The sequence below is a fragment of the Mesorhizobium sp. P2_D5 genome, from assembly GCF_056404355.1.
Genome location: NZ_JBFUEE010000003.1, coordinates 668,603 through 726,273, shown reverse-complemented (window position 1 = coordinate 726,273; position 57,671 = coordinate 668,603). Strand labels below are relative to the sequence as shown.

Here is a 57,671-nt window from a genome sequence, read left to right as displayed (position 1 = left end):
ATTAAGGTCGAGAGCCCCGATGGCGGCGACGACACCCGCAAATGGGGCCCGCCCTTCGTCATGGGCAAGGACGGCGAGAACCTGTCGGCCGCCTATTACCACTCCTGCAATCGCGGCAAGCGCTCCATCGCCATCGACTTCTCGACGCCCGAGGGTGCCGAGACGGTGCGCCGGCTGGTCGCGACGTCGGACGTGCTGATTGAGAACTTCAAGCTCGGCGGCCTCAAGAAATATGGCCTCGATTACGACAGCCTGAAGACGATCAACCCTCGCCTCGTCTACTGCTCGATCACCGGCTTCGGCCAGGATGGTCCCTACGCGCCGCGCGCCGGCTATGATTTCATCATCCAGGCCATGGCCGGCATGATGTCGATCACCGGCGAGGTCGGCCGCGAGCCGCAAAAGGCCGGCGTCGCCATCTCCGATATCTTCACCGGCCTTTATTCGGTCATCGCCATTCAGGCGGCGCTTCGCCATGCCGAACAGACTGGCGACGGCCAGCACATCGACATGGCGCTCTTCGACACCCAAATCTCGGCGCTCGGCAACCAGAACCTCAACTATCTCGTTTCCGGCAAGTCGCCGGTGCAGATGGGCAATGCGCATATGAACATCGCGCCTTACGAGGTGGTCCCGGTCAGGGATGGTCACATCATCCTGGCGGTCGGCAATGACGGCCAGTTCGTTAAATTCTGTGCCGCCGTCGGGCTCGACGATTTGCCCGCAAATCCCGACTTCGCCACCAACCCTGCCCGCGTCACCAACCGGGTCAAGCTGCGCGAGCACATGATCGAGGCGCTGAAGATTTTTGATCGCGACCCGCTGCTGGCAAAGCTGGAGGCGGCCAGCGTGCCGGCGAGCCCGATCAACACGATCGGCCAGATGTTTGCCGACCCGCAGACGATCGCGCGCGGCATGCGGCTCGACCTTGACGACGGCCAGGGCAATCTTCTGCCATCGGTGCGCGCACCGATGGTGATGTCCGGCACGCCGCTCGTCTATGAGCGTCCCTCGCCGCGCCTCGGCGAGCACACGCAAGAAATCCTTGCCGAACTGGAGAAGTCTGGACAATGAAGACTGGCGGACAACTGATCGTCGACGCACTCGAAGCCAACGGCACCGACCGCATCTATTGCGTGCCTGGCGAATCGTACCTGGCGGTGCTCGACGCGCTGCACGATTCAGCGATCCGCACCATCGTCTGCCGCCAGGAAGGCGGCGCCGCCATGATGGCCGATTGCCACGGCCGCCTGACCGGCAAGCCCGGCATCTGCTTCGTCACCCGCGGGCCCGGCGCTACCAATGCGTCCGCCGGCATCCACATCGCCATGCAGGACTCGGTTCCCGTCATCCTGTTCATCGGCCAGGTCGCCAGCCACGCCAAGGAGCGCGAGGCCTTCCAGGAAGTCGACTACAAGCGTTTCTTCGGCGACATCGCCAAATGGGTGGTCGAGATCGACGATGCCTCGCGCATCCCGGAATTCGTCACCCGCGCCTTCGCGGTGGCGACATCGGGCCGCCCCGGCCCGGTGGTCATCTCGCTTCCCGAAGACATGCTGACCAGTGTCGTCGAAGCCCCCATCGCCTTGCCGCACACATCGGTCGAAACCCGGCCTGGCGAAGCCGAACTCGACGCGCTGGAGGCATTGCTGGCCAGGGCCAAGCGGCCATTCGTCATCCTCGGGGGCACCCGCTGGGATGCCGAGGCCGTGGCGCAGATGCGCACGATCGCCGAAGCGTGGTCGCTGCCGGTCGGCTGTTCCTTCCGCCGCCAGATGCTGTTCGACCATCTGCATCCGAACTATGCCGGCGATGTCGGCATCGGCATCAATCCGAAGCTGGCCACCGCGATCAAGCAGGCCGATCTCGTGCTGCTGATCGGCGGCCGCATGGGCGAAATGCCGTCGTCCGACTACACGCTGCTGAAAAGCCCCTACCCCGACCAGACGCTGGTCCATGTCCATGCCGATGCCGGCGAACTCGGCCGCGTCTACCGGCCGACACTGGCAATCAACGCCTCGCCTTCGGCCTTCGTTCAAGCCTTCGCCAAGCGCAGGCCGGCCGCCGCGCCCGTCTGGGCAGCCGAGACGCCAAAGCTGCATGCGGCCTATCTCGACTGGTCGACGCCGCCGGAGAGCGGTCCCGGCCCGGTCCAGATGGGGCCGATCATGAACTACCTCGAAAAGGTGTTGCCCGACGACGCCATCCTCACCAACGGCGCCGGCAATTACGCCACCTGGGTGCATCGCTTCCACCGCTCGCGCCGCTTCGCCACGCAGGCAGCCCCGACGTCAGGCTCGATGGGCTATGGCACCCCTGCCGCGGTCGCCGCCAAAGGGCTGTTCCCGGATCGCATGGTGGTTGCCTTTGCCGGCGACGGCTGCTTCCTGATGAACGGGCAGGAATTCGCCACCGCCGTCCAGTATGACCTGCCGATCATCGTCGTCGTCGTCAACAATGGCATCTACGGCACCATCCGCATGCATCAGGAGCGCGAATATCCCGGCCGCGTCGTTGCCACGGATCTCAGGAACCCCGACTTTGCGGCCTTGGCCCGCGCCTATGGCGGCCATGGCGAGACTGTCGAGAAGACCGCGGATTTCGCTTCCGCCTTCGAGCGTGCCCGCGCCAGCGGCAAACCGGCGATCGTCGAGATCAGGCTCGACCCCGAGGCGATCACGCCGACCCGGACGATGACCCAGATCCGCGACAAGGCCTGAGCACCAACGGCATGGGTCGAACAGCGTCGCGTCCCCTCCATCCTACCGGACGGAGGGGACGCTGTTCCTTAACTTCGAGGTAATTCAGTCCCCCAGTCCCCCGGGGCGACGTTATCCTACTTCGCCTTTTCGATCTGGCCGCGGATCTCACCGTCCTTGTTGGCGGCGGTGTGGACGTTGACGTAGTATTTGCCGGCCTCGAGGTCAGCGGCCTGCGCATCGGTCAACGTCTCCGATCCCTTGATCGGGCTCTTGAGCTTTTTGAACGGGATGACGGGTCCGGCGTTTTCACCCATCGCCGCCGGGCCGTGAATGTGCGCGGCCGTCGCCGGCCCGCTGAGACCGGAATATTTGACGTTCCAGCTGAGCTTCTTCTTGGCCGTATCGAACGTGAGAGTGGCCGTGCCTTTGCCCTTCGTTGTGACGGGCGGGCTCTGCTGGCCGCCATCGAGCGTCGCAGTGAACTTTTCCGTGTCGGCCAAGGCCGGCGAGACAAGGAAGATAGAAACAGTGACGGCAAGTGCCGAAACGATCGGCGAAATGGACTGCATGCGCATTTTAGAACCTCCGTTGGATGAAACACCCTGCGGCCCCCCAGCGCATGGATACATCACCACAACGATCTACCGGCCAAAAGTATCCTCGGCGCACGCATATGTGATGACGACCGATAAAGAGAGAGGCGGTTGCCCGCCCCTCCTGGGATTATCCAACTCAAAGCTGCGACGGCGCCTCCGCCTCGCTGCCTAGGCGCGCCTCGGAGACGGTCAGACCGCTGCCAGCGCCTGCGTCAGGTCGGCGATCAAATCGTCCGGATGCTCTACACCGATCGACAGCCTGACCGTGGTCTCCAGCACGCCGATACGTTGGCGCACGTCGAAGGGTATCCCCGAATGGGTCATGGCTGCTGGGTGGCTGGCCAGCGATTCCGTTCCGCCGAGGCTTACAGCCAGTTTGAATATCTGCAGGCCGTTGAGAAAGGCGAAAGCCGCCTTCTGTCCGCCGCGTATGTCGAAGGAGAAGGTCGAGCCGGCGCCGCTGCACTGTGCCTTATAGGCGCGGCCGGCCGGCGTATCCTCGCGCAGGAACGGCAGGTAATGCACCTTCTCGACCTTGGCATGATCGCGCAGGAATTCAGCGACCATGCGCGCATTGTCGTTCGCCCGCTCCATGCGGATCGACAGCGTCTCCAGCGAACGGCCAAGCATCCAGCAGGAATGCGGGTCGAGCTGCGTGCCGATCGCGCCGCGCAGCGCCTTGATCGGCTTGGTGACCGCCTTGCTGCCCATGGCGGCGCCCGCGATCAGGTCGGAATGGCCGCCGACATATTTGGTCAGCGAATAGACGGATACATCGGCGCCGTGTTCGATGGGCCTCTGGAACACCGGACCAAGCAGCGTGTTGTCGCAGACGATGATCGGCGCCGACCCTTGGCGCGCGCCGATTTCGTCTGCGATCTTGCGCATCAGCGCGATGTCGACCAGGCTGTTGGTGGGATTTGACGGCGTCTCGATCAGGATGACCGAGACACGGCCCTTCGCGACTGCAGCGTCGGCTGCCGCGCGCACGGCCGTCTCGTCGACGCCGTCGGCGAAGCCGACAGCGCCGATGCCGAAGCCGGAAAGCGTGCGCGTCAAAAGCGTCTCGGTACCACCATAGAGCGGCTGCGAATGCAGGATGACGTCGCCCGGACGAGCATAGGCGAGAAGTGTCGTCGCGATCGCCGACATGCCTGACGAAAACAGGATGCAGGCATCCGTCCCCTCATAGATCGCCAGCCGATCCTCGACGATCTCACTGTTGGGATGGTTGAAGCGCGAATAGACCAGACCGGACGCCGTGCCGCTCGGCGGCTCCTTGCGGCCGGACGTGTAGTCGAAGAAGTCGCGTCCCTCTTCCGCCGACTTGAACACGAATGTCGAGGTCAGGAACACCGGTGGCTTGACCGCGCCCTCCGAAAGCTGCGGATCGAAGCCATAGCTCAGCATCAGCGTCTCCGGATGGAGCTTGTGGTTGCCGATATGGGTTTTCGACGGGCGTGGCGCGGGCATGGCTTTTTCCTGCTTCTTGGAGGAGTGTCGCACGGCAATTTATGCGATCCCGATCGCGCAGTCCTTGCTATTTTTGGGCGCACATGGCTGCATCCTCGCAACAAATTGCCGGGAGAGGCCGAAAGTGCAGCAAAAGATAGCCGATGATTTCGACCGCAGGATTCTCCAGGAACTGCAGGCCGACGCCCGCATCACCAACAACGAGCTTGCCGAACGGATAGGCCTGTCGCCGTCGCCCTGTCTGAGGCGGGTGCGGCGGCTGGAGGAGACCGGCGTCATCAGAGGCTACACTACGCTGGTCGATCCGGCCGCCTTCGGCTGGAGCATGGTCGCCATCGCGACCGTCCGGCTCAGCCGTCAGAACGAGGACGAGATCGTCATGTTCGAGGACGCGATCCGCGGCTGGGAAGAGGTGCTGGAATGCCACCTCGTCACCGGTTCGCGCGACTATGTGCTGAAGGTGGTGACGGGCAGCCTCGAACAGTACGAGCGCTTCATCAAGGAAAAGATCGCGCGGCTGAAATGCGTCGCCTCGATCGAGACCAGCTTCGTCATGAACACCATAAAGGAACGGCGCCTCTGACAGAGGCGCCGTTCGTCAATATCAAGATATTGCCGGCTGGGCTTACTTGACCGCCTTGTCGGTGATGGCGGTGGTGTAGGCGCCTTTCGGCTCCTTGGTGATGATCTTCTGGTCGAGCAGCGCCTTGGCGGTGCGCTCGTAGGTCGCCGGATCGAGCTTGCCGTCGGCATTGTCGATCAGCTTGGCGATTTCGCTCATCATCCGCTTCTGGTGGTTCTCGTCCTGGCCGCCACCGTCCATGACGATGCCTGCCGCCTCGTCATTGTTGTCGACGGCGTATTTCCAGCCCTTCATCGAGGCGCGCACGAAACGCACCATCTTGTCCTCGAACGCCGGATCCTTGAGCTTGTCTTCCGATGCATAGAGCCCGTCCTCGAGCAGGTCGTTGCCCATCGCCGAATAGTTGAACACGGTCAGCTGTTCCGGCTTGTAGCCGGCGTCGATCAGCTGCCAGTATTCGTTGTAGGTCATGACCGAGATGCAGTCGGCCTGCTTCTGGATCAGCGGCTGCACGTCAAAGCTCTGCTTCAGAACGGTGACGCCATCCGGGCCGCCTTCGGTCTTCAGGCCAAGCTTGTTCATCCAGGCGTAGAACGGATATTCGTTGCCGAAGAACCAGACGCCGAGCGTGTGGCCCTTGAAGTCGGCTTCGGTCTTGATCGGGCCGTCCTTCGGGCAGACCAGTTCCATGCCGGCCTTCTTGAACGGCTGGGCGATGTTGACCAGCGGCACGCCCTTTTCACGAGCGGCCAGCGCACCGCCCATCCAGTCGACGATGACGTCGGCGCCACCGCCGGCGATCACCTGCTCGGGCGCAATGTCGGGACCGCCCGGCTTGATGTCGACGTCGAGACCTTCGGCCTCGTAGAAACCCTTGGCCTTGGCAACATAGTAGCCGGCAAACTGGGCCTGCGTGACCCATTTCAGCTGCAACGTCACCTTGTCGGCGGCCATTGCCTGGAAAGCGCCTAGCGACATTGCGCCGGCCAGGACAGGAATAATCAGTCTTTTCATCTTTTTACCCTCTGAAGTTAGTACCCTTAAACCCACCGCCCTATCCACCACGGACAGAGGGATGCCAAAACGTGACGGCTCTTTCGACAAGAGCGACCACGCCATAAAAGACCGAACCCGCAAGTGCTGCAACTGCGATTTCGGCCCAGACCATGTCGATGTTCATCCGCCCGACCTCGGTCGAGATGCGGAAGCCCATGCCGACGACAGGCGTACCGAAGAACTCGGCGACGATGGCGCCGATCAGCGCCAGCGTCGAGTTGATCTTCAGCGCATTGAAGATGAAGGGCGCTGCTGCCGGCAGCCGGAGTTTCAGCAGCGTCTGCCAGTAGCCCGACGCGTAGGTGCGCATCAGGTCGCGCTCCATATGGCCGGACGCGGCGAGCCCAGCCACCGTGTTCACCAGCATCGGGAAGAAGGTCATGATGATGACGACGGCCGCCTTGGATTGCCAATCGAAGCCGAACCACATGACCATGATCGGGGCGACGCCGATGATCGGCAGCGCCGAGACCATGTTGCCGATCGGCAAGAGCCCGCGGCGCAGGAACGGTACGCGATCGGCGAGGATCGCGGTGATGAAGCCGGCACCACTGCCCACGACATAACCGAAGATCACCGCCTTGAAGATCGTCTGCCGGACATCGGCGCCGAGCACCGGCAGCGAGCTGGCGATGCGCGCGCCGATGGCGCTTGGCGGCGGCAAAAGGATGAAGGGAATGCCGGCGCCCCGCGTCACGGCTTCCCAGATGATCAGGATCCAAGCGCCGAAAATGGCGGGGATGATCAGGCGCAGCGCGCTCCGGGCCCAGTTCGCCATCGGGCGAAGCCCCGACAGGACGGCGACGCAGCGCCAGCCGAGCAGCCAGGCAGCCGTGAGCAGCAGGAAGTACGGCGCCAGAGCCGTACCTTCGAAACCGGTTATGCCCGATATCAGCAACCATGCGACGAGGTGAGCGCCGGCAAACAGCACCACCGCCTCTGCAAGGGGCGGAATCCTGGTCATCGAGATCAGCGCCGCGAGCACGGCCAGGCCGAAGATCAAGCCCTTCGTTGTGAGATAGGGGTAGTTGAAGCTGACTGCCGGGTCGGCAAGCGCTGCCGCTTCCGGCTTCGACATCGCGCCGAGCGCCACGGCGATCAGGCAAAGCGCGATGGCGAGCACCGCTTGCCACGAGGGTTTCAGCCAGTTCATGCCGGCCTCCCGCCCATGGCGCGGTCGACGATACGCCCGGCAATGCCGACCACCATGACCAGAAGTGCGGCCACCACCGAACCGGCGACCAGCGCCGACCAGATGTCGATAGACTGGCTGTAATAGGCGCCAGCCAGTAGCTTGGCACCGATGCCGGCGACCGCACCGGTCGGAAGTTCGCCGACGATGGCACCGACCAGGCTCGCCGCCACGGCCACCTTCATCGATGTGAACAGGAACGGCACCGAGGCCGGCACGCGCAACTTCCAGAAGGTCTGCGACGCGCTGGCATTGTAGGTGTGCATCAGGTCGAGATGCATGATCTCCGGCGAGCGCAGGCCCTTCACCATGCCCACGGTCACCGGGAAGAACGACAGATAGGTCGAGATCATCGCCTTCGGGATGAGCCCGGTGATGCCAACCGCCGCCAGCACGACGATGATCATCGGCGCCACCGCCAGGATGGGAATGGTCTGCGAGGCGATGATCCAGGGCATCAAGCTGCGGTCGAGCGTCGCCACATGCACGATGCCGACGGCGATGACAATGCCGAGCCCCGTGCCGAAAGCAAAGCCAAGCAGCGTCGACGACAGTGTCACCCAGGCATTGTAGACGAGGCTGCGGCTCGACGTGACGGGGCGCAGAAAGGTGTTCTCGAAGAAATTGACCGCCACCTGATGTGGCGCCGGCAGCGTCGGCTTCGGCTGCGACAGCGTCTTGCCGATGAATTCGCTCAAGGCAGGGGTTTCACCGGCGCGCCGGTCGAGATCGCGCTGGAACGGCGTGTTGAGGATAACGGCGAAAACGTACCAGAGCACGACCACGCCAGCGAGGATCGAGGTCACCGGAACGAGCTTGTCGCGGAAGCTGTCCATCTAGCGCACCGCCTCAATCTTCATAACTGTGCCCTGCCCGCAGACCATCCCGGACGCGGGCTGCGATCGCGAGGAATTCCGGCGTCTCGCGGATGTGGAGCGGCCGCTCCTTCGGCAGCGTCGATTCGATGACATCAGTAACGCGGCCCGGACGTGGCGACATGACGACGATGCGTGTCGACAGATACACGGCTTCGGGAATGGAGTGGGTGACGAAGCAGATGGTCTTGTTGGTGCGTCCCCACAGTTCCAGCAATTGCTTGTTGAGGTGGTCGCGCACGATCTCGTCCAGCGCGCCAAATGGCTCGTCCATCAACAGAAGGTCGGCGTCGAAGGCCAGGGCCCGGGCGATTGACGCGCGCTGCTGCATGCCGCCAGAAAGCTGCCAAGGATATTTCTTCTCGAAACCTGAGAGGTTGACGAGGTCGAGTGTGCGATTGATGCGCTCCGCCTGCTTCGCCTTGGACAGGCCCATGATCTCCAGCGGCAGCCCGACATTGCGCTCGATGGTGCGCCACGGAAACAGCGCCGCGGCCTGGAAGACATAGCCATAGGCGCGTTTCTCACGCGCCTGTTCGGGCGTCATGCCGTTCACCGAAATCGTCCCCGAGGTTGGCTTCTCCAGATCGGCGATGACGCGCAGCAAGGTGGTCTTGCCGCAGCCCGACGGCCCGATGAAGGAGACGAACTCACCCTTGCCGATGGTCAGGTCGACATTGGACAGCGCCTGCACCGGCCCATCATTGGTTTGGAAGGTCAGTCCGAGTTGGCTTGCCGCGACGACGGCTGGCGAAATCCCCGTCATCGCTTGCTGCCTGCCTGTTCCCGCCACAGCGGCGCCGACCGGAATCCGATTGCTTTTATTGCGATGTTGTTTTCCACTCGCCCCTGTCCCATCGGCCTCAGTCCCACTAATTTGTCCCCACTCAATCGACGCCCGGAGTTTCCCCGATGTCGCCCACTTGTCATCTTATCCGCCCTGAAACCACTTATGAAGGCAAGCAGGGATTGACCTATTTCGCCGGCATCGCCACTGAAACCGTCGGCTCCTCCGGCATCTGCATGCACATACTGACGATGCCGCCCGGCGCCCGCGCCAAGGCGCACATGCACGAGAACCATGAAACGGCGATCTACGTGCTCTCCGGCGAAGTCCATACCTGGTATGGCGACCGGCTGGAGCATCATATCGTCGTCAAGGCCGGCGACCTCTTCTACATTCCGGCCGGCGTGCCGCATCTGCCGGCCAATCTCAGCGGCGCCCCGTCTTCGGCCGTCATTGCCCGCACCGATCCCAACGAACAGGAAAGCGTCGTCCTGCTGCCGGAACTGGATGCGCTGGTCGCTTGAAGCCGATGGGAACTTGATCGTCATCGGCACCGGGAGACTTCCCCCATGACATTACCGTCCGCATCGGTGATCTCCAGCTTCTTGGCGCTCTTGGGGCTTTGCTTGACGGTGAACTCTGCCGGCGACTGCCCATCCTCGCCTTCGGCCTCGCATTGCGCCTTGATGACCAGAGAACCGTCCGATTTCCCCTGCTTGTCGGTAAAGGTGCAGGCGCTTGCCACGGTGACCAGATCCGTGTCCGTCAGCAGCAGCATGTCCTCGGCATAGACTTCCTGGCCGTTCTTGTTGATGCAGCCGGACTTGTTGCCGTAGGGCTTGGACAGATCAATCCCCTTTGCCAGAGCCTGACCGGCAGCCAGCACGAGCGCCGTCGCAATGGACAGACCAAAACACGCGCATGCCAACGCCCCACGTCACGAACATGATTGCAGCGGCCCCATTTCTTCAAGGCCGGGAATGGTGACGAAGAAACCATCCTCACCCTTGTTGGTGACCACGATTGTTTCGATCGTCGTCCCCGCCTCGCCCTCGGCGGAACAGGTCGAAGCCAGCGATTGGGCACCCAGCACCGACGTCAATTGCTGCGCGAACCGGCAGCCGCTGCCATAGGTCTCGATGCCCTCGGCGGTCAGCACGATATAGGCATCGCTGTCCTGATAGCCGGCCTTGACGCCGGCGCAGCCGACATCATTGCCCCAGGAGCCGGCCAGCACGCCGCTCGCTGCTGCCGGGCCAGCGACAACTGCCGCCAGGACCAACGAAATGAGCGCGGCCGAGCGCTCCAAGCTCAAACCCCGGTCGCCGGGATGCCGGTGCGTTCGACCTTGCGCGGCGCGGAAATTTCCTTCCACGTCGACAGCGCCCGGTTGACCGCCGCGTTCGGCTCGCGGGCCACGAACTCGCCGTGCCCCGGCTTGGCCTTGACCTCAGCCTCCTGGATCGACAATTCGCCGCGCGAGAACACGAAGCGCGGCAGGCCGGTCACCTCGAATCCTTCGAAGACATTGTAGTCGATGACTGATTGCTGCTTCTTCGACGAGATCTTCTTCTTGCGCTTCGGATCCCAGACGACGATGTCGGCATCCGCCCCTTCGACGATGGCGCCCTTCTTCGGGTACATGTTGAGGATCTTGGCGATGTTGGTCGAGGTCACGGCGACGAACTCGTTCATCGTCAGCCGGCCGGTGTTGACGCCGGTGGTCCACAGCACCGGCATGCGGTCCTCTAGCCCGCCGGTGCCGTTCGGAATCTTGGTGAAATCGCCGACGCCGTTGCGTTTCTGCTTGGTTGTGAAGGCGCAATGGTCGGTCGCCACCACCTGCAACGAACCCGCCTGCAGGCCGGCCCACAGCGAATCCTGGTGCAATTTGTTGCGGAAGGGCGGGCTCATGACGCGGCGCGCCGCATGGTCCCAGTCCTTGTTGAAATACTCGCTCTCGTCGAGCGTCAGGTGCTGGATCAGCGGCTCGCCGAACACACGCATGCCCTTCTGCCGCGCCCGGCGGATCGCCTCGTGGCTCTGCTCGCATGAGACATGCACGACATAGAGCGGCACGCCCGCCATGTCGGCGATCATGATGGCGCGGTTGGTCGCCTCGCCTTCCACTTCCGGTGGCCGCGAATAGGCATGACCCTCGGGGCCATTGTTGCCGGCCGCCAAAAGCTTCTGCGACAGGGCGGCAACGACGTCGCCATTCTCGGCATGCACCAGCGGCAGCGCGCCAAGGTCGGCGCAACGCTGGAACGAGGCATACATCTCGTCGTCGTCGACCATCAGCGCGCCCTTGTAGGCCATGAAATGCTTGAACGAGGTGATGCCCTTGTCGACGACGGTGGCCATCTCGTCAAACACCTGCTTGCCCCACCAGGTGATCGCCATGTGGAAGGAATAGTCGCAGGATGCTTTCGAGGTCTTGTTGTCCCACATCTGCAAGGCTTCCAGCAGCGACTGCTGCGGCGCCGGCAGGCAGAAATCGACCACCATCGTGGTGCCGCCGGCGAGCGCCGCGCGTGTGCCGGATTCGAAATCATCGGCCGAATAGGTGCCCATGAACGGCATTTCGAGATGGGTATGCGGATCGATGCCGCCCGGCATGACATAGCAGCCGGTGGCATCGAATTCGTGGTCGCCATGCAGGTCCGAACCGATGGCGACGATCTTGCCGTGCTTGACCAGCACATCGGCCTTCCACGTGCGGTCGGCAGTGACGATGGTGCCGTTCTTGATGACTTTGGTCATGTCTTGTTCCCTTGTTCTCTTCGCGCTTCTTTGCGAGCGGCGTTTGGAATGCGGATTTGTAAGCTCACTCCACGATGACAGCCGTCTCCACCACGGCATGGAACAGCACGTCGGCACCAGCCGACGCCCATTCCTTGGAGATGTCCTCGGCCTCGTTGTGGCTGAGCCCGTCGACGCAAGGGCACATCACCATCGCGGTCGGCGCAACGCGATTGATCCAGCAGGCATCGTGGCCGGCGCCGGAGACGATGTTGCGGTGCGTATAGCCGAGGCGTTCGGCGGCATCGCGGATCGCCTTGACGCAGCCGGCGTCGAAGGTGACCGGGTCGAAAGCGCCGACCTGCTCGATCTTGTACTGGATGTCGAGCGCCTCGCAGATCGTGTCGATGCCTTCGCGGATGCGGCCGTCCATCGCATCCAGCACTTCCTTTTCGGGCGAGCGGATGTCGATGGTGAAGACGGTGCGGCCGGCGATGATGTTGCGCGAGTTGGGAAACACCTCCATATGGCCGACCGCGCCGACGGCGTCAGGCTGGTAGTCCATGGCGATCTCGTGCACCAGTTCGATCACACGCGCCATGCCGAGCCCGGCATTGCGGCGCTTCGGCATCGGCGTCGAACCAGTGTGGGCCTCCTTGCCGGTCAGCGTCACCTGCAGCCACTTCAGCCCTTGCCCGTGGGTGACGACACCGATGTCGATGCCCTCGTCCTCGAGGATCGGTCCCTGCTCGATATGCAGTTCGAAGAAGGCATGGATCTTGCGGTCGCCGACCTTCTCGGTGCCCTTCCAGCCGATGCGTTCAAGCTCCTCGCCGAATTTCTTGCCTTGCTTGTCTGTATGCTCATAGACGTCGGTCTGGTCGAGCACACCTGCAAACACGCCGGATGCCATCATTGCCGGGGCAAAGCGCGCGCCTTCCTCATTCGTCCAGTTGGTGACGACGATCGGATGTTTGGTCTTGATGCCGAGATCGTTGAGCGACCGCACCACTTCAAGCCCGCCCAGCACGCCGAGCACGCCGTCATACTTGCCGCCGGTCGGCTGCGTATCGAGATGGCTGCCGACATAGACCGGCGGCAGGCTGGGATCGGCGCCTTCGCGGCGGGCAAACATCGTGCCCATCTCGTCGACGCCCATGTCGAGCCCGGCCGCATCGCACCAGCGCTTGAACAGATGCCGGCCCTCGCCGTCCTCGTCGGTCACGGTCTGGCGATTGTTGCCGCCGGCAATGCCGGGGCCGATCTTCGCCATCTCCATTATCGAATCCCACAAGCGGTCTGAATTGATTCGCAGATTCTCGCCGGGTGCGGCCATGCCAAGTCCTCTCATTTCATGTCCTGGGCGGGCGGCGGTTCCCGTCGCCACCCGTCCAGGTATAGGCAGATTAGTCTATCGAGCGCAGGACATCCCGCACATGGTCGATCAATTCGTTGATCTGGCCCTTGGTGATGATCAGCGGCGGCGACAGCGCGATGATGTCGCCGGTGGTGCGGATCAGCGCGCCGCGCTCGAACGCCTTGACGAAGGCCGAGAAGGCCCGTTTGGTCGGCTGGCCGGCGATCGGCGCCAGCTCGATCGCGCCGATCAGGCCGATGTTCCTGATATCGATGACGTTCGGCTCGCCCTTCAGCGAATGCAGTGCGTCTTCCCAATAGGGCGCCAGTTCCTCGCCACGGGTCAGCAGACCCTCTTCCTTGTAGGTATCGAGCGTGCCCAGGGCCGCCGCGCAGGCGATCGGATTGCCCGAATAGGTGTAGCCGTGGAAGAACTCGATCATGTGCTCGGGGCCGGTCATGAAGGCGTCGTGGATTTCCTTCTTCACGAACACCGCGCCCATCGGGATGACGCCGTTGGAGACGCCCTTGGCGGTTGTCATGATGTCGGGCGTGACGCCGAAATAGTCGGCGGCGAACGGCGTGCCGAGACGGCCGAAGCCGGTGATGACCTCGTCGAAGATCAAAAGGATGCCGTGCTTGGTGCAGATTTCGCGCAGCTTCTGCAGATAGCCCTTGGGCGGCAGGATCACACCGGTGGAACCGGCGACCGGCTCGACAATGACGGCGGCGATGGTCGAGGCGTCATGCAGGGCGACGATACGCTCCAGCTCGTTGGCCAGTTCCGCGCCATGCTCCGGCACACCTTTGGTGAAGGCGTTCTTCTCGGGCAGATGCGTGTGCGCCATGTGGTCGACGCCGCCGAGCAGCGTGCCGAACATCTTGCGATTGGAAACGATGCCGCCGACCGAGATGCCGCCGAAATTGACGCCGTGATAGCCGCGCTCGCGGCCGATCAGACGGGTGCGCGAGCCCTCGCCCTTGGCGCGGTGATAGGCGATCGCCATCTTGAGCGCCGTTTCGACCGATTCCGAGCCGGAATTGGTGAAGAAGACATGGTCCATGCCCTTCGGCGCGAGGTCGACTAGGCGGTTGGCCAGTTCGAAGACGATCGGATGGCCCATCTGGAAGGCCGGCGCGTAGTCGAGCTCGGCGGCCTGATGCTGGATGGCCTCGGTGATCTTCGGCCGGCAGTGGCCGGCGTTGACGCACCACAGGCCCGCGGTGCCGTCCAGCACCTTGCGGCCATCGCTGGTGGTGTAGTGCATGTCCTTGGCGGACACCATCATGCGCGGTGCCTGCTTGAACTGCCGGTTTGCCGTGAACGGCATCCAGAATGCACTGAGATCGTTCGGCGTGACTTTCAGCCGGTTGGACATGACCAAGACTTCCCCTTGTAACTTGTTTCGGTGCGCCCAACGCTTGGTCTTCGTTGCGATTTCGTGCTACGCAAATTTTTGACCGATTGGACAAACGTTAGCACCGCCCTGTCGGCGGTCAAGGGATTACTAGCGGAAATGCGGCACATGAAGTGCGTTCCACAGGCCAAGGAAAAACTGGTCCAGAGAATTGGTCCAGATGACCTTGAACGCGAGGTTTGGCAAAGCGAGGGCTGGCTACGGTGACCACCAGCACGGACGCCCCTCGCCGCACCCGCATCCAGCAGGAAAAGCGCGAACTCATCCTGGAGGCGGCGCTCGAGGTTTTCTCCACCAACGGCTTTCGCGGCTCGACCATCGACCAGATAGCCGAAGCCGCCGGCATGTCGAAGCCGAACCTGCTATATTATTTCCGCCGCAAGGAGGACATCCACGAGACGCTGATGCAGCGGCTCCTCGACACCTGGCTGGCGCCGCTGCGCGAGCTGGACGACATCGGCGATCCCATGACCGAATTGCGCAACTACATCAGGCGCAAGCTGGAAATGGCGCGCGATTTTCCGCGCGAGAGCCGGCTGTTCGCCAATGAGATCCTGCAAGGGGCGCCGCGCATCATGCCGCTGCTGGCGGGTGAACTGAAAACGCTGGTCGATGAAAAAGCCGCCGTCATCAAGAGCTGGATGCGCGCCGGCAAGATCGCCAGGACCGACCCCTGGCATCTGATCTTCTCGATCTGGGCAACGACGCAGCACTATGCCGATTTCGACGTCCAGGTCCGAGCCGTGCTCGGCCCCGACCGCGGCGGCGATGGCCGTTTCGAGGATGCCGCCCGTTTTCTGGAGCAATTGTTCCTCGACGGGCTGAAGCCGAAAAACTAACTTTCGGCGGCTATCAGGCGCTGCGCCGTTCGGCCGGCAGCGCATCCAGCAATGTCTGCAGCTTTGCGATCGAGTTCTGCTCGGCAAGCGGCGTGTAGACGATCAGCTTCATGTCGGAGCCGTCGCCCACCGACAAGCTCATATGCTCGAACGTCATGCCGCCAGCGCTCGGATGCCTGACATGCTTCACCCCCGACAATCGGTGCGCCACGTCGCGCTGCGGCCACCAGGCGCGAAACTCCGGGCTTGAGCGCGTCATCAACTCGATCAGCCGCTCGAAATCCGGATCGCCGACATATCTGGCGCTTGCGGCCCGGAACGAGGCCAGCACGATGCGCGCCAGTTGCTCCCAGTCGACGAGCAGCCGCCGGTGGTGCGGATTGGTGAAGACCATGTGGACGATGTTGCGGGCATCACCCTCCAGCAGACCATAGTCGCCGAACACCGCGACCGCCGCCGGGTTCCAGGCCAGCACGTCCCAGCGCCGGCCGACGACATAGGCCGGCTGCAGCACCAGGCTCTGCAGCATGTGCAGCAAGGGGCCGTCGACCTTTTCCGGCGCCACGGCGCGACGCTCCGGCTGCTGGCGGCCGGCTAGGATGAACAGATGCTGCTTTTCGGCGGCGTCGAGGCGCAGCGCGTCGGCAAGCGCCGTCAGCACCTCGACCGAGGGCCTGACGTCCCGCCCCTGCTCCAGCCATGTGTACCAGGTCGTGCCGACGCCGGCGATCATCGCCACCTCCTCACGCCGTAGCCCGGGCGTGCGCCGTCTGAGGCCGGTGGCAATGCCAGTGGCCGCTGGCGTCAGCCTTTCGCGGCGCGAGCGCAGGAAAGCGCCCAACTCGCGCCGGCGGCTGTCTTCGGCGGAGTGCGTGGGAGCAGAGTGAGGTTGGGATTCCATGAGGCTAATATAGCAGTATTGATACCAGGATAAAGTTTGAACTGTTTGACGCGCGCCGCCTGTCCCATCTTCCGTTCAGGGCAACAGAACGGAGGCTCTGAACATGGAACTCAAAGACAAGACAATCCTCGTCACCGGGTCGACCGACGGCGTCGGCCGCGTCGTCGCGCAGCGGCTTGGCGCTGGCGGCGCCCGCGTGCTGGTGCATGGCCGCGATGCGACGCGCGGTAAGGCGACGATCGCCGACATCGAAGCCGCCGGCGGCAAGGCCGAGCTGCTGGTCGCCGACCTCTCCTCGCTGGCCGAGGTGCGCCGCCTCGCCGAGGCCGTGCGCGCCAGGACGGACCGCCTCGACATCCTCATCAACAATGCCGGCATCGGCACTGCCGGCCAAGGTGCCAAAAGGCAGATCAGCGCCGACGGCTACGAACTGCGCTTTGCCGTCAACTATCTCGCCGGCTTCCTGCTGACATCGGAACTTCTGCCATTGCTGAAAGCAAGCGCTCCGGCGCGCATCGTCAACGTTGCCTCGGCTGGACAGCAGGCGATCGACTTCGGCGATGTCATGCTGACCCGCAGCTACGACGGCGTGCGCGCCTATTGCCAGAGCAAGCTGGCGCAGATCCTGTTCACAGTCGACCTTGCGCAGGAGCTGAAAGGGACAGGCGTTACCGTGAACGCGCTGCATCCGGCCAGCTACATGGACACCACCATGGTCCGCCAGGCAGGCGTCACCCCATGGAGTTCGGTCGAAACCGGTGCCGACGCTATCCTCAATCTTGCGACTTCATCGGCGCTGGACGGACGCAGCGGCCTCTATTTCGACGGCCTGCGGGAATCCCGCGCCGACGCCCAGGCCTACGACGCCAAGGCTAGACAACAATTGCGAGCTTTGAGCCTCGACCTCGTCGGCCTCGCCTCCCCAACATCGAAGGAACAGCATTCATGACCACGACAATCCAGCACACCGTCGTCATCGGCGGCTCGTCCGGCATCGGTCTGGCGACGGCGCGCAAGCTGATTGGCCCCGGCATGAAGGTGACCATCACCGGGCGCAACCAGGATAGGCTCAACGGCGCGTGGAAGAGCCTCGGCGGGGCCGTCGAGAAGGCAGCGTTCGATGCCTCGAAGCCGGACGAAGTCAGCCAGTTCTTCGAACGCCTCGGCCCCTTCGACCACCTGGTCCTGGCGGCCAGCGGCGGCAAGGGCCTTGGCCCCTTCCAGACGCTAGACCTGACCGATATCGGCAGCGGCGTCGACGAGAAGGTCCGCCCGCAACTGTCATGCCTGCAAGCCGCCTTGCCGACGCTGAACAAGAGCGGATCGGCCACCTTCATCTCGGCAGTATCGGCTCAGCTGGCGACGCCGGGCGTCGCCGGCATCGCCGCCATCAACGGCATGCTGTTGACGGTGGTGCCGATCCTGGCCGTGGAGCTGAAGCCGCTGCGCGTCAATGTTGTGGCGCCTGGCGTCATCGACACGCCCTGGTGGGATTTTCTCGCCGAGGAGCAGCGGCAAGCGCTGTTTGCCGACTTTGCCTGCAAGACTCCCGTCGGCCGCATCGGCCGCGCCGAGGACGTCGCCGAGGCAATCGCCTTTCTCGTCTCCAACGGCTTCATGACCGGCCAGGTGCTGACCTGCGACGGCGGTCTGCGATTTGCGGCTTGATCCACATCGCCCAAAAGTGGCAGCGGTTGCGTGTCTGGGCTGGACCTAAAGTTGGCCTTTCAGCCAGGCGAGCGTTTCGGTAACGCCGGCAAGGCCGTACCGTGCGGCGGTATGCGCGGGTGGTTTGACCCGTATCGATATGCCGCCGGCATCGTTGACGGCTTCGAAGCCGTTCTCGTCCGGCGTGTCGTCGCCCAGGAAGACCGGGCGGCGGCCTCTGAATGGCGCCATACCCATGAACCGCCGGATCGCGGCGCCCTTGGCAGCTTCGAGCGGCAGCAGTTCCACGCCGGCATTGCCGGCAACCACCCGGTAGCCCTCGGGCAGGCTGGCCAGCGCCCGCTCGACAAGCTGCGTCGCGCGCGGAAGCAGGTGCGGGGCAGCGCGTGTATGGATGGCCAGCACCCGGCCCTTGCGTTCGATATAGGCTTGCCCACGACCGAGCTCGGCCTCAATCTCGTCGGCAAGGGCCGCAATATCCGCCGGCTCTCCAGCGACTTCGACTTGGTCATCCGGCAGGAGCCTGTGTTCCAGGCCATAAAGCCCGGCCGCGCGCAGCTTCAAAGGCTGAAAAAGCTGATCCACGGCCGCAACCGAGCGGCCCGTGATGACAGCCAATGCCCCGTTTAACTTGTGATCCAGGTCTTGCAGCAAAGAGCGAAGCTCGGCGCTGACCGAGACGGCGTCCGGGTGTTCGGCATGTTCCAGCAGGGTGCCGTCAATGTCGAGGAACAGCGCCCATTCGCCGGCCAGCACAGTCTGTGGCTTTCGCAGAGTCTCGCTCATGACATTGCCAGCCGTTTGCGCTCGAACATGGAAACGACATTGTCGGCGCTTGGAGGCTGTCGGTCGCCACTGCCGGTTGCCCGATCGACGTCACCGCGCTTGCGCAAGCGTGCCGCATCCAGAAGCATGCTGCCGGCCCAGCGATAGACGTTGTTGTCGCGGACCATCTGCCGCATCGGCCGCATGCGCTCGCGCTGCTCATCCGGCGTCATCGTCAGCGCCTGCAGCAGCGCCTCGCTCATCATGGCGGCATCGTAGGGGTTGACGATCAGCGCCTCCAGCAATTCGCGCGAGGCACCGGCGAATGTGCTGAGCATCAAGACGCCCTGTTCGTCGTTGCGAGCTGCAACGAATTCCTTTGCGACCAGGTTCATGCCGTCATGCAGGCTGGTGACCATGCAGATGTCGGCGGCACGATAGATCTCATAGACCTGTTCCTGCGTGTGATGTTCGGCCACCATGATCACCGGCCTGTAGCCGTCGCTGCCATAGCGCTCGTTGAGCTCTTCGGCATAACGGTGGCATTCGTCGTAGAGCTGCCTGTAGGCCGGGAGCGTGCCGCGGCTCGGTGCCGCGATCTGCAGGACGACCACCTTTCCGATCCATTCCGGGTATCGCTTGAACAATTCGTCCAGCGCTTGGAGGCGATCCAGAATACCCTTGGTGTAGTCGAGACGTTCGACGCCGACGCCCAGTTTCACATCCGCTTTCAATCCGAACCGGGCGCGCAGGCGGGCGCGGCAGTCATCGACATCAGGCAATTTTGCAAGAAGGTCCGCCGGCCACTCTATCGAGATGGGATAGGCGTGCACCAGCGTCGTCTGCCCGCCATAGGATATGGCCGCATCCGCCCGCTCGATGCGGCTTTCCAGGAAGCGATCGACACTCTCGGTGAAATTGTTGGCATGGAACTGGGTGTGGAAACCGATGATCGAGCTGCCGAGTAGTCCTTCGAGGATGCGCTCACGCCATGGACAGATGCTGTAGACTTCCGAGTTCGGCCACGGGATGTGCCAGAAGGTGATGACGATCGCCTCGGGCAGGCGCTCGCGAATCATCCGCGGCAGCAGCGCGAAGTGATAGTCCTGGACCAGCACGATCGGCCGCTCGTTGCGCGCTTCGGCCACCACCGTGTCGGCGAACTTCCGGTTTACGGCTTCATAGGCCTCCCAGTCCGAGGCGCGAAAGATCGGCCGGGTGAAGGCGATATGGCAAAGCGGCCACAGGCCTTCGTTGGCGAAGCCGAGATAGTAGCCCCGATGCTCCTCCTCCGTCAGCCAGACCCGGCGCAGCGTGTAGGACGGATTGCCGGGCGGCACCTGGACCCGGTCGTCCTCGTCGACCATGAGACGGTCCGCGGTGCCGCCGCCATAGGCAATCCATGTCCCGGCGCAGGCGCGGGTGATCGGCTCGAGCGCCGAAACCAGCCCGCTAGCCGGTACGAGCAGTTCGACGCCATTGCCCCTGACGTTGTGGATGTATGGTTCGCGGTTGGAGACCACGATGACCTGCGCATCGGGCAGATCGTCAGCCAGGATCTTGCGCAATGTCTCGGGCGACCACGTCACCAGGGCGGCATCGGCTGATTGGCCGTTCTTTTCGAACTCCCGTATCACCTTGCGCGCCGCTTCCGCGGCCACGTCCTCGCCGGCTGGATGTGCAACCGTTGGATGGTGGCTGCGGCGTTGCCGCGATATGGAGAAGAAAACGGCAAGAGCGGAAAGACAAAGGCTCGCGAGGATCAGAACCCAGAGCAGGTCCGCACCATAATCTGTCATTGGAATGCCAACTCACCTCAGGCCGTTCGGCGGCCTTTTTGTTCGTGTTTCCGACTAGAAACTGTCCGCCGGCAACCTGGTCGGCGCCCGGACCTGTATTGTGCAACGCACAAGGCAGCGATCAGTTCCAGCCAATCTGGATCGGATCATGTTCTGACGATGAGCGGTACAAGGCCTTCATGCCGGTCGGCGAGGAAGGCGACGACCCGGTCGCCGACACGCTGGAACGTGAGATCGACCACCCTTTCACCGACGCCCAGATGCCGCAGCGTGAGTGTGTCGATGCCGATCGGCAGCCGCGGACGGGTGACGCGGATTTCGCCGTCCCAGCCATCGATTTCCAGGCCGAGGCAGGCCTGCATCAGCATGAAGGCGGATCCCGCCGACCACGCTTGCGGCAGGCAAGCGACGGGATAGGCGATCGGTGCTTCGCCCGGCGCGCGGGTAAACCCGCAGAACAGTTCCGGCAACCGCATGTTGAAATGGACGGCGGATTCGAACGTGCCGCTCATCAGGCGCACCACGCTGTCACGCTCGCCATAGCGCGCCAGGCCGGCGCCGCACATGGCCGTGTCATGCGGCCAGATCGAGCCATTGTGGTACGACATCGGGTTGAAGAACACGGCATCGTCGGCAAGCGTCCTCAGCCCCCAGCCGGAATGGAAGGAGGCGGAAAGCAGCTGATCGGCGACCATCTGCGCCCGCGCCGGCTCCGGAAGCCCGACAAGGAGGAGATGGCCCGCATTCGAGGTTCGCACCTTGCAGGGCTCGCCGGCACCGTCGATCGCAAGGGCATAGAAGCCGAGGTCGTCGAGCCAGAAATCGCGTTCCACCGCAGCCCGCATGGCCTCGGCGAGACTGTCCCAGTGGTCGGCTCTCTCGTCCTCGCCACGGCGACGGGCAAGCGCCGCCAGCCCCCGGAAGGCGGCAAAGACATAGCCTTGCACCTCGACCAGCGCGATCGGACCCTTGGGGATTCGGCCATCGGCATGAAAGACGGAATCGAAGCTGTCCTTCCAGCCCTGGTTGGCGAGGCCGGACTCGGCAGCCCGCTGGTAAGTCACGAATCCGGTCTCGCGGCCCGCCTCCTCCGTCCAATCGGCCGCCGCGCACAGCGACGGCCACAGGCTGTCGATGAACGCCATGTCGCCAGTACGATCTGCATAGGCACAGGCGAGATGGATGTAGAGCGGCGTCGTATCGACGCCGCCATAGTAGCGGCCGAATGGAAGCTCCCGCAGCGCCGCCATCTCGCCCTTGCGGGTCTCATGCATGATCTTGCCCGGCTGCGAATCACTGAACGGCGACGTCTCCGTCGCCTGATGCTGGGCCAGGAAAGCCAGCACCCCCCGCGCCAGGCCGGGATTGAGCCAGAGCATCTGCAGCGCCGAGATGACGCCGTCACGCCCGAACGCCGTCGAGAACCAGGGGATGCCGGCATAGGGATAGGGTCCGGTCGCAAGCTCGGTGGTCAGCAGCGCGACATCGGCGCGGGCGCGCTCGACCCAGTCGTTGAAGACGCGACCGGAACTGTGCACCGTCGCGCCATGGCGGCGCTTGGCCCGCATGCCAAAGCGGGCCCGGGCGGCTGCGGCGCGGAAACGGTCACGATCGGGCGCATCCGCCACCTCGGAACCGACCTCGACATAGAGCACACTGCTGCTGCGCTTGGTCACCGCAAGCAAGAAATCGGCGCGGTCGGCTGTCAGTTGATCCGGTGCCTGCGAGAACGAAATCGCCGATGCGCGCGCCAGTCCGTCCAAGCCGTCGTAGCGCAGCAGGACGGATGTCGCATCCATCTCGGCCACATGTGTCATGCCGCGCCGCAGCCGTGTCGAGCCGCGCACTTCGAACATGTCACGGAAATCAGCAGCAAAGTGCAGGGAAACGCCGATCGTCGAGGTTTCCCGGCTGTAATTGGAAAGGGTGATGCGTTCGAACAGCCTGTCTTGCCAGAGCAGCCGGACGCGTTCGACATGAATGGCGCCCTGCGGAATATCGCGACCGCTGGCGCTGAGCATCGGCAGATTGGTCAGGTTGGTGGTGAACAAGACATTGTCCTGGCTGAGCGAGGCGCCAAGCAGCGATGTCTGCCTGCCGCCGACGGTCAACCGGAACTCGGACAGCACCCGTGTGTCGTCGCGGAAAAAACCGTCGCCGGCGCCGCGTATATCGCCATAGGCATCGGCAACCGCAAAGCAGTCGCCCTGTTTGAGCGCAAACAGCCGGTGCGGCTCACGAGGCGCTGTCGCGTCGAGCGAGGCAAGCGCGACGGCGGGATCGAGCTGGCGCTCATCGAGTTGGGTCATTCGTCACAGATCCCTATCGTTTCGTTCCCACCGCTTGAGCGCGTCGCTGCTCACGACGCCTTCGCCTCGCTCGGGACACCGAGCAGGCGCGCATAGGCAGCCAAATAGTCGCCGGCCATTCTTCTGGCGGAAAACCGCTTTTCGAAAACGCCCCTCACCTTTCGCCTGTCGAGCTGCAGCAGGTCCGGCACCGCGGCGACCGCGCCATCCAACGAATCCGCGATAAAGCCGGTGACGCCTTGATCAATGATCTCGGGCAGCGCGCCGCAATTCCAGGCGATCACCGGCGTGCCGCAGGCCATTGCCTCGATGGCGGCAAGGCCGAACGGCTCCGGCCAGTCGATCGGGAACAGCAGGCCGGCCGCGTTGCCGAGAAATTCCGCCTTCTGGTCCTCCTCGATCTCGCCGACATAGTCGATGCGATCGCCGTCGATCAAAGGCTCGACCACTTCGTGGAAATAGGCTCGGTCGTCGTCGCCGATCTTTGCCGCAAGCTTCAGCTTGAGCCCGGAGCGCAAGGCGATCTCGATGGCGCGATCCGGGCGCTTGTCGCGTGAAAACCGACCGAGGAAGGCAAGATAGGGTTCTTGCGCCTTCGTCTCGAACGTCGGTTCGTAAGCACCGGTCGGCAGTCCGTGGTGGATCGTTGCCAGCCAGTTGGCCCTGGCAAGGCCCGTCTTCTGGCTGCGCGAAATGGAAATCATCGGGAAGCGCGGGAACCGCTCATAGGCCGGCGCCAGGTCGACATAGTCCAGCCTGCCATGCGGCGTCGTCACTGTCCGCTCCGCCATGTCCTCGAAGAAGGAAAAGTGCAGGAAGTGGCTGAGGTGGAAGTGGATGACGTCAAACTCTCGCGCCCGTTTCCGCACCTCGGCAAGCATCGAAAGATGCGCCGCAATCTCGGATTTGAGCGGGCGCGGATCGAGGCGAAGCGCGCATTCCCTGCCGGCGACCAGCTTCGCGGAGGTCTGGCTGTCGCCACTGGCAAACAGGGTCACCTCATGGCCAAGGTCAACCAGCCCTTCGGTCAGGTACGAGACGATGCGTTCGGTGCCACCATAAAGTCTGGGCGGCACCGATTCATAAAGCGGCGCGACATGGGCAATTTTCATATTTCGTCCCGGGATGCTCAGCATACAGGTGCGAAATGCATCAGCGGCTCGATTGGTTCCGATATAACATCGATGCCGTCGGAGGCGACGAGCGGCTGCGGGTCGAATGCCATGCCACGCAGGGGCTGCGATCACATGAAACCAGGATTGCGGGGCAAATACTGAGACCAATCGCCAAGATCCCGCGTCGACATCAGAACCATGGGAAGCGTGATGCGCATCCCATGCTCGACGGCGGTGCTCAGAGCTGTTTGCGTCGTGCCAGGCAGAAACGCCGACACCTGCGAAGAGCCAATCTCCGCGGCGAGAGTCAGTGCGGTTCTGAAGGCAGCGTCGAGCTCATCCGGCCGCACGACCGCAAGTGGCCCGATGTGGCCGTTGGTGCCTATGTAGACGTAGCCGACGCAGTCCTCCCCGGCATAGAGAACGACACCCCTCGTCTGCTCGTCGTTGATCAAATACCGATGGTGCTTTTCGCGTGATACGCCCAGGGCCCGATCGTCAATATAGGCAAGGCTATGCAGGTGCGAAGCTGTTTCCCTCAGAGGCACACTGCGGAGCTGCCCGGCCTTCAATCGACCTTTCAGGACATCCTGCGCAACGCTGAGATTGTAGATCGGGAATCGCGGGAACAGTCCGTGCCTGATGTAGAGACCTTGCGATACGGTGTTGAAGCTGAAGGTGATCAAAGCCTTGTTGGTCGCTCCCGACTGCCGCGCATGCTCCAGCGTTCGTTTCAACAGTTGATTGCCGATCCCGCTGCCCTGATGACTGGAAGAAACGAACAGCTGCGCGAGAAACCACAAATCCCCGCAGACCCAACTCCAGGCGAAGCCGAGGATTTCACCGGCGTCTTCCGCCACCCACAAGCCAGCGGCGTCGTCGTTCAAGGAAAACAATTGAAAATTGGTCGGGCGCGGCACGGCTATGGGGCCAAAGCCATGGCGCTCGGTCAAATCGTTGATGCTGGCAACGACAAGCTCGTCAGCTCGTTTCAGATCTTGCGCGCCGGCAGGTCGATACACGACTGACATGGGGCCACTCCTCGACAAGAAGCCGCCGGCGCACGTTAGAGCGTCCGGTGCCGAAGTCAAACGCACCGCCGTTACCTGCAATCCTCGTGGTCCGTCGATCTTCTGCGGGAAACCTGATCGCTTGCTCTTTGCCTAGACAGACTGTGCGATCAGCGTCAGAAAACCACCGCCCAGTGCGACATTGCCGACGAAGCCGTTGATGCGCGACGCCCGATCCGGGCCCTGATGATCCCAGAAATTGTGGAACATCGGCGTTGCAACAATGAGGAACACGACCAGCACCGCACAGGCAATTGCGGTCCAGAAGCCCGCCATTACCAAGACGCCGGCAATGATCTGCAGGACAATGCCGGCCCATAGCGCCAACCGCGCCTGCGGCACGCCGCGCGCGGCCATCAGATGGGTCAGGAAGGCCGCGTTCTGGATGTTTCGCAGGCCGGCGAAGACGAAGGCGCCGCCGAGCAACAACCGGCCGAGAAACAACAAGCTCGAAGGCAAATCGATCGGCATCAAACTCCCCCTTTCAAAACAGTTGGAGCGCCGCCTCCTCGACGGCGCTCCAAGACAAAACCTGTCAATCAGGCAGCCTTGGCCGCCGCCACTGGATGAATGGCGTGGAACGGGATGCAGAGCCGGTTCCAGGTGTTGATCATGCCGAGCGCGACCGACAGCTTGACCAGTTCCTCTTCCGAGAAATGCTGGAGCGTCTTTGCATAGAGTTCGTCCGACACGCCATGGTCAGCGATCAGGGTAACGGCCTCGGTCCAGGCGAAGGCGGCGCGCTCACGCTCGGAAAACAGCGGCGATTCCTTCCAGGCCGAAACCAGATAGAGCCGTTGCTCGCTCTCGCCGTCGCGCCTGGCCTCGCGGCTGTGCATCTCGACGCAGTACGAGCAGCCATTGATCTGCGATGCACGCAATTTGATCAGGTGCAGCAGGCCCACCTCAAGCCCGCATTCGTCGACCGCCTTGTTGAGCGCCGACACCGCCTTCATGATCTCCGGCGCCTTGGCGAAAAATTGCAGCCTCTGTTTCATCTTGATGTCCTTTACGCTTGCTTGGTTGAACTGGATTTCTGCGGTCTCTGATGGCGCGCCACGAAAGCGCAGCCGGCAGCGACCGAACGCGGATCGGCATCGGTCACGTATTCCGCCACGATGTCGGACAGCTTTGCCTCGGCCAGTGCGGCGCGGTAGGCCTTCTCGGCCTTCAGCATCGCGATATTGATGCCGCAGGGTTTGACATAAGCCGAGGCGTCTAGCCTGGTCGGACCGTTGCGGCGGATCTCGCCGCAACGGAAGGCCGGTTCGCGCCCTTCGACCGCCAGCACGATATCGAGCAGCGTTATGCGCTCGGCCGGCCGCGCCAGCCGGTAGCCGCCGGCCGGTCCCGGCACCGATTCCAGGATGCGCGCAGCGCTCAGCATGTTGAGATGCTTCAGGAGGTAGCTCGGCGACAGGCCAAAGGCCTCCGCCAGCGCGGCGCCCGGCATGGTCGCTTCACCCTCGACGCCGGCCAGCATGGCGGCGCAGTGGATGGCTGCTTCAACGCCCTCGCCCAGTTTCATTGTGTTGACCTCCTATTCTTGGATAATTTATATCGTGGATAAGTTTTATCTGCAATAGAGAAATGAAAAACGGCGCCCGAAAGCGCCGCTTTTTTTCGACGAATGCTGCCCCTACTCCGCCGCCACCTTGGCCATCGGGTTGTTCGGGTGCGTCGTCCAGTTGGCATAGATCGGCGACACCGGCTTGCCGGTGCGCTGGTCCATTGCGCCTGCCGCGAGCGGCTCCATGGTGATGCAGTTCTCGACCGGGCAGACATTGACGCACAGATTGCAGCCGACGCATTCTGCCTCGATCACCTCGAAATGCCGCTTGCCGTCGACCATGCTGGTGATCGCCTGATGCGAAGTGTCCTCGCAGGCGATGTGGCAGCGGCCGCATTGGATGCAGGCGTCCTGGTCGATACGGGCCTTGGCAACATAATTGAGGTTGAGGTACTGCCAGTCGGTGACGTTGGGCGTGGCGCGGCCGACAATGTCGTCGAGCGAGGCATGCCCCTTCTCGTCCATCCAGTTTTCGAGACCTGCGATCATCTCCTGCACGATCTTGAAGCCGTAGGTCATCGCCGCCGTGCAGACCTGAACATTGCCGGCGCCGAGCGCCATGAATTCGGCCGCGTCGCGCCAGGTGGTGATGCCGCCGATGCCGGAGATCGGCAAGCCGTGGGTTTCGGGATCGCGCGCGATCTCGGCCACCATGTTCATGGCGATGGGCTTCACCGCCGGGCCGCAATAGCCGCCATGCGAACCCTTGCCGTCGATGGTCGGCTGCGGCGCGAAACTGTCAAGGTCGACGCCGGTGATCGAATTGATGGTGTTGATCAGCGACACCGCGTCGGTGCCGCCGGCAAGCGCGGCACGCGCGGGCTTGCGCACATCGGTGATGTTGGGCGTCAGCTTGGTGATGACCGGCATTCGGGTGTTGGCCTTGCACCAGCGCACCACCATTTCGATATATTCCGGCACCTGGCCGACGGCGGCACCCATGCCACGTTCCGACATGCCGTGCGGACAGCCGAAATTGAGCTCGATGCCATCAGCTTCCGTCTCCTCGACCACCGGCAGGATCGCCTTCCAACTCTCCTCGACGCAAGGCACCATCAGCGAGACGACGATGGCACGGTCGGGCCAGTCCTTCTTGACCTGCTTGATCTCGCGCAGATTGACCTGCAGGTCGCGGTCGGTGATCAACTCGATGTTGTTGAGGCCGAGCAGTCGCCGGTCGGCGCCCCAGATCGCGCCGTAACGCGGGCCGTTGACGTTGACCACCGGCGGGCCTTCCTCGCCAAGCGTCTTCCAGACAACGCCGCCCCAGCCGGCCTTGAAGGCACGGATGACGTTGTAGGCTTTGTCGGTCGGCGGCGCCGAGGCCAGCCAGAACGGATTGGGCGATTTGATGCCGACGAAATTATTGCGGATGTCTGCCATGACAGGTCCCTTTCAACCGAGACGAAGGAGCAGTTCGACGGGTGCAAGAATGCCGCCTTCAAGTGCGGCGGTGAGATTGGCGATCTTGGTGCGGGCGTCGTCGCCCATGACGAGGCCAACCCCGGGCGGCGGCTTGCTGCCTTCCGCTTGCGCGGCTGCCAGGCGCGCACGCATCGTGGCGAAGAACTCGATGGCAAAGGCGCCGCGCGGCCGCTCGGCGATCACGGAGAACCCGGCGGCGACGGCCGCCGAGCGATAGTCGTCCGGGGTAGCAACGAAGGACATGGTTTCATCAGACGCCCATGGCAGCGGAAAGGTCAGCACGCCGTCCTTCAGCCGCATCACATCGTAGACGGCGAAAACGCCGCCTGGCCGCAGCACGCGGGCAGCTTCGCTCATCAGTCCCGGCTTGTCGGGGAGGTTCATGCCGACATGCAGGACAACCGCCGCATCGAAGCTGGCATCCGCGAATGGCATGTCCAGCGCACTGCCTTGCACGAAGCGCGTCTTGCCCGCCATACCGGTTCGCTCGGACAGGCTGGCCGCGATATCGACATAGCTTTGCGTGAGGTCGATGCCGGTAACATCGGCGCCAACATTGTTGGCGACGAAGCGGGCCGGCCCGCCGACGCCAGACCCGATGTCGAGAAGCATTGTCCCCGGCTTCAGCCCCATCTGCCCGACGAGTGCCATGGTCGCGGCCACGCCGCCAATGTGAAATTCGTCGACCGCTTCAAGATCGCTTGCACGCAGATTGGCAACGTCCACGCCGCTATCGGAGAGCGCGGCAATGATCCGCTCCTCCAGGCCCGATATGTCATAGTGACGGGCGATGCCCGGTTCCACCGTGGCCATGATCCTATCCCTGAGCGAGGCTCCTGTGGATGCTCTCCGCCGCGTCGCGGCCCTGCGCCACGGCCGAAACGGTGAGGTCGTCGCCGCCGAAGATGCAGTCGCCTCCGGCCCAGACCTTGGCGAGCGAGGTGCGGCCTTCCGCATCGACCTTGATGCGTCCGGCTTCGAGCTCGATCTCGGCACCGCTGCCGTTAAGCGCGGTCGGCACGAAACTCTGGCCGATCGCCTTGAACACCTGGTCGGCGACCAGTGTCAGCCTCTCGCCGGTGCCGGCAAGCCTGTCGCCGTCCATGGCGGTGTATTCGAGTTCGATGGCTGACACCTTGCCGCCTTCTGCAATCACCCGCTTGGGCTGCAGCCAGTGGCGGATGGTGACGCCGTTGGCGGCGGCAAGATCCTGTTCGAACCCGGAAGCGTTCATCTGCTCGTGGCCACGCCGGTAGCAGATCGTCACTTCCTCGGCGCCAAGCAGCTTCGACTGCACCGCCGCGTCGATCGCCGTCATGCCGCCGCCGATGACGACGACACGCCGGCCGACCGGCAGGCTGGCGAGATCACTGGCCTGGCGCAGTTCGGCAATGAACTCGACCGCATTGGTTACGCCGTCGGCATCCTCGCCATCGGCGCGCAGCGCATTGACGCCGCCAAGCCCCATGCCGAGGAACACGGCATCGTAATTGCGTATAAGGTCGGACAGCTGGTAGTCGCGACCAAGCGCCTTGCCGTTCTGGATGTCGATGCCGCCGATGGCGGTGACGTAGTCGACTTCGGCCTGGGCGAAATTGTCGACGCTCTTGTAGGCGGCGATGCCGTACTCGTTGAGCCCGCCGGCCTTCGGCCGCGCTTCCAGGATGGTCACGTCATGGCCATGGCGGGCGAGCCGGTGCGCGGCGGCGAGGCCTGCCGGCCCTGCCCCCACCACGGCGACCGTCTTGCCGGTGGCAGTGGCGCGTTGGTAAAACTGCTTGTTCTCGCTCATCGCGACATCGGTGGCATAGCGCTGCAGACGGCCGATCTGGACCGGCTTGCCTTCTGCCACCTCGCGCACGCAGACCTCTTCGCACAGCGTCTCGGTCGGGCAGACGCGGGCGCACATGCCGCCCAGAATGTTCTGGTCGAAGATCGTCTTGGCTGAACCGATAGGATTACCGGTCGATATCTGGCGGATGAACAGCGGAATGTCGATCGAGGTCGGGCATGCATTCATGCACGGCGCGTCGTAGCAGAAATAGCAGCGGTCGGATTCGACCAGCGCCTCGTGGTGATCGAGCGGCGGGTGCAGGTCGGAAAAATTGTCCGCATACTGGTCGGCTTGGAGCCGGCCGCCGGCAATGCCTTCCTTGAACTGGCCTTCTGGCATCGTCAGTTCCCCATGTTTTGTTTTGGCGAAGGCTAGCACGTTTTATTTTTTTATCAATTGGTCAATTTTCGGCGCAAGGCCCTGAAAAGGCTGGATAAAACATGATATTTTTACTCATGTTATGGCGTTTGCAGTGCGAGCGAATGGCTGGGCTCCACAGCATGGCCATGGATAGCCCGGACCTCGTCCGCAACCAGTTCCTGCAACCGCCACAGATTGCGGTCGTGGATGCCGAACGCTTCGAGATGACTGACCGTGTTGTAGAGATATTCGGCGCCGGACCCGATGTGCCCGCAGGCTCTGGCCAGCACGCTCGCCACCTTGTCCAGCGGCTGCTTCAGTGACGTTCCCCTGCCCTTCACGCCGACCCAGAAGCCAAGCGCGCGCAGCGACCCTTGAGCCGTATGCACCGGGAGCCACCTGACCGTGTCGATACTTTCGTGGTCGCTGATCTCGCGCCGCAGCAGCCGTTCGATCTGGGCCGGTTTTTCGCCTTCCGGCAAGCGATAGATGACGCCGTTGCACCGTCCACCCCGCTCGAGCGCCATCATGAGCCCCGGCTGCTCGGCGCTGCCGCGCCAACGCACCATGTCGAGGCAGAAGGAGCGGTGCCAGCCAAAGGCCGTGGCGAGTTGCTGCTCGATCGACTCGAACTCCGGCTTCCAGATCAGCGATCCATAGGCGAATACCCAAAGCGGCCCCTCGTCGGCTTCACCGGACAGCCGCAAGGCAAGGGGCCGGAAATCCTCGTCTTTCAACTCCGTCCAGCTCGGGTCAGGGCCAGGATCGGCCTCCTCCCGATGGCACAGTGCGACAAGCTCAGGCGTGAGCGACATCCGGCGCATGAAACGACGTCCCCTCTCCACCGCAGAGAAATCGAAAACCGGTGGGCGCGCAACCCGGGAACGCTTGTCATGGACCGACATTCTTGTTTGGGCGATTGTCGGATTTCCGTCGTGAAGATCGTCCTAGGATGGATCGACCGACGATCGATGCATAACCGGTGAGGAGACCGACCATGCCAAAAACCCCGATGCCCTTTTTCTGGTACGAATTGATGACCACAGATCTGGACGCTGCGGAGGCGTTCTACACCAAGGTGGTCGGCTGGACCGCGCAGCCTTTCGACAAGGCCCCCGGCATGCCGCGCTACATCGTCATGAATGTCGGCGAGCGTGGCGTCGGCGGGCTGATGACGATGCCCGAGGACGCCGCCAAGATGGGCATGCCGCCGGCTTGGCTCGGCTACATCCATACAAAAGACGTCGATGCCGCGACGGCATCGCTGGAGAAAGCCGGCGGTGCGGTTCACCGCAAGCCCGACGACATTCCGGGCGTCGGCCGCTTTGCCGTCGTCGCCGATCCGCAAGGCGCGACCTTCATGTTTCTGCAGCCGAACGGCCCGGACCAGCCCATCGTGCCAGCCAGCACCCCAGGCCATATCGGCTGGCACGAGCTTTACACATCGGACTGGAAGGCCGCGTTCGATTTCTATTCCGACCAGTTCGGCTGGGCCAATGCCGGCGATTTCGACATGGGCCCGATGGGCACCTACCAGACCTTCACAGCCGGCCCCGAATCCAGTGGCGGCATCATGAACAAGCCGCAGCAGATCCCGGTGCCGGTCTGGCAGTTCTACTTCAATGTTGCGGCCATAGATGCGGCCGCCAAGCGGGTCACCGACAATGGTGGCAAGATCCTGATGGGCCCGATGGAGGTCCCCGGCGGCAGCTGGATCGTGCAATGCCAGGACCCGCAAGGCGCCCATTTCGCATTGATGGCGCCGGTGCGGTAAGAGGCCAGGCCCGGTTTCTCCGCCCCTCTGTCCATCTGGACAGAGGGGCGCTGTCTCGCTGACTCTGGCGCTCTTTGAGAATTACCCGGGCGTCAGCACCGCGACCTTCAGGTCTGCCTTTTTCGCGCCGCTGAACTGGACGGTGGCCGGGCCGGCCGCAAGCTTGAAACGCACGCTCTTGCGGATGCCGGGGCAGGTTTTCACACCGCTATAGCCCACTGACTTCATGGCGTGGCCGTCCTGAATGACATCGATCCAGGCCTCGCCTGACAGACTTATCTGAATGGCGCCCTCGGCCGGCACCTCGACGCTGGCGACGGCACCGAACGTGCCTGATGCGGGGGCATGTTCGGGCGGCAGCGCAAAACCGGCTTTCTCCGCCGGCACCAGTGCCAGATCCGCAGCAGCACCCACCACCAGCGTCGCTCCAGACGGCGTTGCAGGCGCTGCGGCAAACAACGCCTGTTCCCGCGTCACCGGCCATTTGAAGGCCTCGCAGCCGGCATCCTCGGCCATGGCGAAGCTGGTCCCTGCAAGGATTGCGAATAGACTGATGGCGACTTTTTTCATAACCAAGGGAACCCACCTGTTCGGAATGTCCATATTATGGATACAACCATAGCGATACAAATGCAACCCATACGAGAACAATATGAAAGGTCAAACCGGGGAACATTTCCAATCACCGATTGTTGATGGCATGCCATGGGAAGTGAATGGTCCGTTACCCAGCGACAATCTATGGCCGGTCGGGAAGCGACAAATGGAGCCATTTATGAAGCTTTTCGAAAGCCTCGCCAAGTATCAGCCGCAGGCCTTGGGGGTGCTGCGCATCATGACGGCGCTGCAGTTCATCGAGCACGGCAGCCAGAAATTGTTCAATTTTCCCATAAGCGACCAACCCCATACCCTTACCGGGCTGACACTCGCCGCTGGAATTCTCGAATTCGCCGGCGGCATCCTGCTGGCGCTGGGGCTGTTCACCCGCCCGGTCGCGTTCCTGCTGGCCGGCGAAATGGCGATCGCCTATTTCATGGCGCACATGCCGCGCGACTTTTTCCCCGTCAACAACGGCGGAGATTTGGCGATCTCGTTCTGCTTCATCTTCCTCTATCTGGTGTTTGCCGGCGCCGGCGCTTTTGCGTTGGACAACCGCCGTAGCGCCTGACCACCTTGGGAGGGATGCGTGCTCAAGCGCGCATCCTCTCGAAATTGGCATCGAACAGTGGCGCCGCCTGCACGCGCGCCGCATGCCGCTTGCCCAAAAGCTCGATCTCGAAGCCGTCGCTCTCGTCGGCGATCTCCTTCGGCACATAGCCCACGGCGACGGATTGTTTCGAGTGATGCGCGTAGCCACCCGAAGTCACCCAGCCACGCACCGCGCCATCGAACCAGATCGGCTCGTCGCCGATGACATCGGCGTCGTCGGCATCGACGATGAAGGCGCGAAGGCGCAGCTTGCCGCCCTGCTTGCGCTCGGCGAGCGCCGCGGCCTTGCCGATGAAATCCGCATCCTTGCTATACGCAACGAAGCGGTCGAGACCGGCTTCCAGTGGCCCATAGATCGGCCGGTACTCGCGCGCCCATGAACCGTAGTTCTTCTCCAGCCGCAGCGCGTTCAGCGCCCGCGAGCCAAACAGGCCGATGCCGAATTCCTCGCCGGCCGCCATCAGGGCCTGGAATGCAGCGCGCTGATACTCCGGCGCCACCCAGATCTCGTAGCCGAGGTCGCCTGTGTAGCTGACGCGGCCGACCAGGCAAGGCGCCATGCCGATGTCCATTCTTGCAACCGCCATGAAGGGAAACGCGGCGTTGGAGACATCCGCGCGGCTGACCTTGGCCAGCACTTCGCGCGCTCTCGGCCCGGCGATCGCCAGGCCGGTGAGTTTTGGCCCCAGCGCCTCGATGCGAACCGAACCATCGGCAGGCAGGTGCTTCTCGAACCAGCGCATGTGGTATTGCTCGGCGATGCCGGAGCCGGCGAGGAACCAGCCTTCGCTGCCGATATTGGCCAGTGTGAAGTCGCCGATCAGCTTGCCATCATCCTTCAGCATCGGCGCCAGCGTCATGCGGCCGGGCCTGGGCAGCTTGCAGGCGAGCATCCGGTCGAGCCAGGCGGCCGCCCCCTCGCCCGCCACCTTGTATTTGGCGAAGCTCGAAATCTCTGACAGGCCGACGCCGTCGCGAACGGTCGCGACCTCCCTGGCGACCTGGGTGAAATCGCTCGAGCGGCGCCACGAGAACTCGTCCTTGACACCTTCGGGCGCATACCAGAGCGGCACCTCGAGCCCATAGGCGACGCCCCATTGCGCGCCCTTGGCCGACAGCAGGTCATAGACCGGCGTCGTCTTCAGCGGCCGCCCGGCGGGCAGTTCCTCATTGGGGAAGCGGATCGAAAAGCGCCTGGAATAGTTCTCGCGCACCTTGGCGTTGGTGTAGGCCATTGTCGCCCAGTCGCCATAGCGCGCGACGTCCATCGCCCAGATATCCGCGCCGGGATCGCCCTCGATCATCCAGTTGGACAGCGCCAGGCCGACGCCGCCGCCTTGGCTGAAGCCGGCCATGACTCCACAGGCAACCCAGAAACCCGGCAGGCCGCGCACCGGCCCGACCAGCGGGTTGCCGTCCGGCGCGAAGGTGAAGGGGCCGTTGATGATCTGCTTGATGCCAGTGTTCTGGAACGCCGGGAAATGCCGGAAGCCGACCTCGAGCGACGGCGCGATGCGGTCGATGTCCGGCGCCAGCAATTCATGGCCGAAATTCCACGGCGTCTGGAACTCGGACCACGGCTTGTTGGCCTTCTCATAGGTACCCATCAGCATGCCGCCGCGTTCCTGGCGCAGATAGAGCTCGCCATCGAAATCGACCGCGTGGATGATCTCCGTGCCGGTCTTGGCGTTCCAGGCAGCGACCTCCGGCATGTCCTCGGTGATCAGGTACATATGCTCCATCGCCAGCACCGGCAGTTCGAGCCCGACCATGCGGCCGACCTCGCGCGCCCACAGGCCGCCGGCATTGACGACATGCTCGGCCACCACCTCGCCCTTGTTGGTGATGACGTGCCACATTCCATCGGCGCGCCGCACGATGTCCTCGACCTTGGTGAAGCGCTCGACCTCGGCGCCGAGTTTGCGCGCCGCCTTGGCATAGGCATGGGTCACCCCCGACGGATCGAGATGGCCGTCCTCCTTGTTTCTGACAGCGCCGACGAACTGCTTGGGATCGAGCAGCGGCATCAGTTCGGCCGCCTCGCTGGGCGAGATCTCCTCAAGCTCGATGCCGAGATAGCGCCCCTTGGCGACGACGCCGCGCAGCCAGTCCAGCCGCGCCTCGGTCGCCGCCAGAAGCACACCGCCGGTCAGGTGCACGCCGGTCGCCTGGCCGGAAAGCTCCTCGATCTCCTTGTAGAGGTTGATGGTGTATTTCTGCAGCTTGGCGACGTTGGGGTCGCCATTGATCGTGTGCATGCCGCCGGCCGCGTGCCAGGTCGAGCCTGAGGTCAGCTCGTCACGCTCCAGAAGCACGACGTCGGTCCAGCCATGGCGGGCCAGATGGAACAGTACGGAGCACCCGACGACGCCGCCGCCAATGACCACGACCTTTGCATGCGATTTCATGGATTTTTCTCTGATATCAGTGTGTTGAATGGGTGAGATGAATCGAAACGCAAGGCATCACGGCTCGCCCTGCCCGATCGCTTCGCGCCGCTTGGCCATGTAGGCATCGAGCGCCTCGCGCACGGCGATATCCATCACCGGCTCGACATAGTCCTCGAGCGCCTTCTTCCACAGCCGCGTCGCCCGCGCCGTGGCGTCGAGGCCACCGGCTTCCTGCCAGGCTTCGTAATTCTGCCAATTGGACAGCATCGGCTGGTAGAAGGCGGTGGCGTAACGCTCGAGCGTATGCGGCTCGCCGAAGAAATGGCCGCCGGTCGGCACCGCGCCCAAAGCCTCGACGGCAAGCTCCGCCTCGTTGACCTCGATCGGGCGCAGGAACTCCATCATGTGCTGGATCATCTCGACATCGATGATGAGCTTCTCGAACGAAGCGGTCAGTCCGCCCTCCTGCCAGCCGGCGGCATGGTAGACGAGATTACCATGGCCGAGCACCGCGCCCCACAGCGCCATCAGCGTCTCATACGCGCCCTGCGCATCGGCGGCGTTGGAGGCGGAACCCGGGGTGGTGCGGTAGGGCAGATTGTAGCGTCGCGCCAACTGCCCCGACGCGATGTTGGCCTTGGTATTCTCCGGCGTGCCGAAGGCCGGCGCGCCCGACTTCATGTCGACATTGGAAGTGAAGGCGCCATACATGACCGGCGCACCGGGGCGCACCAACTGCGTCAGCACCACGCCGAACAGCGCTTCGGCATTCTGTTGCGCCAGCGCGCCGGCCAGCGTCACCGGGCTCATCGCCCCCATCAGCGTGAACGGCGTCACCGCCACCGACTGGCCGAACTCGGCCATGGTCATCAGCCCCTCGGCCATCATCTCGTCAAAGCGGCGCGGCGAGTTGACCGAGATGATGGTGGTGATCCCGGGATCGTCGCGCATCTGGTCCAGCGTCAGCCCGCGCGCAATCGCCATCATCTCGATGCCGTCCAGCGCCCTACCCCTCCCGATCGCCGAGACATGGAAGCTCTTGTCGGTCAGCGTCAGATTGGTGAAATAGGTGTCGAGATGGCGGGAATTCGCCGGCAGTTCCACCGGCGCGCAGACCTGGTTGCCGAGCATGTGGATGCAGTTGAAGTGCTGCGCCAGCCGGGTGAGGTCGGAATAGTCGCGCAGATTGCCGGCGCGGCGGCCGCGTTCCATGTCATGCACATTGGGCGGCCCGGCGACAAGCGTGAAATTGATGGTGTTGCCGCCGAGATGAATGGCGTTGGCCGGATTGCGCGGCGTCAGCACATAGCTGGACTGCGTGGTCTTCAGCGCCTCGGCGACGAGGCCGCGATCGATGCGGACATTCGCCGAGGCATGATCGACGCTGGCGCCGGCCTTCTCGAACAGCGATAGCGCGCGCGGGCTCATCACCTCGATGCCGAAATTCTCCAATATGTGCATCGACGCCTGATGGATCTGCTCGATCTGGTCGGCCGAGAGCATTGCCATTGGCGGATAGGGATTGGTCACGCGCCGGAGCGGCAATTGCGGGATGGCCGATGGCCCCCTGTTGCTGGTGCGCTCGGCGCCGCGCTTGCGTCTTGGTTCGTTCATGCCTGACATCAAAGCCCCGGCAAACCGGGCAAGCTGTCAGAAATACGCCGTTTGCGGACGTGATTTTAGCCACGGCGGCATTTCTGCAGTGTCCATTTAGGAAAAACGACAAAATGCGTCGTGTTATTGGCAATGGATTTTGTCGAGCAGCTACGCCGGTGAGGCATTAACGAACGTCGCAAGATTCCTTTTATGTTTTCGCCCTATTGCTCCTCCAATGCGTAGTTCGAGTTTTAGTAAGATTGGTGCGGTTTGCGTGCTGCTGGCGCTTTCGGCCTGCGCCACGGCGCCCAGTCATATCAACAATGTCTGCGCCGTCTTCGACCAGAACGATGGCTGGTTCGACAACTGGCAGTCGGCCGCCGAGCACACGCAGCAGAAATACGGCGTGCCGGTCCCCGTGCTGATGGCGACGGTGCGCAAGGAATCCGGCTTCAAGAGCAACGCCCGGCCGCCGCGCACCAAGCTGCTCGGCTTCATTCCATGGAAGCACGTCTCGTCGGCCACCGGCTTCTCGCAGGCACTGGATGGCACCTGGTCGCAATATCAGAGAGAGACTGGCAACTGGGCGGCGCGGCGGACCAAATTTGCCGACGCCGTCGATTTCGTCGGCTGGTATCACTCCAAGACGGCAGACAGCTATGGTGTCGCCCGCAACGACACCTACAATCTCTATCTCGCCTACTATCTCGGCTGGACCGCCTATGGCCGCGGCAACCGCGGCGATGCCGGCGTCCAGGGCTATGCGAGGGCCACCGAAAAGATGGCGCGGGACTATGCGCAGCAACTGAGCCAGTGCGGCAACTGAACGCGCCGCTGCGCTAACTCCGACTGCGCCCGTCAGTTCGGCTTTTTGCCGCGTGGGGGCTTGGGCGTAGGCGCCTCCGAAACATGCGGCGCGTCTTCCGGCACGCCCTCATGCGCGGCGTGTTCCTTGTCGAACTTGATCACCGGCTCCATTTTGGCCAGCACGTCGTCCGCCAGCCAGCACAGGCTCATATGGCCGTCGCCCAGGTTCTTGACCGGCGGCACCTTGGTCTCGCACAGATTGTCCGGCACAAGTTTCTTGTAGCCGCAGCGTGTCTGGAACGGACAGCCCGACGGCGGGTTCATCGCCGAAGGAATGTCGCCCTCCAGCACGATGTGCCGCTTCACCACGCTGGTGTCGGCGATCGGGATCGCCGACAGCAGCGCCTCGGTATAGGGGTGATAGGGCGGCGCGAAGATCTGGTCGGTCGTGCCTTGCTCGACGATGTAGCCGAGATACATCACGACGACACGGTCGGCGATGTAGCGCACGACCGACAGATCGTGGCTGATGAACAGCATCGTCGTCTTGTTCTTGCGCTGGATGTCCATCAAGAGTTCGGTCACCGCCGCCTGCACGGACACGTCGAGCGCCGACACCGGCTCGTCGGCCACCACCACCTTGGCGTCGCCGGCAAAGGCCCGCGCCACGCCGATGCGCTGCTTCTGGCCGCCGGACAACTGGCGCGGCTTGCGGGTCTCGAACGCCCGCGGCAGCTTCACCAGGTCGAGCAGTTCCAGCATGCGCTTGCGGCGGTCGGCAACCGTCTTGCCGACGTTGAATTTCTCCAGCGTGCGGATGATCTGCGAACCGACCGAATGGCTGGGATTGAGCGTGTCGAACGGGTTCTGGAACACCATCTGGATCGACGACACGGTGTCGACGCTGCGCTTCTCGATGCCGGTCGACTGGATTTCCGTATTGCCCAGCGTCACGCTGCCGGAGCTTGCCGTCTCAAGCCCGAGCAGCACCTTGGCCAATGTCGACTTTCCACAGCCGGATTCACCGACGATGGCGACCGTCTCGGATTCGCGCGCCATGAACGAGATCGTCTCGTTGGCCTTGACGACGCGGCCTTCGCTCGAGCCGAACACCTCACTGCCGCCGACCTTGTAGTATTTTCTCAGATCCTCGATCTTGAGCACCGGCGCGCCGGGCACGACGCGCTCATTGACCTTCTTGGCGCCGGGCGGCAGGGCCTCCCAGTCGATCTCGTTGAAACGCACGCAGCGCGAGAAATGGCCTTCGTGGCCCGCGACCTCGATCATCGGGATCTCGGCGGCATTGCAGACGCCCTCGACGAAATGGTGACAGCGCGGGCCGAAATTGCAGCCTTTGGGCCGCTCATGCGGCAGCGGCAGCTGTCCGGGAATCGAGATCAGCGGCCGTGAATTCTTGTCAGCGCCGGGCAGCGGGATCGAGCGGAACAACCCTTGCGTATAGGGATGGCGCATGCGGTCGAACACGTCCTTGATCTTGCCGGTCTCCACCGCCTCGCCCGAATACATCACCGTGATGCGGTCGCAGGTCTCCAGGATGAGACCCAGATTGTGCGACACGAAGATCATCGAGGTGCCGAACTTCTCGCCCAGCCCCTTGACCAGGTCGACGATGCCCGCCTCGACTGTCACGTCGAGCGCCGTCGTCGGCTCGTCCAGCAAAAGCAGCGCCGGCTTCGACAAAAGCGCCATGGCGATGACGATACGCTGCTGCTGACCGCCGGAGAGCTGGTGCGGATAGGAGCGCATCATGCGCTCGGGGTCGGGAAGCTTGACCGAACGCACCATTTCGAGCGCCCGTTTGTAAGCCTCTTCCTTCGACACCTTGTCGTGGATCAGCGGCACTTCCATCAATTGCTGGCCGACCTTCATCGCCGGATTGAGGCTCGCCATCGGTTCCTGGTAGATCATGGCGATCTTGTTCCCGCGGATGGCGCGCAGCTCCTCATCGGAGAGCTCGCCCATGTCCTTGCCCTGGAACTTGATCTTGCCGCCGACGATCTTTCCGATGTTGGAGAGGTCGCGCATGATGCCGAGCGACACGGTCGACTTGCCGCAGCCGGATTCGCCGACGATGCCCATCGCCTCGCCCGGCATGACCGTGCAGGAAAAATCCATGACCGCCGGGATTTCGCCCTTGCGGGTGAAGAAGGAGATCGACAGGTTTTCGATCTCGATGATCGGCCCATTGGTCGGCTTGGCGGGATTTCGAACTGCCTCATTCATGGGTCGCTCCAATCCTTGTTTCAGGCCGGCTCTTCGCTCTTGGGGTTGAAGATCCGTCCATCAGTCTTTCATCGATTGTTCGCGCAGCGAGTCGGCCAACAGGTTCAAGCCCAGCACGAACGACATCAGTGCGATCGTCGGCGGCAGCGCCGGGTGGATGAAGGAGCGCAGCAGGCGGCTGGCGTCCTTGATCGCGGTGCCCCAGTCCGGACTTTCGGGCGCCAGGCCAAGGCCGAAATAACCGAGCGTGCCGAGCAGGATCGTGGTGTAACCGATGCGCAGGCAGGCATCGACGATCAGCGGCCCGCGTGCATTGGGCAGGATCTCCCACAGCATGATGTACCAGGGCGATTCACCCCGCGTCTGTGCCGCCGCCACATAATCGCGCGTCTTGATGTCCATCACCAGGCCGCGCACGATACGAAACACGCCGGGGCTGGAGGCGAACACCACCGCCACGAAGATGTTGAGCTGGTTGGGGTCGATGTGCACGATCTTCAGTGGATCGGCGTCGAACACCAGGCCGGCATAGATCCAGCCACCGACGATCAGGGTGATGCCGAGCAGGATGTAGAGCCGATCGGGCCGGTTCTTGTAGCGCGTCCAGAACAGCACGCTGAAGAAGATGATCGGAAACAGGAAGAACACGCCGGCCATCGCATAGGGGATCGGCGTGTCCATGATGCCCGGCGTCACCAGCAGGTAGAACAGCAGGATCACCGGGAAGGCCAGCACCAGATTGGCCAGGAACGACAGCACTGTGTCGATCTTGCCGCCGTAGTAGCCGGCCGGCAAGCCGAGCGTGATGCCGACCATCAGCGCGAAGCCCGTCGCGGCAGGCGCGATGATCAGTACGATCTGGCTGCCATAGACCATGCGCGAAAACACGTCGCGCGCCAGCTTGTCGCCACCGAACAGATAGGTCAGTCCCGATTGCGGTTCGATGGCGCCCGGCAGCACGTCCTTCATGATCGGGACCTGGGCCAGCGGATCGAAGGGCGAGATGGTCGCGGCGAAGATTGCCGTGAACAGCCAGAACAGGCAGATGCCGACGCCGACTATGCCTACGCCGCTGTCGAACAGCTGGCCGTAGAGCGCCAGCTTCTTCTTGTAGGCGAAGCTCGCTCCCATGACGATGAGGAGCGCGATCCAGACCGGCCAGAAGCGCGACAGCACTTCGAGAACGACGGTGAACGCACTGATGTATTGGATCGGCATCCGCTTCGCCCCCTACTGAACTCTGATACGCGGATTGAGAAACGCGTAGCCGACATCGGAAATGAGCTGCGTGATCAAGACGATGAACACCGAAACCAGCGAGCAGCCGAGCAGCAGGTCGATGTCGTTGTTGCCGGCCGCCTCGACCAGCGTGTAGCCGAAGCCTTGGTAGCGGAACATCACCTCGACGATGACGACGCCAGTGAGCAGCCAGGGAAACTGCAGCATGATGACGGTGAATGGCGCGATCAGCGCATTGCGCAGCGCGTGCTTCACCACCACGCTGCCGAAGGAGAGACCCTTCAATCGGGCGGTCCGGATATATTGCTGCGTCATCACCTCGACCATCGAAGCGCGCGTCATGCGGGCGATGTAGCCGATGCCGTAGATCGCCAGCGTCATGACCGGCAAAGTGAAATTGTAGAAGGTGATGCCCTGGCTGGCCGATGCCGCCGAGCCGTTCAACCAGCCAAGCCATGAGGCGAAGATGACGGTGAAGATGACGCCCGACACATATTCGGGTGTCGCGGTCGAGGCGATCGAGGCCACCGACAGCACGCGGTCGGTTCGCGACCCTTCGCGCATGCCGGCCAGAATGCCGATCAGCAGCGAGATCGGCACCATTACCGCCAGCACGCAGAGCATCAGGGTGCCGGTCGCGCCAAGGGCGGGAAACAGTTTCGAGGCGACGCTAGCCTTGAATTTGGTAGAGCAGCCGAAATCGCCCTCGAGAACGCCAGCGAAGGTCGGCACGACCGGATCGTTGCAGAAGGAGAAACGCTGCGCCGGCTTGCCGGTCGCCGGGTCGGTCACCGGCTGCTTGGGCACGACGCCCAGCCACTGCCCATAGCGGACGAAGAAGTTCTGCCGGTAGCCATGGTTGACCAGCCAGCTTTCGAGCTGCTCGGCCGAGGTATGCATTTCGGTCTGGCTGATCGCCAGCTTCTTCAGATTGGGTTCAAGGTTGATCAGGAAGAAGACGATCATGGTCAGGCACAGCATCGTCAATGCCATGGTGCCAAGGCGCCTGATAACGAAAGAAAGCATGGCGGTCCCCTGCCGATGGGTTGGGGTTTGAGCCGGCTATGAAAGCCAACCCTGCCGTGACCGGCGGGGCTGGCTGTCAAACAGGCCTTCGGATGCGATCAACCCTGTTTTTGTTGCATGACCTTGCCCGGGAGTCCGCAACTTTCTTGAGAAGCGGACCTGCAGGGACGGATGATGCCAACAGCGAGGGAAGGGGCTGATGCCCCTTCCCCTTGTCCGTGCGATCAAGCCTGGTCGAGCCAGACCTTGCCGTAGTCGCGCTCGAAGGTCGGATGCATCTTATAGTTCTGCACCGCCTTGACCGAGTGGCTGTAGAGCTTGCGCCAGTACGGCTGGATCAAGATGCCGGAATCCTGCAGGATCTGCTCGATGTCCTTCATCATTTCCTTGCGCTTGGCGGCGTCGGCAACGGCGAGCGCGGCATTGAGCTTGGCGTCCCAGTCGGGGTTCGACCAGGCCGTCTCGTTCCAGGCCTCGCCTGTGCGATAGCCGATCGCAAGCACCTGGACGCCAAGCGGCCGCATGTTCCAGTTGGTCATCGACAGCGGATACTTGGTCCAATCGTTCCAGAACGTCGAGCCAGGCAGCACGGTGCGCTTCACCTTGAGGCCGGCGTCGCGCATCTGGGCGGCGATCGCATCGCCGGTGTTCTTGTGCCAGTCCTCGTCGACGGTGATCAGATCGTGCTCGAAGTCGGCCTGGCCTGCCTCCGCCATCAACGCCTTTGCCTTGGCCGGATCGCGGGCGACCTTCGCAAGCTCGAAATATTCCGGGTGAATCTGGCAGACATGGTGGTTTTCGGCAACGGTGCCGGCATTGCCGTAGCCGAGCTGAAGAACGACATTGTTGTCGACCGCAAGCTGCAACGCGTTGCGTACCTTCTGATCGCCATAGGGCTTGTTGTTGACGTTGGTGCGGCAAACGATGGTCGACGCCGTGACGATTTCCGACTTGACCAGGTCCATGCCGTCGAGGATCGACACATAGTCGGCCGAGGTCTCGAAGTTGGTGTGGACTTCGCCGGCTTCGAAAGCGCTGACCATGGCTGCCGGATCGGTGCCGTAGTCGATGAATTCCAGGCCATCGAGGAACACTTCGCCGTCCCACCACTTGTCGTCGGTGCGGCGCTTGTAGACCACTTTCTGGCCGACATCATAGGAGACGAGTTCGAACGGGCCGGTGCCGATCGGGCAGGATTTGAAATCGCCGCCCTTCTCATCGAAGCTCTTGTGAACGATGAGACCGGGATAGTCGCACATGTTCGGGATCAGCGCGATGTCAGGCTTGGCGAGCTTCAGCACGACCGTGTGGTCGTCCGGCTTTGTCACGGCGCTTTCGTCGAGCTTGTCGTCCTTGACCAGCGAGCCAAGACGGCCGGGCATGGAATTACCTTCGGCCTTCTTGTCGGCCCAGCGCTTGAGGTTGAAGATGACGTCATCGGCGGTGAAGGGGTCGCCATTCGACCAGGTGACGCCCTTGCGTACATGCAGTGTGTACTGCGTGGCGTCGTCGTTCACGTCCCAGCTTTCCAGCAGATAGGGGCGGAACGTGTATTCGGAAGTGTACTTGACCAGTGGCTCGAGCGCCTGGCGCTCGGCGTTGGCGATTTCCGACCAGTCGGCTTTGCGCGGGTCCTTCGGATCCTTGATCCACTGGGCGATCTTCAGCGTGCCGCCCTTCTTGCCTTTTACCTCTTCGGCCTTCGCCGGCGTCGGGTCGGCGAGGCCGAGCAAGCCGTAAGCCATTGCCGTCGACGCGCCGAACACGCTGGCCATGGCCAGGAATTCGCGGCGATCCACCGTGCCTGCCTTGGCGTCTTCGGCCATGGCCAGGATGTGATCGGGAACGCGATCGCCGTTACTCTCATAAATTGTCATGACTTAACTCCCATTGTTGGCTTTCCGCCTTTTAACATTCCGCATCCAGGCCATGATGTCAAAGCCGGTATGGATTGGAACATGTTAGCGAATGTGCAACTTTGGAAAGCGAGCGGTTCGCGTGATAACGACAGTCTTGGCGCAAAATTGCTACTGCCCGACTGATTCCTCTGGAATCTCGATAGTCGAATAAACTGAGACATTTACTGAAGGGCGGACAGCGCCAGCCTTGGGCCATCATGGGGCCAAAAGCCCCGTCGAAGTATCAATATTCTTTCTCGTAGAAGATGCCGCCCTTGGCCTCGCCGGCATCATTGGCCTCGCCGCGCAGTTTGACGCCGCGCCCGACATTGAGGTCGATGGTCGCCTTGCCGGAACCGGGCTTGTCGCCTTTCTGGATCGTCACGTAGGTGCGGTCGTTCAGATACTTGCCCGCCGAAACCGCCGTGCCGCCCTGGTCGTCGGTGGTGACGTCGAGATCGTCGACGCCGATTGCGCTGCGCAGGTTTTCAAGCAGCGACGTCGAGCCACCGACTCCGGCCAGTTGCCCGGCCGCTTCGGCGAGCTGGGCGATCTGCAGCGGCGACAGGTTCGACATCGAGCGCCCGAAGATCAGCTGCGCCAGCACCTCATCCTCGGGCAGCGCCGGCACCGAGGAGAAGGTAAATTTCGGATTGGTCGCCTCACCCGACACCACGATGGTGACGGTGGTGGAGGTCGTCGTCGTTGTCGCCGTCAAATTAAGGTAAGGCACCAGCGAGCCGGAGAAGCCGACCGTGCCTTCGGTGAAGGTCAGCCGCTTGCCAAGAATCGACAGCCGCCCGCGCTGCAGGGTGAAGGTGCCGACCGCTTGCGGCGACGAAGCCGGGCCGGTCAGCCTGAGCGAGCCGCCGAGTTCGGCATCGACGCCCCTGCCCTGGATGAAGATCTGGTTCGGCGCGTTGACCGTGACATCGAGGACGAGGCCGCTGCCGCCGCCACCGCCACTGGTCGTCGGCGGGCGCAGCGCCTTGTCCTGCGCCCGCACGGCGCCCGGCGCATTCTTGTGCTTGACGTCGAGTGCCGAAAGCGAACCTGGCAGCCTGTCTGGAACCGTGATCACCGTCTTGGCGAGATTGATCGTGCCGGCAATCACCGGTGCGGAGGTCAGCGGCCCCTTGATCGTCAGGTCGCCGCCGAGATTGGCGGTCACCACCCGGCCGTCCGTATAACGGCCGTCCACCAGCTTGATCGACAGATCGGCCGGAAATCCTTGCGCCGGGTTGATGCCGACCGTGCCGCTGGCCGACAGGCTGCCGCGCGTCGACAGCGTGCCGGTCAGCCGGTTGATCCTTGCGACGCCGCCGGCGATCGATACGTCGGCGGCGATATCGTTGACCGCAAGGCCCGAGCGCGCGTCGACCAGGCGCGCGCCGGAGGTGCTGACCGAGCCGCCGATGACAGGCGATGTCGCTGGACCGCGAACCTGCACGTTGACATTTGCCGTTCCAGACAGGGACAGCCCCTGCGCGGCAAGCTTCTGGCTGAGCAGGCCGAACGGCACGGCGCCATTGAAATCGAGCACCAGCGCCGGCGTGCCTGCCGTCGTCACGGTGCCGCCGCCCTTGAGGCCAAGGCCGGCTCCATCACTGACATTGGCGTTGAAGGTCAGCTTGTTGGCGGCGAAGGTGCCGGACGAAGAAACACTCACCGCACCGACACCCGCACCCCGGGTCTGCGACGTCTGCACGCCGGTCGCATCGATGTTGAAGGCAACAGCGGGGCTCGCCGGCGCACCCGTCACCTTGGCTGTGCCCGAGATCGAACCGGCGGCATCGAGGCCCGGCGAGAAACTGTTGGCAAGTGACATCGGCACTCGCGCCAGCGTCGCGTTGATGTCGAGCGCCGTGCCGACCTTGCCGGTCACCGTCGCCGTGCCGCCGCCCAGGCTGAGCACCAGCCGGTCCAGCGTCGTCGTGCCATTGGCAATGCTGATGGTCGAGGCCTGGGCGATGGCCGCCTTGATGCCCTTGACCGTGGCCTGGCCGGAAGCAAGCTCGATGGTGGTTGTGCCGTTGGCCACTTTCACCCGGCCAGCGGCCTGCGCCGGGATGCCTTTTACGGTGGCGCCACCGGAAAAGCCGGTCCAGTCGCCATCGCGCTTCAAATCCACATTTATGCCGCTGATCACGGTGCCGCCTGATGTGACGGTGTCGGCGCGGATCTTTCCGGAAATCACCGGAGCGGCGAGATAGTTGGCGATGAGCGCATCGACGGAAACGGCCTTTGCCTGCAAATCGCCGCGCGAGATCGACGCCGTCGCCGCCTTGATCGCGACCTGCGGCGCGGTGCCGTTCTTGGAAAAGGCGATGGTGCCGCGCACGTCGCCTTCCGCCTTTTCCAGCGCAAGTGCCGCCAGTGGGCCGATATCGGGTAGGTCGAGCGCGATGGTACCGACCGGCACGAACTTCTCGTCCAGCGCCAGATCGCCGGAGATCCTGTTCTTGCCAAGCGACAGCAGCAGGCCGTTGATGGCGCTTTTGCCATCCGCTGTCGCCAGCACCGCACTGCCTTGCAGTGGCTGGCCGGCGACATTGCCGGTGAGTTGCACATTCGCCGCCGGGTTGGCGGCATCGGCCTTGCCGGTGGCGGTAAGCTTCAGCCTGGTGATCTCGCGAGCGGCCACCAAAAGCCGATCGCTGTCGACCGTTAGCGACAGATCGGGCGCGGTCGCGGGGCCCTGTGCGTTCAAGGCGAAGCCGATGGCGCCCTTGGCGTCTTTCGAGAGCAGCGAGATGTCGCCTAGCGCGCCCTTGATGTCGGCAGCGACCTTGTTGTCGGCAAAGCTTGCCTGCCCCTCGGCAGTCAGTGCACCGGAGGCCAGCTTCAATCCGTCGACATTGACATTGCCCGACGCATCGCGCTTCAGCGCAGCACTCAGTTCCGCGCGTTCGGCAAGCACGCCGCGCACCGCCGCCGGCAGCGCAGCGGAGGCTGCGTCGGCTTTCAAATTGAGCTCGATGGCACCATCGGCCAGCGATACCCGGCCGCTAAAGCCGCTGTTCAGCGCATCGCTCGTCACCGAGCCGCTGTCGATGGTGATGCCATCCTTGGCGAGGCTACCGGCAACCTTGGCCGTGACCTTGCCGGCGATCAGTGGCGCGATGGTTGGGTTGTCGAGGCCAATCTGGTCGGCCGACACTGTGCCGGAGATCTGTCCCGTCCGCGCCTTCAGATCGAAAGCATCGGAATGCAGGGCGACAGCGACGCCCTCGATCTTGGTCAGCTTGGTGGCGACCGACGGCAGCGCCGCCGAAATATCGAGCCGCGGCTGCGTGCCCTGCCCCGCTGCCCTTACCGACAGCGCCTGCAGTTCAAGCTTGATAGGGCTTTCCGCGCTGCCCAGCGTCAGCGGCAAGCTGGTTCCGGTCGAGGCGAGATCGAGGGCGAAATCGCTGGCGCCGTTCGGGTTGAGGGTGCCCGCCGCCTTCCCAGAAATCTTGTCGCCTGTGAGCGTCGCATGGTCGAGAGCGACGCCGCCGGCCATGGTGTAGCTGCCGGCTGCATCGACGGCGAGCGGACCGAGCTCCGCCTGGCGGGTCTGGCTGGTTTCGACGCCGGCCAGTTGTGCGTCGAACCGAACCTCGGGCGCAGATGGCGACCCGGTCACTTCAGCGGTACCACCGAGCGTGCCCACGGCATCGAGATCGGGCGAAAAATCATTGGCGAGTGCTGCCGGCAGTGCCGAAAATTGCGCCGCGAGATCGAGAGCCTGGCCGGCGGTGCCGGATAGCGTCACCGAGCCGCCACCGACATCGAGCGCCAGTTTTTCGATGCTGGTTGTGCCATTGGCAATGCTCAACGTCGATGGCTGCGCGATCGCGGCCTTGATGCCGCGAACCGTGGCTTCACCCGAAGCGATCTCGATGCTGGTCGTCCCGTCCGCGATCTTGACCCGGCCGGCAGCGGTCGCCGGAATGCCCGATATGGTGGCACCACCGGTAAAATTGGTCCAGTCGCCATCGCGCTTCAGGTCGACGCCGATGCCGCCGATTTCCGTGGTTCCCGAGGTGACGCTGTCGGCCTTGATTGAACCGGCGATCGCCGGCGCCTTGAGATAATTGGCAATCAGCGCATTGACGGTGATTGCCTTGGCCGTCACTTCGCCGCGCGCGATCGCCGTGCTCTTGGCGTCGATAGCCACCGAGGGCGCGTCGCCATCCCTGGCGAAGCGGATGGTGCCGTCGATGTCGCCCGTCACCGCCTGGCCGGCGAGCGCGGCCAATTGGTCGATAGCAGGCGCGGCGAGCGTCAGCGTGCCCAAGGGCATGAATTTGTCATCCAGCGCGAGGTCGCCCGAGACCTTGTTGTCGCCAAGCGAAACCAGGAACCCATTGATCGAACGCTTGCCTTCGCTGGTCACCAGCGCCGCCTTGATGTCGAGCGGCTGGTCGTTGACGGAACCGGTCAGCGAGACATTGGCGGAGGGGCTGGCAATGTCGGCCTTGCCGCTTGCCGTCAGCTTTATGCCCTTCACCGTGCGGCCCGAGGCCGTCAGGCTGTCGCTGTCGGCGGAGACCGTGAAATCCGGCGCCGTCCTGGCGCCGCTTGCCGACAGTGCAAAATCGACGCCGCCGGCCACCCGCACGCCAACCATTGGCGACAGCACCGAAACGTCGCCCAGCTTGCCCTTGATATCGGCCTGGATGTCGGCGCCTTGCGCGCTGGCGGTGCCGCTGGCGCTGAGCGTGCCGGAGGTGAGTGAGATCGAGTTGGCGGCAAAGGATCCCTGCGGATCACGCGTCGCCGCGGCCGAGAATTTCACCCGGGCGCCGAGCACCGAGGCGATCTGCGGCGGCAACGCCGTCGCCACGGCATCGGCATTCATCTTGAGCTGCATCGACAGGTCGGCAAGCGCCACCGTGGCGGTCAGCGAGGCGTTGACCGCGTCGGAGCGCAGCGTGCCCTCGTCGATGGCAATGGCGTCCTTGCTGACCGACCCGGCTAGATCGACATTGACCTTGCCGGTGACCAGCGGCGCCAGTGTCGCCACGTCGGTTTTGAGGCCACCCGCCGCCAGCTTGACGGTGACCGGCCCGGCGCGATTCTGGATATCGAAGCCGTCCGAATGGATCTGCGCCGCCAGATCGTCCAGCCGCGTGCCGCCGGCGACGATCGAAACGAAGGAGGCGCTGATGTCGATGATCGGCGTCTTGCCGTCGCCGAACGCGCGTGCGGTGGCGTTGTTGATCGCCAGCGTGATTGGCTGCGCCTTGCTGCCGACGCTGATCACCACAGGCAGGCCCTTGGCGGCGAGTTCGACCGCGAGATCGCTGGCACCGGCAGGATCGACGATGCCGGATGCGGTGCCGTGCACCGCATCGCTGTCGATGCTGGCGCGGTCGACACTGACACCGCCGGCCGATGTGGCGGTGCCGGCGACATCGAAGCTGGTCTTGCCGGCAAACAGCGGCTTCAAATTCTCCGGCAGGAAGCGCGCGAAATCACCGTCGCCCTTGGCCTCGATGTGATTGCCCTTGTCGGTCAGTTGATGGCGCCCGGTGAGCTGGGTAACGATCTGGCCGTCGACAACGAAGGTCCCGATGCCGCTCCAGTTGGCCAGCGGGCCCGTCCCCGAGACAATGATGTCGACCGGCGGCGTATCAGGCAGATTGAGCAGGTTGGCGATGATGCCGCCCGCCGGCTCCGATGCCTTCAGATCGAGGTCGAGCTTGTTGTCGGCTGGCGCGAAATGGACTTTGGCGTCGACATTGCCTTGCTTGCCGTCATGGCGGGTGACGTTGAGCGTCGTCTCGACCGCCAGCGGCGCGGCGTCGACCTTGAGCATGCCCTTGGCGGCAAGTTCGGCGATGCCGCTGCCGGCCAGATCCTGGCCGAGCGCGATTTCGGGAAGGTCGATCTGCTTGATGTCAAGCGAGACCGGCAGCGTCGTCGTGTCGCCACTCTGCGCCGGCTGCGTGCTGGCCACAGGCAACCGGGCCAGTTCGATGCGCCCGGCCGCGATGCGGTCGGCGCTGAAGCTTTTCGACAGCAGTGCCAGCGGCGACCAGTCGACGGCGACCTTGCGCGCCACCAGCCAGGCGCCTTCACGATCTTCCAGCACGACATGGTCGACGCTGAGCGCGCCCGACCAGATGCCGTCGATGCCGCTGACCGTGATCTTGCGGTCCTCGCTCGACGCCAGCCGCGAAATGATGCCGGCAAGATTGTCGCGTCCACGCTCGGTCTTGGTCAACACCACCAGCGCGCCGATCGCCCCGGCGACAGCGATGAGCAGCGTGTAGAGGACAATGCGAAGGAAGCGCCTGAATATCTTCATCGCTCAGAACGCCTGTCCGATACCGGCATAGATGCCGAAATGCGGATCGTCTGGATCACGATTGAGCGGCACGGCCGCGTCGATGCGCAGCGGCCCGAATGGCGTGACATAGCGCAAGCCGACACCGGCACCGACTTTGACATCGGAGAAATTGGGCACCGATTTGGTCGACACCGTGCCGGCATCGACGAACGGCACGATGCCGATCGTGTCGGTGATGGCGATGCGCATCTCGACCGAGGTTTCGAAGAAGGACAGACCGCCGATCGGCTGGCCGGTGAAATCCTTGGGACCGATGCCTTGATAGGCATAGCCGCGCACCGAACCGCCGCCGCCGGAATAGAAGCGCCGGTCGGCCGGGACATTTTCAAGACTGGTGCCGACGATCGAGCCGACCGCAACACGCTCGGCCAGCACGAACTTCGAAGCCGAACCCAGCGACTGATAGGCTGAACCCTCGCCCTTGAGCTTGAGGAAGGCCGCACCGTTCAGAATGTCATAGCTCGGCTCGGCATAGGCCAGCACCCGGAAGCCGCCGGTCGGGTTCAGCCGGTTGTCACGGTTATCGTAGACATACTGCAGCGGAATGCTGGCGATCAGATATTTGTGCTTGCCGAAAGCATCGTGGATTCGCGAATAGTCGAGCGACACTTCCGCCGAAACCGTCTGCTTCTTGGTGAGTTCGTAGGACAGGCCGGTGCTGCCTTTCACCGAGAAATGGTCATAGGCGTCCGGATGCTCGAGCACGGTCTTGAACCTGGCGAAGAACTTTGACTCCGGCCCGATCACGCCCGGTTTTTCGAACATGATGCCGGCATTGTAGTTGAGCTCGCTGAGGTCGTTGCTGCCGATACCGCTGATGGCCCCGTCGATGCGCAGCTTTTCGGCCCGGCCAAATAGGTTGCGGTGGCCCCAATAGCCCTCCAGGCCGAGGCCATCGGTGTTGGAGAAGGTGCCGCCGACACCGAAATAGCGTGGCTTGCGCTCGCTGACCTGGACGCCGATCGGGATGTTGCCGTCGGCATCGAGCTTGTCAGCTTCCTTGAACGTCACGCTGTTGAACACCTCAAGCGCCAGCAACCGGTCGCGCGCATCGCTGATCTCGTCGGGCGAGTATTGCCGGCCGCGCTTGAGGCCGGTCATGTATTCGGTGAAGTCGCGATCGACCTTCTCGGTGCCTTCCACCGTGGTGTCGCCATAGCCGGCGACCGGCCCGGCGGCGACCGTCAGCGTCACGTCGAGCGTCGAAGTGGCATGGTCGGCGACGATCTGGCGGTCGGTCACCTTGGCCAGCGGCCTGCCCTCCTGCTTCAGCGCCCGAACGATCAGCGCCTCGGCCTTGAGCACGGCGCCGGACCCGGCGTCACCGCCGGCGATCAGGCCATAATCGGCGCTCATCAGCCCCGCCGCGTCACCCTCCAACCGGACATTGCCGAGAGTGAATTTCGGCCCGCTGGCGATATCGATGACCACCGGTACCGGTTGCGGGCCCTTGAATTCAGCATCTGGCGGCAAATCGTCGAGCCGCTTGCCGTCGATGGTGATGGTGACGACGCCTTCATAGCGGGCATCGGCATAGAGCGCCGCGACCAACTGTTCACGGTCGCTACGCGCCTTGGCCATCAGCCCGAGCGAGCCGGAAACCGGGCGTTCCTCGTCACTTTTCAGGGCCGAGGCATTTTCGAGCCTCTTGACGAGATCCTTGTCGGCATCGGGCGCGGAAATGGTGACAGCATAGCGCAGGGGGTCGACGATGTCGGCGTCCTCGTCTTTCGACGATCCCCACAGCTTGATGCCGAAAAGCTCGAAAGCAGCAGCATTTCCGGCCTCGGCGACAAGCGCGGTTGAGCAGATCATGGCCAAAAGCAGGGCGCGCGAAAGCACACGCCCTGGCGCGGTACCCCCTGACATCTGCTCTTCATGCGCCGGCATTAAGACAACCTAGAATGAAAACCTAAAATTGGAATGAAGTTCTGAAGCGCTCGTAAAGGGGCCACAATCCAATTGTCTGAAATAGGACGGGCTTGGAATTCACACCTTCTGCGTCGCCGCAAGAAAGCGTGATCCCCTGTCCTATGGAGCTACTACCGGCGATCGACCGGAAAGGAAACCGTTGGCAGGCGGAACCCTGCCGCGTCCTCGTGTTGACAAGCATGACTGATGCTTGATCATGCCTGGACGTCAGCAGTGTCTGGGAGGGTGTAATGGCAATGCGCGCGGCTCGTGGTCTGTCGATCCTGATTCTTCTCTTTTTTGCCTGGAATGGTGTCGCGCAGGCGGCTGAAGCCCGGCGAATCGCGACATCGGACAATTCCGATTATTTCGGCTTTGATCTCAGGTCCGACCAGAATGTCACGCTCGACCAGTGCAAGACCACATGTCTGGGTGATCCGGCCTGCCGCGCCTTCACCTACAACACCAAGGCCAAATGGTGTTTCCTCAAATCCGACTACAACCAGCTGAAGCCGTTCAACGGTGCGGTAGCCGGCAAGGTCGTCAACATCGATGGCGACCCCGACATCGGCGCGCCGCCGGAACTTGCCTTCTTCCCCAACTGGATGGCCGATCAGGCCCAGCAATACCGCAACAAGCTGTTGGGTCCGGCCTATGTCAAGCCGACGGAAGGGCTGACGGCGCTGACGAATGCCGCCGAACAGTCCGTGCTTACCGGCGATCACCGCTCCGCCATGCTGAGATACGAAGGTGCCGTGTCCGTCATGCCCGATGATGGCCAGCTCTGGCTCGCCCTGGCGCGCGAAACGCTAGCCGTGCAGCCTGCCGCCAACACGTCCGAGGCTTCCACTTTGCCGGCAAACGGCACCTCGGCCGCCTTCAACGCCTACAAGCTCTCGCGCACCACCAAGACGCGCGCCGAAGTGCTGGCGCTGCTCGGCAACGGCCTCGACAAGCGCGATCTCTACCGCCCAGCCCTGCAGGCCTATGAGGCCAGCCTTGCGCTGGTCCCCTCGCCGGCGGTCCAGGCCGACTATGCCGATCTGAAGGCCCGCAAGGGTTTCCGCGTCATCGACCACACGGTCGATGCCGACACCAGCGCGCCGCGCATTTGCGCGCAATTCTCGGAGGACCTAGTCAAGACCGGCGTCGACTACGCACAGTTCGTCACCGTCGACAACGCGCCGCCCAAGGGCGTCGAGGCCAAGGACAAGCAGATCTGCGTCGAAGGTCTGGAGCACGGTCAGCATTACGAGGTCACCTTCCGCGCCGGCCTGCCGGCCGCCATCGGCGAAGTGACCGCCGCCCCCGTGGTGCTGTCGATCTATGTGCAGGACCGGGCGCCCTCGGCCCGCTTCACCGGCGACAGCTTCGTGCTGCCGGCCGGCGCGCGCCGCGGCATTCCGGTCGTCACCGTCAACATGAACGCGGCCGAGATGAAGCTCTACCGTATCGGCGACCGTTCGCTGGCGCAGCTTCTTTCGGGCTATCAGTTCCTCCACCAGCTCGACAGCTATGATATCTCCAACATTTCCGAGCAGATGGGCGAGCCGGTCTGGCACGGCCAGCTCGACATCGCCAATGATCTGAACAAGGAGGTCACCACCTCCTTCCCGGTCGACGAGGCGCTGCCGCAACGCAAGCCCGGCGTCTATGTGCTGACCGCCCAGGCCGTCAACGACAAGAGCGACGACTACAATTCGATGGCCACGCAATGGTTCGTCGTCTCCGACATCGGCCTGTCGACCTATACCGGCCAGGACGGGCTCAATGTCTTTGCCCGTTCGCTGGGCAGCGCCAAGCCGATCTCGGGCGCCGAACTGACGCTGGTTGCCCGGAACAACGAGGTTCTCGGCACCGCGACCACGGATGCCGACGGCCACGCCGTCTTCAACCCCGGTCTGACGCGAGGCGACGGCGGCATGGTGCCGGCCGTGCTGATGGGCAAGCAGGGCGACAATGATTTCGTCTTCCTCGACATGGGCCGGGCAGGCTTCGACCTGTCCGACCGCGGCGTCACCGGACGCGCGGCGCCCGGCGCGCTCGACGTCTATGCCTGGACCGAGCGCGGCATCTACCGCGCCGGCGAGGATGTTCATGTCGCGGCCCTTGCACGAGACGGCGCCGCCAAGGCGGTCGAGAACCTGCCGCTGACCTTCATCTTCTCGCGTCCCGATGGCGTCGAGGACCGCCGCATCGTCAGCGACGGCGCATCGGCCGGCGGCCACGCCGTCGACCTGCCGCTCGAGCCCAACGCCATGCGTGGCACCTGGTCGGTGTCGATCTACACCGATCCCAAGCAGCCGGCTGTCGCCAGCCAGATGTTCCTGGTCGAGGATTTCGTGCCGGATCGCATCGAATTCGACATGAAAGTCGACAAGCAGGAGATCGCACAGGACGAAACCGCCAACATCAACATTGACGGCCGCTTCCTCTACGGTGCGCCGGCAGCAGGCCTGGCGCTGGAAGGCGAGTTGACGCTGTCGACGTCCCGCGATTGGGACCGTTTCCAGGGCTTCTCCTTCGGCCTCGCCGATGAGCAGTCGGCCGAACCCACGGTCACCCCTCTCACTGATCTGCCGGTGGTTGGCGATGACGGCAAGGCGACCTTCCCGGTCTCCGTCGAGCAACTGCCCTCGACCACCAAGCTGGTCGACGCCAAGGTGACGGTCCGGATGCGCGAAACCGGTGGCCGCGCCATCGAGCGTTCGCTCAACATCGGCATCCGCCCGCAAGGCCATATGATCGGCATCCGTCCGGATTTCGCCGACAATGAAGTGCCGCAGGGCGGCACGGCGAAGTTCAGCCTGATCGCTGTCGATCCCGACGGCAAGCGTGAGGCGCTGAAAGGCGCCCAATGGACGCTGGTCAAGGTCGAACGCAATTACCAGTGGTACCGCTCCAACAACTCGTGGAACTACGAGCCGGTCACCTTCACCAAGTCGATCGCCAACGGCCAGGTCGACCTCAGCGCCGACGGCGACGCTACGGTCTCCGTGCCGGTCGACTGGGGCCAGTACCGCCTCGAGGTCGAGACATCGGATCCCGAGGGACCGGCGACCAGCTACGAGTTCGACGCCGGCTGGTACGTGTCCTCGACCACCACCGAAACGCCTGACGGCCTGGAGATCGCCCTCGACAAGGACACCTATGCCGCCGGCGAAGTGGCCAAGCTCAAGGTCTCGCCGCATTTTGCCGGCGAACTCCTGATCAACATCGGCTCCGACAAGCTGTTGAAGACCGTCACGGCAACCGTGCCGGCCGGCGGCAGCACAGTCGACATCCCGGTCGGTGACGACTGGGGCGCCGGCGCCTATGTCACGGCAACCCTGTTCCGGCCTGGCGACGCGCAGGAATCGCGCATGCCGGCCCGCGCCATCGGCGTCAAATGGCTGAAGGTCGATCCGGGCTCGAAGAAGCTCGCCGTCACCCTCACGCCGCCGGACAAGACCATGCCGCGCCAGCAGCTGTCGATCCCGGTCGCGGTGGCAGGCGTACAGCCGGGCAGCAACGCCTATGTCATGGTTGCCGCCGTCGATGTCGGCATCCTCAACCTGACCAACTACAAGGCGCCGGATCCGGAAAACTGGTTCTTTGGCCAACGCATGCTGGGCATGGAAATCCGCGACCTCTACGGCCGCCTGATCGACGGCTCGCTGGGCAACACCGGCAAGCTCAGGACCGGCGGCGACGGCGCCAACATGCAGACGCAAGGCAGTCCGCCGACCGAAAAGCTGGTCGCCTTCTTCTCTGGTCCGGTTCAGCTCGACGCCGACGGCAAGGCGCGGATCGACTTCGACATTCCGCAGTTCAACGGCACCGTGCGCGTCATGGCTGTCGCCTGGACCAAGGAAGCGGTCGGCCATGCGCAGTCCGACGTCATCGTGCGTGATCCGGTGGTCATCACCGCCGGCCTGCCGCGCTTCCTGGCGCCTGGCGACGCCGCCGTCATGCGCCTTGATGTCGCCGACACCGATGGCCCGGCCGGTGACTATGCGCTGTCGATAAACACGACCGGCGACCTGTCGACCGGCGACAAGCCTCTGCCTGAGAAGCTGACGCTGGCCAAGGGCACGCGGCAGACACTGACCGTGCCGCTGATCGCACAGACGGCGGGCAATGCCTCGATCACCATCAAGCTTGCCCATGCCGACGGCACCGCTGTCGAACAGACGCTGTACGTGCCGGTGCGTCCGGCGCAATTGCCGGTCACCACCCGCCTGGTCGTCGACCTCAAGGGCAATGGCGGCGCTTTGCGCGTCGACAAGGAGCTCCTGGCGGCAAGCCTGCTCGACGGCGCTTCCGTCAGCGTCGGCGTTTCGCAGGCTGCAGCCTTCGACGTGCCGTCGCTTTTGATGACGCTCGACCGCTACCCCTATGGTTGCGCCGAGCAGACCACCAGCCGCGCCATGCCGCTTCTCTACGTCAATGAATTGGCGTCCGGCATCGGCATGGCCAGTGACCCTGACCTGCACGGCCGCATCCAGGATGCCATCTACAAGGTTCTGAGCTACCAGGCCTCTGCCGGCAGCTTCGGCCTGTGGGGTCCGGGCTCCGGCGACCTTTGGCTCGACGCCTATGTCACCGACTTCCTGACCAGGGCGCGCGAGCAGAAATACGACGTGCCGAGCCTGGCCATGAACCAGGCGCTGAGCAACCTGCAGAACTCGCTCGGCTACGACCAGAGCGTACAGGACCGTGGCAGCGAGATCGCCTACGCCCTCTACGTCCTGGCCCGCAACAAGAAGGCTTCGATCGGCGACCTGCGCTATTATGCCGACACCCAGCTCGAGGCTTTCTCG

General features: G+C 63.4%; 44 protein-coding genes (2 of these 44 running past the window's edge). 11 read left to right on the top strand and 33 right to left on the bottom strand.

Going from position 1 to position 57,671, the window contains the following annotated elements:
• Together AC1DYW_RS16775 and AC1DYW_RS16770 are read left to right on the top strand one after the other, a co-directional pair.
• Positions 1 to 1,074 carry the 3' portion of a CaiB/BaiF CoA transferase family protein gene (locus AC1DYW_RS16775; protein WP_457151705.1) on the top strand. The gene continues 102 nt to the left of window position 1, outside the view, so the window shows 1,074 of its 1,176 coding nt (coding positions 103–1,176); the start codon falls outside the window, past its left edge; its stop codon occupies positions 1,072 to 1,074.
• On the top strand, positions 1,071 to 2,720 hold the full coding sequence (locus AC1DYW_RS16770) for a thiamine pyrophosphate-binding protein (protein ID WP_477226964.1): 1,650 nt from the start codon (positions 1,071 to 1,073) through the stop codon (positions 2,718 to 2,720). The genes AC1DYW_RS16775 and AC1DYW_RS16770 overlap by 4 nt, the downstream gene beginning before the upstream one ends.
• A gap of 116 nt (positions 2,721 to 2,836) precedes the next feature.
• Here AC1DYW_RS16770 and AC1DYW_RS16765 read toward each other — a convergent pair whose 3' ends face one another.
• On the bottom strand, positions 2,837 to 3,277 hold the full coding sequence (locus AC1DYW_RS16765; protein WP_477226963.1) for a CHRD domain-containing protein: 441 nt from the start codon (positions 3,275 to 3,277) through the stop codon (positions 2,837 to 2,839).
• Positions 3,278 to 3,487: 210 nt separating this feature from the next.
• Positions 3,488 to 4,771 carry a cystathionine gamma-synthase family protein gene (locus AC1DYW_RS16760; RefSeq protein ID WP_477226962.1) on the bottom strand — a complete coding sequence of 428 codons (1,284 nt, stop codon included), beginning with the start codon at positions 4,769 to 4,771 and terminating at the stop codon, positions 3,488 to 3,490.
• A gap of 124 nt (positions 4,772 to 4,895) precedes the next feature.
• Here AC1DYW_RS16760 and AC1DYW_RS16755 point away from each other — a divergent pair, with 124 nt between their 5' ends.
• Positions 4,896 to 5,354 carry an Lrp/AsnC family transcriptional regulator gene (locus tag AC1DYW_RS16755; protein ID WP_457152357.1) on the top strand — a complete coding sequence of 153 codons (459 nt, stop codon included), beginning with the start codon at positions 4,896 to 4,898 and terminating at the stop codon, positions 5,352 to 5,354.
• Between the two features lie 42 nt (positions 5,355 to 5,396).
• On the opposite strand, the gene AC1DYW_RS16750 is transcribed toward AC1DYW_RS16755, so the two are convergent.
• Genes AC1DYW_RS16750 through AC1DYW_RS16735 form a run of 4 tightly spaced genes read right to left on the bottom strand, consistent with a single transcriptional unit; the run spans position 5,397 to position 9,243 of the window.
• Positions 5,397 to 6,368, bottom strand: a complete 972-nt coding sequence (locus AC1DYW_RS16750; RefSeq protein ID WP_477226961.1) for an ABC transporter substrate-binding protein — start codon at positions 6,366 to 6,368, stop codon at positions 5,397 to 5,399.
• Positions 6,369 to 6,408: 40 nt separating this feature from the next.
• A complete protein-coding gene (locus AC1DYW_RS16745; RefSeq protein ID WP_477226960.1) occupies positions 6,409 to 7,563 on the bottom strand; it encodes an ABC transporter permease in 1,155 nt (384 codons plus the stop codon).
• The gene (locus tag AC1DYW_RS16740; protein ID WP_477226959.1) at positions 7,560 to 8,438 is read right to left on the bottom strand and encodes an ABC transporter permease; all 879 of its coding nucleotides are present in this window, start codon (positions 8,436 to 8,438) and stop codon (positions 7,560 to 7,562) included. Before AC1DYW_RS16740 ends, AC1DYW_RS16745 begins: the two co-directional genes overlap by 4 nt.
• Before the next feature lie 13 nt (positions 8,439 to 8,451).
• Positions 8,452 to 9,243, bottom strand: coding sequence for an ABC transporter ATP-binding protein (locus AC1DYW_RS16735; RefSeq protein ID WP_477226958.1), 792 nt, complete (start codon positions 9,241 to 9,243; stop codon positions 8,452 to 8,454).
• 146 nt (positions 9,244 to 9,389) lie between these two features.
• Here AC1DYW_RS16735 and AC1DYW_RS16730 point away from each other — a divergent pair, with 146 nt between their 5' ends.
• A complete protein-coding gene (locus AC1DYW_RS16730) occupies positions 9,390 to 9,788 on the top strand; it encodes a cupin domain-containing protein (RefSeq protein ID WP_477226957.1) in 399 nt (132 codons plus the stop codon).
• A 20-nt stretch (positions 9,789 to 9,808) separates the two neighbouring features.
• Here the strand turns inward: AC1DYW_RS16730 and AC1DYW_RS16725 are convergent, their stop codons facing one another.
• From AC1DYW_RS16725 to aptA, 5 genes are all read right to left on the bottom strand, one after another.
• The gene (locus AC1DYW_RS16725; protein ID WP_477226956.1) at positions 9,809 to 10,150 is read right to left on the bottom strand and encodes a hypothetical protein; all 342 of its coding nucleotides are present in this window, start codon (positions 10,148 to 10,150) and stop codon (positions 9,809 to 9,811) included.
• A gap of 51 nt (positions 10,151 to 10,201) precedes the next feature.
• A complete protein-coding gene (locus AC1DYW_RS16720; protein ID WP_477226955.1) occupies positions 10,202 to 10,579 on the bottom strand; it encodes a hypothetical protein in 378 nt (125 codons plus the stop codon).
• Positions 10,576 to 12,027 carry a dihydropyrimidinase gene (hydA, locus tag AC1DYW_RS16715; RefSeq protein ID WP_477226954.1) on the bottom strand — a complete coding sequence of 484 codons (1,452 nt, stop codon included), beginning with the start codon at positions 12,025 to 12,027 and terminating at the stop codon, positions 10,576 to 10,578. Before hydA ends, AC1DYW_RS16720 begins: the two co-directional genes overlap by 4 nt.
• Positions 12,028 to 12,091: 64 nt before the next feature.
• Positions 12,092 to 13,342: a Zn-dependent hydrolase gene (locus AC1DYW_RS16710; protein ID WP_477227090.1), complete on the bottom strand. Its 1,251-nt coding sequence runs from the start codon at positions 13,340 to 13,342 to the stop codon at positions 12,092 to 12,094.
• Between the two features lie 70 nt (positions 13,343 to 13,412).
• The gene (gene aptA, locus AC1DYW_RS16705; RefSeq protein ID WP_095088901.1) at positions 13,413 to 14,741 is read right to left on the bottom strand and encodes an omega-aminotransferase AptA; all 1,329 of its coding nucleotides are present in this window, start codon (positions 14,739 to 14,741) and stop codon (positions 13,413 to 13,415) included.
• 242 nt (positions 14,742 to 14,983) lie between these two features.
• Here aptA and AC1DYW_RS16700 point away from each other — a divergent pair, with 242 nt between their 5' ends.
• Entirely contained in the window at positions 14,984 to 15,619 is a 636-nt protein-coding gene (locus AC1DYW_RS16700; RefSeq protein WP_095088913.1) for a TetR family transcriptional regulator C-terminal domain-containing protein, read from the top strand.
• A gap of 13 nt (positions 15,620 to 15,632) precedes the next feature.
• Here the strand turns inward: AC1DYW_RS16700 and AC1DYW_RS16695 are convergent, their stop codons facing one another.
• Positions 15,633 to 16,520, bottom strand: coding sequence for a helix-turn-helix transcriptional regulator (locus AC1DYW_RS16695; RefSeq protein WP_477226953.1), 888 nt, complete (start codon positions 16,518 to 16,520; stop codon positions 15,633 to 15,635).
• Between the two features lie 103 nt (positions 16,521 to 16,623).
• Between AC1DYW_RS16695 and AC1DYW_RS16690 the strand changes: the two genes are divergently transcribed.
• Both AC1DYW_RS16690 and AC1DYW_RS16685 read left to right on the top strand, forming a co-directional pair.
• A complete protein-coding gene (locus AC1DYW_RS16690; protein WP_477226952.1) occupies positions 16,624 to 17,469 on the top strand; it encodes an SDR family NAD(P)-dependent oxidoreductase in 846 nt (281 codons plus the stop codon).
• Positions 17,466 to 18,188 carry an SDR family oxidoreductase gene (locus AC1DYW_RS16685; protein ID WP_477226951.1) on the top strand — a complete coding sequence of 241 codons (723 nt, stop codon included), beginning with the start codon at positions 17,466 to 17,468 and terminating at the stop codon, positions 18,186 to 18,188. Before AC1DYW_RS16690 ends, AC1DYW_RS16685 begins: the two co-directional genes overlap by 4 nt.
• A gap of 45 nt (positions 18,189 to 18,233) precedes the next feature.
• Here AC1DYW_RS16685 and otsB read toward each other — a convergent pair whose 3' ends face one another.
• The 12 genes from otsB to AC1DYW_RS16625 form a co-directional block, all read right to left on the bottom strand.
• Entirely contained in the window at positions 18,234 to 18,974 is a 741-nt protein-coding gene (otsB, locus tag AC1DYW_RS16680) for a trehalose-phosphatase (RefSeq protein ID WP_477226950.1), read from the bottom strand.
• Positions 18,971 to 20,752 (bottom strand): alpha,alpha-trehalose-phosphate synthase (UDP-forming), encoded by a 1,782-nt coding sequence (locus tag AC1DYW_RS16675; protein ID WP_477226949.1) that lies wholly within the window; start codon positions 20,750 to 20,752, stop codon positions 18,971 to 18,973. Before AC1DYW_RS16675 ends, otsB begins: the two co-directional genes overlap by 4 nt.
• Before the next feature lie 146 nt (positions 20,753 to 20,898).
• On the bottom strand, positions 20,899 to 23,061 hold the full coding sequence (locus AC1DYW_RS16670) for an amylo-alpha-1,6-glucosidase (protein ID WP_477226948.1): 2,163 nt from the start codon (positions 23,059 to 23,061) through the stop codon (positions 20,899 to 20,901).
• A 50-nt stretch (positions 23,062 to 23,111) separates the two neighbouring features.
• The gene (locus AC1DYW_RS16665) at positions 23,112 to 24,173 is read right to left on the bottom strand and encodes a glycosyltransferase family 4 protein (protein ID WP_477226947.1); all 1,062 of its coding nucleotides are present in this window, start codon (positions 24,171 to 24,173) and stop codon (positions 23,112 to 23,114) included.
• A 131-nt stretch (positions 24,174 to 24,304) separates the two neighbouring features.
• Positions 24,305 to 25,207 carry a GNAT family N-acetyltransferase gene (locus AC1DYW_RS16660; protein ID WP_477226946.1) on the bottom strand — a complete coding sequence of 301 codons (903 nt, stop codon included), beginning with the start codon at positions 25,205 to 25,207 and terminating at the stop codon, positions 24,305 to 24,307.
• A gap of 132 nt (positions 25,208 to 25,339) precedes the next feature.
• Positions 25,340 to 25,717: a DoxX family protein gene (locus AC1DYW_RS16655; RefSeq protein WP_477226945.1), complete on the bottom strand. Its 378-nt coding sequence runs from the start codon at positions 25,715 to 25,717 to the stop codon at positions 25,340 to 25,342.
• A 68-nt stretch (positions 25,718 to 25,785) separates the two neighbouring features.
• Entirely contained in the window at positions 25,786 to 26,244 is a 459-nt protein-coding gene (locus tag AC1DYW_RS16650; RefSeq protein ID WP_457151187.1) for a carboxymuconolactone decarboxylase family protein, read from the bottom strand.
• Positions 26,245 to 26,255: 11 nt separating this feature from the next.
• The gene (locus AC1DYW_RS16645; protein ID WP_457151188.1) at positions 26,256 to 26,774 is read right to left on the bottom strand and encodes an RrF2 family transcriptional regulator; all 519 of its coding nucleotides are present in this window, start codon (positions 26,772 to 26,774) and stop codon (positions 26,256 to 26,258) included.
• A gap of 111 nt (positions 26,775 to 26,885) precedes the next feature.
• Positions 26,886 to 28,199 (bottom strand): NAD-dependent dihydropyrimidine dehydrogenase subunit PreA, encoded by a 1,314-nt coding sequence (preA, locus tag AC1DYW_RS16640; protein ID WP_457151189.1) that lies wholly within the window; start codon positions 28,197 to 28,199, stop codon positions 26,886 to 26,888.
• 12 nt (positions 28,200 to 28,211) lie between these two features.
• Positions 28,212 to 29,054: a class I SAM-dependent methyltransferase gene (locus tag AC1DYW_RS16635; RefSeq protein WP_457151190.1), complete on the bottom strand. Its 843-nt coding sequence runs from the start codon at positions 29,052 to 29,054 to the stop codon at positions 28,212 to 28,214.
• Between the two features lie 4 nt (positions 29,055 to 29,058).
• On the bottom strand, positions 29,059 to 30,414 hold the full coding sequence (locus AC1DYW_RS16630) for an NAD(P)-dependent oxidoreductase (RefSeq protein WP_457151191.1): 1,356 nt from the start codon (positions 30,412 to 30,414) through the stop codon (positions 29,059 to 29,061).
• A 119-nt stretch (positions 30,415 to 30,533) separates the two neighbouring features.
• Positions 30,534 to 31,259 (bottom strand): gamma-glutamylcyclotransferase, encoded by a 726-nt coding sequence (locus tag AC1DYW_RS16625; RefSeq protein WP_477226944.1) that lies wholly within the window; start codon positions 31,257 to 31,259, stop codon positions 30,534 to 30,536.
• Positions 31,260 to 31,432: 173 nt separating this feature from the next.
• Between AC1DYW_RS16625 and AC1DYW_RS16620 the strand changes: the two genes are divergently transcribed.
• A complete protein-coding gene (locus AC1DYW_RS16620) occupies positions 31,433 to 32,209 on the top strand; it encodes a VOC family protein (protein ID WP_457151193.1) in 777 nt (258 codons plus the stop codon).
• 81 nt (positions 32,210 to 32,290) lie between these two features.
• On the opposite strand, the gene AC1DYW_RS16615 is transcribed toward AC1DYW_RS16620, so the two are convergent.
• A complete protein-coding gene (locus AC1DYW_RS16615) occupies positions 32,291 to 32,779 on the bottom strand; it encodes a hypothetical protein (RefSeq protein WP_477226943.1) in 489 nt (162 codons plus the stop codon).
• A gap of 205 nt (positions 32,780 to 32,984) precedes the next feature.
• Here AC1DYW_RS16615 and AC1DYW_RS16610 point away from each other — a divergent pair, with 205 nt between their 5' ends.
• Positions 32,985 to 33,377: a DoxX family protein gene (locus AC1DYW_RS16610; RefSeq protein WP_477227089.1), complete on the top strand. Its 393-nt coding sequence runs from the start codon at positions 32,985 to 32,987 to the stop codon at positions 33,375 to 33,377.
• 22 nt (positions 33,378 to 33,399) lie between these two features.
• Here the strand turns inward: AC1DYW_RS16610 and AC1DYW_RS16605 are convergent, their stop codons facing one another.
• The gene (locus tag AC1DYW_RS16605) at positions 33,400 to 35,826 is read right to left on the bottom strand and encodes a GcvT family protein (RefSeq protein ID WP_457151194.1); all 2,427 of its coding nucleotides are present in this window, start codon (positions 35,824 to 35,826) and stop codon (positions 33,400 to 33,402) included.
• Between the two features lie 57 nt (positions 35,827 to 35,883).
• Positions 35,884 to 37,422 carry a trimethylamine methyltransferase family protein gene (locus AC1DYW_RS16600; RefSeq protein ID WP_477226942.1) on the bottom strand — a complete coding sequence of 513 codons (1,539 nt, stop codon included), beginning with the start codon at positions 37,420 to 37,422 and terminating at the stop codon, positions 35,884 to 35,886.
• Positions 37,423 to 37,639: 217 nt separating this feature from the next.
• Here AC1DYW_RS16600 and AC1DYW_RS16595 point away from each other — a divergent pair, with 217 nt between their 5' ends.
• Complete coding sequence (locus AC1DYW_RS16595) at positions 37,640 to 38,230, top strand: transglycosylase SLT domain-containing protein (protein WP_095091475.1); 591 nt, start codon at positions 37,640 to 37,642, stop codon at positions 38,228 to 38,230.
• A 32-nt stretch (positions 38,231 to 38,262) separates the two neighbouring features.
• On the opposite strand, the gene AC1DYW_RS16590 is transcribed toward AC1DYW_RS16595, so the two are convergent.
• The 6 genes from AC1DYW_RS16590 to AC1DYW_RS16565 form a co-directional block, all read right to left on the bottom strand.
• The gene (locus tag AC1DYW_RS16590) at positions 38,263 to 40,455 is read right to left on the bottom strand and encodes a dipeptide ABC transporter ATP-binding protein (protein WP_477226941.1); all 2,193 of its coding nucleotides are present in this window, start codon (positions 40,453 to 40,455) and stop codon (positions 38,263 to 38,265) included.
• Between the two features lie 60 nt (positions 40,456 to 40,515).
• Positions 40,516 to 41,673 (bottom strand): ABC transporter permease, encoded by a 1,158-nt coding sequence (locus AC1DYW_RS16585; RefSeq protein WP_457151197.1) that lies wholly within the window; start codon positions 41,671 to 41,673, stop codon positions 40,516 to 40,518.
• A 12-nt stretch (positions 41,674 to 41,685) separates the two neighbouring features.
• Entirely contained in the window at positions 41,686 to 42,720 is a 1,035-nt protein-coding gene (locus tag AC1DYW_RS16580) for an ABC transporter permease (RefSeq protein WP_477226940.1), read from the bottom strand.
• Positions 42,721 to 42,944: 224 nt separating this feature from the next.
• Positions 42,945 to 44,597, bottom strand: a complete 1,653-nt coding sequence (locus AC1DYW_RS16575) for an ABC transporter substrate-binding protein (protein WP_477226939.1) — start codon at positions 44,595 to 44,597, stop codon at positions 42,945 to 42,947.
• Positions 44,598 to 44,862: 265 nt separating this feature from the next.
• The gene (locus AC1DYW_RS16570; RefSeq protein WP_477226938.1) at positions 44,863 to 50,916 is read right to left on the bottom strand and encodes a translocation/assembly module TamB domain-containing protein; all 6,054 of its coding nucleotides are present in this window, start codon (positions 50,914 to 50,916) and stop codon (positions 44,863 to 44,865) included.
• A gap of 3 nt (positions 50,917 to 50,919) precedes the next feature.
• The gene (locus AC1DYW_RS16565) at positions 50,920 to 52,848 is read right to left on the bottom strand and encodes an autotransporter assembly complex protein TamA (RefSeq protein WP_477226937.1); all 1,929 of its coding nucleotides are present in this window, start codon (positions 52,846 to 52,848) and stop codon (positions 50,920 to 50,922) included.
• Positions 52,849 to 53,120: 272 nt separating this feature from the next.
• Here AC1DYW_RS16565 and AC1DYW_RS16560 point away from each other — a divergent pair, with 272 nt between their 5' ends.
• Positions 53,121 to 57,671 carry the 5' portion of an alpha-2-macroglobulin family protein gene (locus AC1DYW_RS16560; protein ID WP_477226936.1) on the top strand. The gene runs 930 nt beyond the window's last position, so 4,551 of the gene's 5,481 nt are visible here — the first part of the coding sequence; its start codon is at positions 53,121 to 53,123; its stop codon lies off the right edge, out of view.

Coding starts and splice junctions, on each gene's coding strand:
- AC1DYW_RS16690 (WP_477226952.1), top strand. CDS start 16,624: ATGGAACTCAAAGACAAGACAATCCTCGTCACCGGGTCGACCGACGGC.
- AC1DYW_RS16665 (WP_477226947.1), bottom strand. CDS start 24,173: ATGAAAATTGCCCATGTCGCGCCGCTTTATGAATCGGTGCCGCCCAGA.
- AC1DYW_RS16765 (WP_477226963.1), bottom strand. CDS start 3,277: ATGCGCATGCAGTCCATTTCGCCGATCGTTTCGGCACTTGCCGTCACT.
- AC1DYW_RS16660 (WP_477226946.1), bottom strand. CDS start 25,207: ATGTCAGTCGTGTATCGACCTGCCGGCGCGCAAGATCTGAAACGAGCT.
- AC1DYW_RS16590 (WP_477226941.1), bottom strand. CDS start 40,455: ATGAATGAGGCAGTTCGAAATCCCGCCAAGCCGACCAATGGGCCGATC.
- AC1DYW_RS16575 (WP_477226939.1), bottom strand. CDS start 44,597: ATGACAATTTATGAGAGTAACGGCGATCGCGTTCCCGATCACATCCTG.
- AC1DYW_RS16570 (WP_477226938.1), bottom strand. CDS start 50,916: ATGAAGATATTCAGGCGCTTCCTTCGCATTGTCCTCTACACGCTGCTC.
- AC1DYW_RS16580 (WP_477226940.1), bottom strand. CDS start 42,720: ATGCTTTCTTTCGTTATCAGGCGCCTTGGCACCATGGCATTGACGATG.
- AC1DYW_RS16610 (WP_477227089.1), top strand. CDS start 32,985: ATGAAGCTTTTCGAAAGCCTCGCCAAGTATCAGCCGCAGGCCTTGGGG.
- AC1DYW_RS16670 (WP_477226948.1), bottom strand. CDS start 23,061: ATGACCCAACTCGATGAGCGCCAGCTCGATCCCGCCGTCGCGCTTGCC.
- AC1DYW_RS16695 (WP_477226953.1), bottom strand. CDS start 16,520: ATGGAATCCCAACCTCACTCTGCTCCCACGCACTCCGCCGAAGACAGC.
- AC1DYW_RS16675 (WP_477226949.1), bottom strand. CDS start 20,752: ATGACAGATTATGGTGCGGACCTGCTCTGGGTTCTGATCCTCGCGAGC.
- AC1DYW_RS16655 (WP_477226945.1), bottom strand. CDS start 25,717: ATGCCGATCGATTTGCCTTCGAGCTTGTTGTTTCTCGGCCGGTTGTTG.
- AC1DYW_RS16760 (WP_477226962.1), bottom strand. CDS start 4,771: ATGCCCGCGCCACGCCCGTCGAAAACCCATATCGGCAACCACAAGCTC.
- AC1DYW_RS16730 (WP_477226957.1), top strand. CDS start 9,390: ATGTCGCCCACTTGTCATCTTATCCGCCCTGAAACCACTTATGAAGGC.
- AC1DYW_RS16635 (WP_457151190.1), bottom strand. CDS start 29,054: ATGGCCACGGTGGAACCGGGCATCGCCCGTCACTATGACATATCGGGC.
- AC1DYW_RS16595 (WP_095091475.1), top strand. CDS start 37,640: ATGCGTAGTTCGAGTTTTAGTAAGATTGGTGCGGTTTGCGTGCTGCTG.
- AC1DYW_RS16565 (WP_477226937.1), bottom strand. CDS start 52,848: ATGCCGGCGCATGAAGAGCAGATGTCAGGGGGTACCGCGCCAGGGCGT.
- aptA (WP_095088901.1), bottom strand. CDS start 14,741: ATGTCCAACCGGCTGAAAGTCACGCCGAACGATCTCAGTGCATTCTGG.
- preA (WP_457151189.1), bottom strand. CDS start 28,199: ATGGCAGACATCCGCAATAATTTCGTCGGCATCAAATCGCCCAATCCG.
- AC1DYW_RS16625 (WP_477226944.1), bottom strand. CDS start 31,259: ATGCGCCGGATGTCGCTCACGCCTGAGCTTGTCGCACTGTGCCATCGG.
- otsB (WP_477226950.1), bottom strand. CDS start 18,974: ATGAGCGAGACTCTGCGAAAGCCACAGACTGTGCTGGCCGGCGAATGG.
- hydA (WP_477226954.1), bottom strand. CDS start 12,027: ATGACCAAAGTCATCAAGAACGGCACCATCGTCACTGCCGACCGCACG.
- AC1DYW_RS16710 (WP_477227090.1), bottom strand. CDS start 13,342: ATGGCCGCACCCGGCGAGAATCTGCGAATCAATTCAGACCGCTTGTGG.
- AC1DYW_RS16615 (WP_477226943.1), bottom strand. CDS start 32,779: ATGAAAAAAGTCGCCATCAGTCTATTCGCAATCCTTGCAGGGACCAGC.
- AC1DYW_RS16685 (WP_477226951.1), top strand. CDS start 17,466: ATGACCACGACAATCCAGCACACCGTCGTCATCGGCGGCTCGTCCGGC.
- AC1DYW_RS16745 (WP_477226960.1), bottom strand. CDS start 7,563: ATGAACTGGCTGAAACCCTCGTGGCAAGCGGTGCTCGCCATCGCGCTT.
- AC1DYW_RS16605 (WP_457151194.1), bottom strand. CDS start 35,826: ATGAAATCGCATGCAAAGGTCGTGGTCATTGGCGGCGGCGTCGTCGGG.
- AC1DYW_RS16750 (WP_477226961.1), bottom strand. CDS start 6,368: ATGAAAAGACTGATTATTCCTGTCCTGGCCGGCGCAATGTCGCTAGGC.
- AC1DYW_RS16645 (WP_457151188.1), bottom strand. CDS start 26,774: ATGAAACTGGGCGAGGGCGTTGAAGCAGCCATCCACTGCGCCGCCATG.
- AC1DYW_RS16585 (WP_457151197.1), bottom strand. CDS start 41,673: ATGCCGATCCAATACATCAGTGCGTTCACCGTCGTTCTCGAAGTGCTG.
- AC1DYW_RS16650 (WP_457151187.1), bottom strand. CDS start 26,244: ATGAAACAGAGGCTGCAATTTTTCGCCAAGGCGCCGGAGATCATGAAG.
- AC1DYW_RS16630 (WP_457151191.1), bottom strand. CDS start 30,414: ATGCCAGAAGGCCAGTTCAAGGAAGGCATTGCCGGCGGCCGGCTCCAA.
- AC1DYW_RS16735 (WP_477226958.1), bottom strand. CDS start 9,243: ATGACGGGGATTTCGCCAGCCGTCGTCGCGGCAAGCCAACTCGGACTG.
- AC1DYW_RS16740 (WP_477226959.1), bottom strand. CDS start 8,438: ATGGACAGCTTCCGCGACAAGCTCGTTCCGGTGACCTCGATCCTCGCT.
- AC1DYW_RS16770 (WP_477226964.1), top strand. CDS start 1,071: ATGAAGACTGGCGGACAACTGATCGTCGACGCACTCGAAGCCAACGGC.
- AC1DYW_RS16600 (WP_477226942.1), bottom strand. CDS start 37,422: ATGAACGAACCAAGACGCAAGCGCGGCGCCGAGCGCACCAGCAACAGG.
- AC1DYW_RS16620 (WP_457151193.1), top strand. CDS start 31,433: ATGCCAAAAACCCCGATGCCCTTTTTCTGGTACGAATTGATGACCACA.